The organism is Citrobacter pasteurii, from assembly GCF_019047765.1.
Classification (GTDB): domain Bacteria; phylum Pseudomonadota; class Gammaproteobacteria; order Enterobacterales; family Enterobacteriaceae; genus Citrobacter; species Citrobacter pasteurii.
In genome coordinates this window covers 2,017,789-2,075,459 of record NZ_CP077262.1, presented here as the reverse complement: position 1 = coordinate 2,075,459, position 57,671 = coordinate 2,017,789, and the positions used below count along the sequence as shown (strand labels likewise).

At 51.3% G+C, this 57,671-nt stretch carries 51 protein-coding genes and 1 pseudogene (2 of these 52 only partly in view); 22 read left to right on the top strand and 30 right to left on the bottom strand.

Annotated features, from left to right (window positions below; all coding sequences use genetic code 11):
• The 5 genes from I6L54_RS09945 to bglX all read right to left on the bottom strand — a co-directional run.
• Window positions 1–212: the beginning of an ABC transporter permease gene (locus tag I6L54_RS09945; protein WP_005129178.1), read on the bottom strand. 520 nt of this gene lie to the left of the window's left edge; the window shows 212 of its 732 coding nt (coding positions 1–212); it begins with the start codon at window positions 210–212; the stop codon falls past the left edge of the window.
• Complete coding sequence (locus I6L54_RS09940; RefSeq protein WP_005129180.1) at window positions 196–1,143, bottom strand: ABC transporter ATP-binding protein; 948 nt, start codon at window positions 1,141–1,143, stop codon at window positions 196–198. The genes I6L54_RS09945 and I6L54_RS09940 overlap by 17 nt, the downstream gene beginning before the upstream one ends.
• Window positions 1,136–2,302: an ABC transporter permease gene (locus I6L54_RS09935; RefSeq protein WP_040230632.1), complete on the bottom strand. Its 1,167-nt coding sequence runs from the start codon at window positions 2,300–2,302 to the stop codon at window positions 1,136–1,138. The genes I6L54_RS09940 and I6L54_RS09935 overlap by 8 nt, the downstream gene beginning before the upstream one ends.
• Before the next feature lie 15 nt (window positions 2,303–2,317).
• Window positions 2,318–3,235: a glycine betaine ABC transporter substrate-binding protein OsmF gene (osmF, locus tag I6L54_RS09930; RefSeq protein WP_040230631.1), complete on the bottom strand. Its 918-nt coding sequence runs from the start codon at window positions 3,233–3,235 to the stop codon at window positions 2,318–2,320.
• A gap of 231 nt (window positions 3,236–3,466) precedes the next feature.
• A complete protein-coding gene (gene bglX, locus I6L54_RS09925; protein WP_005129186.1) occupies window positions 3,467–5,764 on the bottom strand; it encodes a beta-glucosidase BglX in 2,298 nt (765 codons plus the stop codon).
• Window positions 5,765–5,996: 232 nt separating this feature from the next.
• Between bglX and dld the strand changes: the two genes are divergently transcribed.
• Window positions 5,997–7,709: a D-lactate dehydrogenase gene (gene dld, locus I6L54_RS09920; protein ID WP_005129187.1), complete on the top strand. Its 1,713-nt coding sequence runs from the start codon at window positions 5,997–5,999 to the stop codon at window positions 7,707–7,709.
• A gap of 64 nt (window positions 7,710–7,773) precedes the next feature.
• Here the strand turns inward: dld and pbpG are convergent, their stop codons facing one another.
• Both pbpG and I6L54_RS09910 read right to left on the bottom strand, forming a co-directional pair.
• Entirely contained in the window at window positions 7,774–8,721 is a 948-nt protein-coding gene (gene pbpG / locus I6L54_RS09915; protein WP_040230629.1) for a D-alanyl-D-alanine endopeptidase, read from the bottom strand.
• 179 nt (window positions 8,722–8,900) lie between these two features.
• Window positions 8,901–9,488: a Yip1 family protein gene (locus I6L54_RS09910; RefSeq protein WP_005129189.1), complete on the bottom strand. Its 588-nt coding sequence runs from the start codon at window positions 9,486–9,488 to the stop codon at window positions 8,901–8,903.
• A 162-nt stretch (window positions 9,489–9,650) separates the two neighbouring features.
• Between I6L54_RS09910 and I6L54_RS09905 the strand changes: the two genes are divergently transcribed.
• Window positions 9,651–10,220, top strand: coding sequence for a DedA family protein (locus tag I6L54_RS09905; protein WP_040230628.1), 570 nt, complete (start codon window positions 9,651–9,653; stop codon window positions 10,218–10,220).
• Between the two features lie 37 nt (window positions 10,221–10,257).
• Here the strand turns inward: I6L54_RS09905 and mdtQ are convergent, their stop codons facing one another.
• On the bottom strand, window positions 10,258–11,697 hold the full coding sequence (mdtQ, locus tag I6L54_RS09900; protein WP_040230627.1) for a multidrug resistance outer membrane protein MdtQ: 1,440 nt from the start codon (window positions 11,695–11,697) through the stop codon (window positions 10,258–10,260).
• A gap of 166 nt (window positions 11,698–11,863) precedes the next feature.
• Here mdtQ and I6L54_RS09895 point away from each other — a divergent pair.
• Window positions 11,864–12,112 (top strand): annotated as a pseudogene (locus tag I6L54_RS09895) (SAM-dependent methyltransferase); the annotation flags it as partial.
• Window positions 12,113–12,208: 96 nt separating this feature from the next.
• On the opposite strand, the gene dusC reads toward I6L54_RS09895, so the two are convergent.
• A complete protein-coding gene (gene dusC / locus I6L54_RS09890) occupies window positions 12,209–13,153 on the bottom strand; it encodes a tRNA dihydrouridine(16) synthase DusC (protein ID WP_005129193.1) in 945 nt (314 codons plus the stop codon).
• Window positions 13,154–13,368: 215 nt separating this feature from the next.
• On the opposite strand from dusC, the gene I6L54_RS09885 reads away from it, so the two are divergent.
• The 7 genes from I6L54_RS09885 to preA all read left to right on the top strand — a co-directional run bounded on the left by I6L54_RS09885 (window position 13,369) and on the right by preA (window position 19,321).
• Window positions 13,369–13,767, top strand: a complete 399-nt coding sequence (locus I6L54_RS09885) for a CidA/LrgA family protein (protein WP_005129194.1) — start codon at window positions 13,369–13,371, stop codon at window positions 13,765–13,767.
• On the top strand, window positions 13,764–14,459 hold the full coding sequence (locus I6L54_RS09880; protein WP_005129195.1) for a CidB/LrgB family autolysis modulator: 696 nt from the start codon (window positions 13,764–13,766) through the stop codon (window positions 14,457–14,459). The genes I6L54_RS09885 and I6L54_RS09880 overlap by 4 nt, the downstream gene beginning before the upstream one ends.
• Before the next feature lie 148 nt (window positions 14,460–14,607).
• On the top strand, window positions 14,608–15,492 hold the full coding sequence (gene cdd / locus I6L54_RS09875) for a cytidine deaminase (protein WP_005129196.1): 885 nt from the start codon (window positions 14,608–14,610) through the stop codon (window positions 15,490–15,492).
• A gap of 163 nt (window positions 15,493–15,655) precedes the next feature.
• Complete coding sequence (gene sanA / locus I6L54_RS09870) at window positions 15,656–16,375, top strand: outer membrane permeability protein SanA (protein WP_005129198.1); 720 nt, start codon at window positions 15,656–15,658, stop codon at window positions 16,373–16,375.
• A 2-nt stretch (window positions 16,376–16,377) separates the two neighbouring features.
• Window positions 16,378–16,617, top strand: coding sequence for a DUF2542 family protein (locus I6L54_RS09865; RefSeq protein ID WP_040230626.1), 240 nt, complete (start codon window positions 16,378–16,380; stop codon window positions 16,615–16,617).
• 233 nt (window positions 16,618–16,850) lie between these two features.
• Entirely contained in the window at window positions 16,851–18,092 is a 1,242-nt protein-coding gene (locus tag I6L54_RS09860) for an NAD(P)-dependent oxidoreductase (protein WP_040230624.1), read from the top strand.
• Entirely contained in the window at window positions 18,086–19,321 is a 1,236-nt protein-coding gene (gene preA / locus I6L54_RS09855; protein WP_040230622.1) for an NAD-dependent dihydropyrimidine dehydrogenase subunit PreA, read from the top strand. The genes I6L54_RS09860 and preA overlap by 7 nt, the downstream gene beginning before the upstream one ends.
• Window positions 19,322–19,378: 57 nt before the next feature.
• Here preA and mglC read toward each other — a convergent pair whose 3' ends face one another.
• The 6 genes from mglC to folE form a co-directional block, all read right to left on the bottom strand.
• On the bottom strand, window positions 19,379–20,389 hold the full coding sequence (mglC, locus tag I6L54_RS09850) for a galactose/methyl galactoside ABC transporter permease MglC (RefSeq protein WP_005129205.1): 1,011 nt from the start codon (window positions 20,387–20,389) through the stop codon (window positions 19,379–19,381).
• A 15-nt stretch (window positions 20,390–20,404) separates the two neighbouring features.
• The gene (mglA, locus tag I6L54_RS09845; RefSeq protein ID WP_005129207.1) at window positions 20,405–21,925 is read right to left on the bottom strand and encodes a galactose/methyl galactoside ABC transporter ATP-binding protein MglA; all 1,521 of its coding nucleotides are present in this window, start codon (window positions 21,923–21,925) and stop codon (window positions 20,405–20,407) included.
• 71 nt (window positions 21,926–21,996) lie between these two features.
• Window positions 21,997–22,995 (bottom strand): galactose/glucose ABC transporter substrate-binding protein MglB, encoded by a 999-nt coding sequence (mglB, locus tag I6L54_RS09840; RefSeq protein ID WP_003027399.1) that lies wholly within the window; start codon window positions 22,993–22,995, stop codon window positions 21,997–21,999.
• Between the two features lie 295 nt (window positions 22,996–23,290).
• The gene (gene galS, locus I6L54_RS09835; protein WP_005129208.1) at window positions 23,291–24,313 is read right to left on the bottom strand and encodes an HTH-type transcriptional regulator GalS; all 1,023 of its coding nucleotides are present in this window, start codon (window positions 24,311–24,313) and stop codon (window positions 23,291–23,293) included.
• A 143-nt stretch (window positions 24,314–24,456) separates the two neighbouring features.
• The gene (gene yeiB, locus I6L54_RS09830) at window positions 24,457–25,614 is read right to left on the bottom strand and encodes a DUF418 domain-containing protein YeiB (RefSeq protein ID WP_040230619.1); all 1,158 of its coding nucleotides are present in this window, start codon (window positions 25,612–25,614) and stop codon (window positions 24,457–24,459) included.
• A 14-nt stretch (window positions 25,615–25,628) separates the two neighbouring features.
• Entirely contained in the window at window positions 25,629–26,297 is a 669-nt protein-coding gene (gene folE, locus I6L54_RS09825) for a GTP cyclohydrolase I FolE (RefSeq protein ID WP_003027410.1), read from the bottom strand.
• A 321-nt stretch (window positions 26,298–26,618) separates the two neighbouring features.
• On the opposite strand from folE, the gene fghA reads away from it, so the two are divergent.
• On the top strand, window positions 26,619–27,455 hold the full coding sequence (fghA, locus tag I6L54_RS09820; protein WP_040230618.1) for an S-formylglutathione hydrolase: 837 nt from the start codon (window positions 26,619–26,621) through the stop codon (window positions 27,453–27,455).
• Here the strand turns inward: fghA and I6L54_RS09815 are convergent, their stop codons facing one another.
• Both I6L54_RS09815 and I6L54_RS09810 read right to left on the bottom strand, forming a co-directional pair.
• Window positions 27,456–27,845 (bottom strand): helix-turn-helix domain-containing protein, encoded by a 390-nt coding sequence (locus I6L54_RS09815; protein ID WP_040230617.1) that lies wholly within the window; start codon window positions 27,843–27,845, stop codon window positions 27,456–27,458. It lies immediately after the preceding gene.
• Window positions 27,823–29,205, bottom strand: coding sequence for an L-serine ammonia-lyase (locus tag I6L54_RS09810; RefSeq protein WP_072041422.1), 1,383 nt, complete (start codon window positions 29,203–29,205; stop codon window positions 27,823–27,825). The genes I6L54_RS09815 and I6L54_RS09810 overlap by 23 nt, the downstream gene beginning before the upstream one ends.
• 217 nt (window positions 29,206–29,422) lie before the next feature.
• On the opposite strand from I6L54_RS09810, the gene serB reads away from it, so the two are divergent.
• The 3 genes from serB (at window position 29,423) to I6L54_RS09795 (ending at window position 33,961) form a co-directional block, all read left to right on the top strand.
• Window positions 29,423–30,304 (top strand): phosphoserine phosphatase SerB, encoded by an 882-nt coding sequence (serB, locus tag I6L54_RS09805; protein WP_040230616.1) that lies wholly within the window; start codon window positions 29,423–29,425, stop codon window positions 30,302–30,304.
• Between the two features lie 31 nt (window positions 30,305–30,335).
• Window positions 30,336–31,658: an MFS transporter gene (locus I6L54_RS09800; RefSeq protein WP_040230615.1), complete on the top strand. Its 1,323-nt coding sequence runs from the start codon at window positions 30,336–30,338 to the stop codon at window positions 31,656–31,658.
• A 317-nt stretch (window positions 31,659–31,975) separates the two neighbouring features.
• Window positions 31,976–33,961 (top strand): ligand-gated channel protein, encoded by a 1,986-nt coding sequence (locus I6L54_RS09795; protein ID WP_040230614.1) that lies wholly within the window; start codon window positions 31,976–31,978, stop codon window positions 33,959–33,961.
• Window positions 33,962–34,024: 63 nt separating this feature from the next.
• Here the strand turns inward: I6L54_RS09795 and lysP are convergent, their stop codons facing one another.
• Entirely contained in the window at window positions 34,025–35,494 is a 1,470-nt protein-coding gene (gene lysP / locus I6L54_RS09790) for a lysine-specific permease (protein WP_005129223.1), read from the bottom strand.
• 195 nt (window positions 35,495–35,689) lie between these two features.
• On the bottom strand, window positions 35,690–36,571 hold the full coding sequence (gene yieE, locus I6L54_RS09785; RefSeq protein WP_040230613.1) for a DNA-binding transcriptional regulator YeiE: 882 nt from the start codon (window positions 36,569–36,571) through the stop codon (window positions 35,690–35,692).
• Window positions 36,572–36,704: 133 nt separating this feature from the next.
• Here yieE and I6L54_RS09780 point away from each other — a divergent pair, with 133 nt between their 5' ends.
• The 3 genes from I6L54_RS09780 (at window position 36,705) to I6L54_RS09770 (ending at window position 39,774) form a co-directional block, all read left to right on the top strand.
• A complete protein-coding gene (locus I6L54_RS09780) occupies window positions 36,705–37,754 on the top strand; it encodes a YeiH family protein (RefSeq protein ID WP_005129225.1) in 1,050 nt (349 codons plus the stop codon).
• A 71-nt stretch (window positions 37,755–37,825) separates the two neighbouring features.
• Window positions 37,826–38,683, top strand: a complete 858-nt coding sequence (gene nfo / locus I6L54_RS09775) for a deoxyribonuclease IV (RefSeq protein ID WP_005129226.1) — start codon at window positions 37,826–37,828, stop codon at window positions 38,681–38,683.
• Window positions 38,684–38,685: 2 nt separating this feature from the next.
• Complete coding sequence (locus I6L54_RS09770) at window positions 38,686–39,774, top strand: sugar kinase (RefSeq protein ID WP_005129227.1); 1,089 nt, start codon at window positions 38,686–38,688, stop codon at window positions 39,772–39,774.
• 46 nt (window positions 39,775–39,820) lie between these two features.
• On the opposite strand, the gene I6L54_RS09765 is transcribed toward I6L54_RS09770, so the two are convergent.
• From I6L54_RS09765 to hypT, 4 genes are all read right to left on the bottom strand, one after another.
• Window positions 39,821–41,071, bottom strand: coding sequence for a NupC/NupG family nucleoside CNT transporter (locus tag I6L54_RS09765; protein ID WP_040230612.1), 1,251 nt, complete (start codon window positions 41,069–41,071; stop codon window positions 39,821–39,823).
• A 95-nt stretch (window positions 41,072–41,166) separates the two neighbouring features.
• Window positions 41,167–42,102: a pseudouridine-5'-phosphate glycosidase gene (locus I6L54_RS09760; RefSeq protein WP_040230611.1), complete on the bottom strand. Its 936-nt coding sequence runs from the start codon at window positions 42,100–42,102 to the stop codon at window positions 41,167–41,169.
• Window positions 42,090–43,031: a pseudouridine kinase gene (locus I6L54_RS09755; RefSeq protein ID WP_005129241.1), complete on the bottom strand. Its 942-nt coding sequence runs from the start codon at window positions 43,029–43,031 to the stop codon at window positions 42,090–42,092. The genes I6L54_RS09760 and I6L54_RS09755 overlap by 13 nt, the downstream gene beginning before the upstream one ends.
• A 302-nt stretch (window positions 43,032–43,333) precedes the next feature.
• Complete coding sequence (hypT, locus tag I6L54_RS09750; protein ID WP_040230610.1) at window positions 43,334–44,245, bottom strand: hypochlorite stress DNA-binding transcriptional regulator HypT; 912 nt, start codon at window positions 44,243–44,245, stop codon at window positions 43,334–43,336.
• Window positions 44,246–44,597: 352 nt separating this feature from the next.
• On the opposite strand from hypT, the gene cuyB reads away from it, so the two are divergent.
• Window positions 44,598–45,323, top strand: coding sequence for a cysteate racemase (gene cuyB / locus I6L54_RS09745; RefSeq protein ID WP_005129244.1), 726 nt, complete (start codon window positions 44,598–44,600; stop codon window positions 45,321–45,323).
• Between the two features lie 70 nt (window positions 45,324–45,393).
• Window positions 45,394–46,692 carry an anaerobic C4-dicarboxylate transporter gene (locus tag I6L54_RS09740; RefSeq protein ID WP_040230609.1) on the top strand — a complete coding sequence of 433 codons (1,299 nt, stop codon included), beginning with the start codon at window positions 45,394–45,396 and terminating at the stop codon, window positions 46,690–46,692.
• 81 nt (window positions 46,693–46,773) lie between these two features.
• On the opposite strand, the gene fruA is transcribed toward I6L54_RS09740, so the two are convergent.
• From fruA to fruB, 3 genes are read right to left on the bottom strand one after another with little or no spacing between them, the layout of a single operon-like run.
• Window positions 46,774–48,462, bottom strand: coding sequence for a PTS fructose transporter subunit IIBC (fruA, locus tag I6L54_RS09735; protein WP_040230608.1), 1,689 nt, complete (start codon window positions 48,460–48,462; stop codon window positions 46,774–46,776).
• A gap of 16 nt (window positions 48,463–48,478) precedes the next feature.
• Window positions 48,479–49,417 (bottom strand): 1-phosphofructokinase, encoded by a 939-nt coding sequence (gene fruK / locus I6L54_RS09730; protein WP_003027446.1) that lies wholly within the window; start codon window positions 49,415–49,417, stop codon window positions 48,479–48,481.
• Window positions 49,417–50,547, bottom strand: a complete 1,131-nt coding sequence (gene fruB / locus I6L54_RS09725) for a fused PTS fructose transporter subunit IIA/HPr protein (RefSeq protein ID WP_040230607.1) — start codon at window positions 50,545–50,547, stop codon at window positions 49,417–49,419. Before fruB ends, fruK begins: the two co-directional genes overlap by 1 nt.
• A 368-nt stretch (window positions 50,548–50,915) precedes the next feature.
• On the opposite strand from fruB, the gene setB reads away from it, so the two are divergent.
• A complete protein-coding gene (gene setB, locus I6L54_RS09720) occupies window positions 50,916–52,097 on the top strand; it encodes a sugar efflux transporter SetB (protein WP_040230606.1) in 1,182 nt (393 codons plus the stop codon).
• On the opposite strand, the gene I6L54_RS09715 is transcribed toward setB, so the two are convergent.
• Window positions 52,094–52,348, bottom strand: coding sequence for a YkgJ family cysteine cluster protein (locus tag I6L54_RS09715; protein ID WP_040230605.1), 255 nt, complete (start codon window positions 52,346–52,348; stop codon window positions 52,094–52,096). The two genes, setB and I6L54_RS09715, sit on opposite strands and share 4 nt — an antisense overlap.
• A gap of 157 nt (window positions 52,349–52,505) precedes the next feature.
• Between I6L54_RS09715 and yeiP the strand changes: the two genes are divergently transcribed.
• Complete coding sequence (yeiP, locus tag I6L54_RS09710) at window positions 52,506–53,078, top strand: elongation factor P-like protein YeiP (RefSeq protein ID WP_005129255.1); 573 nt, start codon at window positions 52,506–52,508, stop codon at window positions 53,076–53,078.
• Between the two features lie 55 nt (window positions 53,079–53,133).
• Here yeiP and torD read toward each other — a convergent pair whose 3' ends face one another.
• From torD to torC, 3 genes are read right to left on the bottom strand one after another with little or no spacing between them, the layout of a single operon-like run.
• Window positions 53,134–53,766 (bottom strand): molecular chaperone TorD, encoded by a 633-nt coding sequence (torD, locus tag I6L54_RS09705; protein WP_005129256.1) that lies wholly within the window; start codon window positions 53,764–53,766, stop codon window positions 53,134–53,136.
• Entirely contained in the window at window positions 53,756–56,254 is a 2,499-nt protein-coding gene (torA, locus tag I6L54_RS09700; RefSeq protein WP_005129258.1) for a trimethylamine-N-oxide reductase TorA, read from the bottom strand. Before torA ends, torD begins: the two co-directional genes overlap by 11 nt.
• A 12-nt stretch (window positions 56,255–56,266) precedes the next feature.
• Window positions 56,267–57,397: a pentaheme c-type cytochrome TorC gene (gene torC, locus I6L54_RS09695; protein ID WP_040230604.1), complete on the bottom strand. Its 1,131-nt coding sequence runs from the start codon at window positions 57,395–57,397 to the stop codon at window positions 56,267–56,269.
• A 167-nt stretch (window positions 57,398–57,564) separates the two neighbouring features.
• On the opposite strand from torC, the gene pdxR reads away from it, so the two are divergent.
• Window positions 57,565–57,671: the start of a MocR-like pyridoxine biosynthesis transcription factor PdxR gene (gene pdxR, locus I6L54_RS09690; protein ID WP_040230603.1), read on the top strand. The gene runs 1,375 nt beyond the window's last position; the window shows 107 of its 1,482 coding nt (coding positions 1–107); it begins with the start codon at window positions 57,565–57,567; its stop codon lies off the right edge, out of view.

The window sequence follows — 57,671 nt, the reverse complement described above, 5'->3', positions numbered from 1 at the left end:
GCCCCAACCCCAATAATGACAGCAATCAGGCTTGAAATGCCCACCAGAGTGAAATGCGCCAGCGCCAGCGCCATAAAGCTCTCTTGCTGATAAACAGGACGCGGCAATTGGGGAAACAACGCGCTGAACAGTGCCTGGCTGTGGGGCAATCCCACCAGCAACACCAGGAACAGCGCAATGAGCCACAGCAGAGGATCAAACAGATGTTTCACTGTGCGGTGTCTCCGAAAGCAGATCGTGAAAATGGAGCGTACCACGGGCCACGCCCTGGGCATTAACCACCGGCAACACATCACAGCCACGGGCGACAAAAACAGATAACGCATCACGTAACGTCATCTCATCCACTAACGGCTCACCGGCCAACTGTTCACCACGACGGGTAAAATCCCCCACTGTGCGCAGTGACAGCAGTCTTACACCCAGTTCACTGTGGCCAAAAAAGGTTCGCACGAAATCATTCACTGGTGCCGTCAACATCGACAGCGGCGTGCCCTGCTGCACCACCTTGCCCGCATCCATTAACACCAGGTGCTCCGCCAGTCTCAGCGCTTCATCGATATCATGCGTCACTAACACGATGGTACGACCCAACAGACGGTGGATACGGGTCATCTCCTGCTGTAGCGCACTGCGTGTTACCGGGTCCAGCGCGCCAAAAGGTTCGTCCATCAGCAGAACCTGAGGGTCAGCCGCCAGCGCGCGTGCCACACCGACCCGCTGCTGTTGGCCGCCGGAAAGCTGATGCGGATAGCGGTGACGCAAATCCGCTTCCAGCCCCAGCAACGCCATCAGTTCTTCTGTTCGGTCATCAATACGCGCACGTGACCACTTTTGCAGCTGTGGTACGGTGGCAATGTTCTGCGCGACAGTCCAATGTGGAAATAAGCCAATCGACTGGATGGCATAGCCCATACGTCGTCTTAATTCCAGCACCGGCAGGCTACGGATCTCTTCCCCGGCAAAACGGATCTGCCCACTATCATGCTCGACCAGCCGGTTGATCATTTTCAACGTGGTGGACTTCCCCGAACCGGAGGTCCCGATTAATACCGAAAAACTACCTTCGCCTAAATGCAGATTGAGATCGCTCACGGCCTGTTGCTGGTTATAGGTTTTATTGACATGGCTAAATTCAATCATCGTTTGTCACCTTCAGCAGTGCTAAGCCTAAATCAAACAGCGCATCAATCAGCACTGCCAGTACCACCACCGGAATCACGCCCAGTAGCACTAAATCAACGGCGCTACTGAGCAGTCCCTGAAAAACCAGCGCGCCAAATCCGCCAGCCCCAATCAATGCGGCAATGACCGCCATCCCCACCGTCTGTACCATCACCACCCGCAAACTGCGCAGGAAAACGGGTAGCGCTAACGGAAGTTGCACCGAAAGAAAACGCTGACATGGGCTCATCCCCATAGCCCGCGCACTTTCCAGCACATCGCGCGGAACCTGATTCAGCCCGGCCACCACGCCACGAACCAATGGCAATAAGGCATACAGCACCAGCGCAATCAGCGCAGGCGTCAGGCCCGTTCCCGCTACGCCGAGCGAGCTAAGCCACGGGAAATGCTTAACCAGTCCAGCAAGCGGCGCAATCAACAAACCAAACAACGCGACGGAGGGGATCGTCTGGATGATATTCAGCACAGCAAATATTGGCCCCTGACGCGAAGCAGAAAAAGTGCACCAGATGCCCAGCGGCACGCCAATACACAGCGCAGGCACCACAGTACCGAACAGAATAGTCAGGTGCTGCGCCAGAGCATCATCAAACACATCCTGGCGGTTAGCATATTCTTTGAGCAAAGAAAGATCGTTAAGGGTACCGGACAGCAGCAGCGCCACTGGTACAGTGACAATTTGCGCATGCAGTACCCAGCGCCACAGTGGCTGAGTGGTAATACGTCGAATGGCGTCACTGCCAGCCAGCAACAACACCCCTGACCCAAGCCAGAAACCGCTCCCCAGGCTGGTTCTGGCGACAGAAGTTCCTGTCTGAGCCAGATGCGTTGCCGCTTTCCCGGCCATAAACAACGCCGCTATCACCAGTAACTGGACAACAACCAGCGTCAAAACACTGCCGGATTTACCGGGTATGATGCATAAAACCACGAGCAGTAAAAGTGTCGCCGCCAGTCCCCACGCCATGTTGGGCCAGACCTCCCAGAGTTGACGACCTTCACCGGAAACCAGACGATTAGGGGCATAACTGATGAAAGGAAGCGCTGCCGCCGCGAAGGTGAGAAACACCAGCAGCAACAGCACCCGATTGATTGAGATTTTCGACAAAACACCCATCCGCTGCAAAGGCCGTTACTTCACCCATCCTTTTTGCTTCAGGTAATCTGCAGCAACTTTTTTCGCATCCAGTCCCTCCACGGCAATGCTGGCATTCAGCTGTTGCAGCGTTTTTTCATCCAGACTGGCAAAGACCGGCTGTAGCCATTCCCCCATTTGCGGGTAGTCCTTCAGCACCGATTCACGCACGACGGGCGCAGGCGCATAAATGGGCTGGACGCCTTTTGGATCGCTCAATGTTTGCAAACCGAGCGCCGCAACCGGGCCGTCGGTGCCGTAGGCCATCGCCGCATTGACCTCTGAAGTCTGCTGCGCCGCAGCTTTAATTGTCACCGCAGTATCGCCCCCTGCCAGTGACAACAATTGGTTCTGATTGAGCTTGAAGTCATACGCTTTTTCAAATGCGGGCAGCGCATCTGCACGTTCAATAAACTCAGCAGAGGCCGCCAGTTTGAACGTCCCCCCCTCTTTCAGGTAGCGGCCTAAATCCGCAAGAGAGACAAGTTTGTTTTTTTCAGCGATATCCTGACGTACTGCAATAGTCCAGGTATTGTTGGCGGGAGCAGGCGTTAGCCAAATCAGTTTATTTTGCTCAGCGTCCAGTTTTTTCACTTTCTCGAAACCTGCCTGCGCATTTTTCCAGGCGGGGTCGTTTTCATCTTTAAAAAAGAATGCGCCATTGCCGGTATATTCCGGATAAATATCCAACTCACCGGAAGTGATGGCCCCACGCACCACGGGCGTAGTGCCCAGTTGTACTTTATTGACAGTTTTCACGCCGTGGCTTTCAAGCACCTGCAAAATAATATTGCCGAGCAGCGCCCCTTCGGTATCTATTTTTGAACCGACCGTGACGGGTGACGCGGCCTGTAAGGGCAAGCTTATCGTCGCTAACAGCGCCAGCGAACCCACCCATACCTTTGAGATTATCATGCTGCTCTCCTCATCCTTTTGCTGCCCTTTTCAGAGACTTGAGGAAAAAGCATAGTTGAAAAATCCAGTCTTAACCTGGCTATTGGGGGGTAACACTGAGAGTTATTAGCGGTAAGGCGAGAACAAAATAAAAAAAATCCGGCAAACCCAACATGAATTTACCGGATGATAGGATTTCGCAGGCCTGATAAGCGTAGCGCTATCAGGCACTGTGCGTGGTTTATTCAGCCATTACAGCAGTTCAAACTCGCCCTGCTTCACTCTGGCGGAGTCTACGCCGATAAAGACGTTAAATTTGCCCGGCTCCGCATCGTATTTCATATGCTGGTTCCAGAACTTCAGCGCGTCAATATCAATGGGGAAGCTAACGGTCTGGGTTTCACCTGGCTTGAGGTTCACTTTCTCAAAACCTTTCAGCTGTTTTACCGGACGACTCATTGAGGCCGTCACATCCTGTAAATACATCTGAATGACTGTCGCGCCTTCACGCTTACCGGTGTTGGTTACCTGCACGCTGGCAGTCACTGTTCCGTCACGTTTCATTGTCGGTGCAGAGAGCTTCACATCAGACACGGTAAACGTGGTGTAGCTCAGACCATAGCCAAAGGGATACAACGGGCCATTCGCTTCATCAAAGTAGCGCGACGTATATTTGTTCGGCTTATCGGCGTTATACGGGCGACCAGTATTAAGATGGCTGTAATAGACCGGGATCTGCCCCACCGATCGTGGGAAAGACATCGGCAGCTTACCTGACGGGTTATAATCGCCAAACAGCACATCGGCAATGGCGTTACCGCCTTCGGTGCCGGCAAACCAGGTCTCGAGGATCGCATCAGCCTGCTGATCTTCTTTCACCAATGCCAGTGGACGACCGTTCATCAGCACCAGCACCAGCGGTTTACCGGTCGCTTTCAGCGCAGCAATCAGATCACGCTGGCTTTGCGGGATAGTGATATCGGTTCGACTAGAGGCTTCATGCGCCATCCCCTGCGCTTCACCCACTACCGCAACAACCACGTCAGACTGCTTCGCCGCATTAACGGCTTCATCAATCATTGCCTGCGGCGAGCGCGGGTCAACCTTCACCGCCTCTTCATACAGGTTGAGGAAATCGACAATGCCTTTGTCGTTGGTGATATTCGCCCCTTTGGCGTACACCACTTTACCCTGCTCGCCGAGGGCATTTTTAATCCCCGTCAGCACCGTTACCGACTGATCGGCAACACCGGCAGCGGACCAACTGCCCATCACATCACGCTTGCTGTCGGCCAATGGACCGACGACTGCCACGGTGGCGGATTTTTTCAGCGGCAATGTTTCCAGACGGTTTTTCAGCAGCACCAGGCTTTCTCGCGCCACTTCACGCGCCTCTTTGCGGTGCAAACGGCTTTCCGCGTTGGTGTCCTGTGGGTCAGATTCTTTGGCCCCCAGATGACTGTACGGGTCGTTAAACAGCCCCATATCATATTTCACGTTCAGCACGTGGCGCGCGGCATCGTCGAGTTCCGCCATCGTAACCTTACCCGACTTAATCAGTCCCGGTAGATACTTGCTGTAGTATTCATCGCTCATGCTCATGTTAATACCGGACGTGATCGCCACGCGCACAGCATCTTCGGGGTCGGACGCGGTTCCATGTTTAATCAATTCTTTAATTGCGCCGTGATCGGAAACCGTTATGCCTTTAAAGCCCCACTTATCGCGCAACACGTCTTTGAGCAGCCAGGCGTCAGAGGTGGCAGGCGTCCCATTCAGTGAGTTAAGCCCCACCATCACCGCACCGCTACCGGCATCCAGTCCGGCCTTGTAGGGCGGCATATAGTCGTTGAATAAACGCTGCGGACTCATATCCACAGTGTTGTACTCTTTTCCGCCCTCAACGGCGCCATAAGCAGCGAAGTGCTTGACACTGGTCATCACTGAATACCTGTCGGCCGGGCTTTTCCCCTGCATCGCTTCCACCATGGTTTTGCCCATGATGGCAGTTAAATACGTATCTTCACCAAAACCTTCGGACGCACGGCCCCAACGCGGATCGCGGGAGACATCGACCATCGGCGCCCAGGTCATGTTCAGACCATCGTCTGCGGCTTCATACGCAGAAATCCGACCAACGGTTCTGACCGCATCAAGGTTAAAAGAGGATGCCAGGCCAAGGCTTATCGGAAACACGGTGCGTTGACCATGCAGCACATCATAGGCGAAAAAGAGAGGGATTTTCAGGCGGCTAAGTTCCATGACCTGATCCTGCATCTTACGGATATCCTGGCGCGTGACGGTGTTAAAAATTGCCCCAACCTGCCCGTCTTTGATCATCTCGCGGATGGCTTCTTTCGGGTTATCAGGCCCGACGCTTATCAAGCGTAGTTGCCCAATTTTCTCATCCACAGTCATCTGTTTGAGTAAATCGGTCACAAACACATCCCGCGCTTCAGGCGTCAGTGGATGGTTACCAAACAAGGTGTCCGCCAGCGCTGGTTGCAACGCCAGGCCCACCGCGACACCTACAGAACATAGCCATTTCATGTTGATTCTCTCTTAATTTCTACCCGACGAGGCAGCGAAAATATAACAAAAACCGCAGCTTGCCGTAAGCCTAAACGGGAGTGGGGAAGAAAGCTAAGGATATTCTCTGAATTTTCAAAACCAGCATGAATCAGTGGGATACAACACAGAGACAATGCGAATGAGAAAGCGTATTGTCATACATAGCGCTATGCTTGTTCCTGATATTGAGTCCCACCACAAGGAGTGGAGAATGTCTTCCATTACAACAACTGATAATAAAGCGTTTCTGACTGAATTGACCCGACTGGTCGGCCATTCACACCTGCTCACCGAAGCGGCCAAAACTGCCCGTTATCGTAAAGGCTTTCGCTCGGGTCAGGGCGATGCGCTCGCCGTCGTTTTCCCTGGCTCGCTATTAGAACTGTGGCGTGTCCTCAACGCCTGCGTCTCGGCTGACAAAATAATTCTGATGCAAGCCGCCAATACCGGTCTGACCGAAGGCTCCACGCCTAGCGGCAATGATTACGATCGCGACATCGTCATCATCAGCACCCTGCGCCTCGATAAGCTGCACGTCATCGGCAACGGTGAACAGGTGCTGGCTTATCCCGGTACGACACTTTATTCGCTGGAAAAGGCGCTCAAACCTTTTGGCCGTGAACCGCATTCGGTGATCGGCTCTTCCTGTATCGGTGCTTCCGTGATCGGCGGTATCTGCAACAACTCTGGCGGCTCGCTGGTACAACGCGGTCCGGCATACACAGAAATGTCGCTGTTTGCGCGTATTGACGAACAAGGTAAATTGCAGTTGGTCAACCATCTGGGTATCGAGCTGGGTCAGACACCAGAGCAGATCCTGAGCAAACTTGATGACGAGCAGATCAAAGATGATGATGTCCAGCACGATGGGCGTCATGCACACGATCATGATTACATCACCCGCGTCAGAGATATTGAGGCCGATACGCCGGCACGCTATAACGCAGACCCTGAGCGTCTGTTTGAATCTTCTGGTTGCGCCGGAAAGCTTGCAGTGTTCGCCGTGCGCCTGGATACCTTTGAAGCAGAGAAAAACCAGCAGGTCTTTTATATCGGTACCAACCAGCCAGAAGTGCTGACGGAAATCCGTCGTCATATTCTGGCCAAATTTGAACATCTGCCGGTCGCGGGTGAATATATGCACCGCGATATCTATGACATCGCCGAAACCTATGGCAAAGATACGTTTCTGATGATCGACAAACTCGGCACTGACAAAATGCCGTTTTTCTTTACGCTGAAAGGCCGCACCGATGCGATGCTGGAAAAAGTGAAAATTTTCCGCCCGCACTTTACCGACCGGGCAATGCAGAAGTTCGGCCATTTATTCCCCAGCCATTTACCGGCACGGATGAAAAGCTGGCGTGATAAATACGAACATCATCTGCTGTTAAAAATGGCCGGTGGCGGCGTAGCAGAAGCACAGAGCTGGCTGACTGAGTTTTTCAAAACCGCCGAAGGTGATTTCTTTGCCTGTACGCCGGAAGAAGGTAGCAAGGCATTTTTGCACCGCTTCGCAGCGGCGGGCGCGGCCATTCGATATCAGGCCGTCCATGCGGATGAAGTGGAAGATATTCTGGCGCTGGATATTGCGCTGCGTCGTAACGATACCGAATGGTATGAGCACCTGCCGCCGGAAATAGACAGCAAGCTGGTGCACAAACTCTATTACGGCCACTTTATGTGCTATGTCTTCCATCAGGATTACATCGTGAAGAAAGGTGTGGATGCTCACGAACTGAAAGAGCAAATGCTGGTGTTACTGCGTGAGCGCGGGGCACAATACCCTGCAGAACATAACGTGGGGCATCTGTATAAAGCACCAGAAACATTGACGCGTTTTTATCGCGAGAACGACCCGACCAACAGTATGAATCCAGGTATTGGCAAAACCAGTAAGCAGAAGTACTGGAAAGAATCGTAGGCCCGATAAGCGTAAGCGCCATCGGGCACGTTGCCGGGGGCGCTTCGCTTGCCCGGCCTACGGTTTAATCGTTTTGCGCCGTTTGCTCGCCCGTCGCTGTACCTGCCGCCGCCATCTGTGCGGCTTTTTGCTTTTTATAGCTCAGCGCCGCGGCCGGAACAGGCATCACCTTGCCGGTTTCGATCCAGGTGCGTAAACGACTGGCATCAGCAAAGTGAGTATATTTGCCAAAGGCATCCATGACCACCAGCGCTACCGGCTTGTTATTAATGACCGTACGCATCACCAGGCAGTGACCAGCGGCATTAGTAAACCCAGTTTTGGTGAGCTGAATGTTCCAGTTATCGCGGTACACCAGATGGTTGGTGTTACGGAACGGCAACGTATAAGCCGGATTAGCAAAGGTCGCCATGTCTTCACGCGTCGTACTCAACTGACCAATCAGCGGATACTGCTTGCTGGCAATCAGCAGTTTAGTTAAATCACGCGCCGTCGAGACGTTATGAATCGATAACCCGGTCGGTTCCACAAAGCGCGTCTGGGTCATTCCCAACGACTTCGCCTTCGCATTCATCGCTTTGATAAATGCGTTATAACCGCCCGGATAGTGGTGCGCCAGGCTTGCCGCTGCGCGGTTTTCTGAGGACATCAGCGCCAGTAGCAGCATATTCTTACGACTGATCTCACTGTTCAGACGCACACGAGAGTAGATGCCTTTCATTTCCGGCGTCTGGCTGATATCAACTTTCAGTTTTTCATCCAGCGGCAGTCGTGCATCAAGCACCACCATCGCCGTCATTAATTTGGTAATCGACGCAATCGGACGCACGAGGTCCGGGTGGTTCGAATAGATAACTTTGTTGGTATTCAGATCAACAATCATCGCACTACCAGAAGCAATCTCAGGTTGAGATGCCGCTGCAGTAGTCGCCGTTTTCGCTACGGCTTGGGGTGCAAAAGGAACGGCCAGCACCAGGGCAAGACTTAATAATGAAACTCGGAATTTCAGCATGATGAGGTTTCTGATAATGGTTCACGCACGTCACAACGCACACCGCCTGAAATAAGGATTATCTCAGGCTAGCTCTGGCATCATAGCGATCCGGCAGGTTTGCCGCTACAGAAGAATCATCTCGAAATGCTGCGTTGCTGGCTTTTACGCCAACAACGCGGCACAGACAGGTTGTACACCTAGAACAATCGGTACCCGTAGCCCCACAGGATCACCGTAATCGCCAGCAGAACCTCCAGCACCAGCACGCCAATCGCCAGCGTTGAACTGGAAAAGCTCAGCCCTTCTTCTTTAGTGATATTCAGGAACGTTGGAATACCGAGATAGAGTAAATAGCCGGTGTAAAACAGCGCGATGGTTCCCACGAGCGCACACAGCCAGACCAGCGGATACAGCGCCACCAGCCCGCTTAAAAACAGCGGCGTGGCAACATATCCGGCAAAGACCATACAATGTGCCAGCGACGGGCGTCGCGAGTAATTACGCGCCATCCACCAGATAACTCTTCCCATGATGGCCACACCTGCCAGCATCACGCCGTAAAACAGAATTGCCATCGCAAATCCGGTAAACAGGGATAACTTCAGTATATTGCCGTCGCCAAAATTCCAGCCAATTTGCGTGGTGCCAATAAACGCACAAATCACCGGGATTGCCGCCATCAGCAGTACATGGTGGGTATAGTGATGCGAAACACTTTCGTTTTCGCTGTTGATCACGTGCATTTCACGATCGGGATGGGAAAACAGCCCCCAGACATGGTTCATATCGCCCCCTTCTTGTCAGCTCCGGACCTCAACACTTCAAGTATAATTCAGCTTTTGATTATTTTATGTACACATGAAAAATACCGATACGCTGAGTTGCTGCTTTTTCGGCATGAACAATTCACTGGGTGTATGCTATGGAGCGTGGAGGTCATACAACGTATGGATATAACGCATTATGTTGAGCAATACGGCTATGCGGCGCTGATTATTGGCAGCCTTGCCGAAGGCGAAACCATTACCTTGCTAGGCGGTGTTGCTGCGCACCAGGGAATTCTTAAATTTCCGCTGGTGGTGCTCTCCGTCGCATTGGGTGGGATGATTGGCGATCAATTACTCTTTTTACTTGGGCGTCGTTATGGCGGCAAAATCTTACGTCGTTTCTCGCGTCATCGGGCAAAAATCCACTACGCGCAGAAGATGATCCAACGGCGTCCCTACCTGTTTGTGGTCGGCACGCGCTTTATGTACGGTTTTCGCGTCATTGGCCCGTTGCTGATTGGAGCCAGCCACCTGCCACCGAAGATTTTCATCCCACTGAATATCCTGGGGGCGTTTGTCTGGGCATTGCTGTTTACCACGCTCGGCTATGTGGGCGGTGAAGTGATTGCCCCATGGTTGCATAGCCTCGACCAGCATATTAAACATGCGGTGTGGTTGGTTCTGGTTATCGGGATTGTCGCGGGCGTCCGCTGGTGGATGAAACGGCGAAGCACGCGTAAAGCGCAATGAAGATGGCCCGACAGCGGAACACCGTCGGGCCGATTAATCAGGACGCGTGATAACCGCCGCCCAGTGCGCTGGTCAGCTGTATAGAAGCATCCAGCCACTGTCCCTGTAGAACCAGACCATTAAGCTGTTCGCGTAACGCCGGAATTTTGGCCTCGCTAACCCGGGAACCCGCAATGATACCGGCGCTATATCGTGCCTGCGCAAGCCCCACAACGCGCTGTGCGTCATGTTCAATTTGCTGCTGATGCTGGTTCTTCTGCGCCAGCGTTTCTACCTGTGATGCCGCACGAGCAACGTCATTCACCGCATCGACCACTGCCTTGTTGTAATTTGCCACCGTCAGGTTGCTCTGCGCTTTCGTGATATCGAGATTCGCATTCAGTCTGCCGCTATCAAAAATAGGCAGTGTCAGCCCAGCCGTCACCCCCATCTGCTGCGCGGAATGGCGGAATAAATCACTCAGATGCAGCGCATCCTGCTGTAAAAAAGCCATCAGGTTAACGTCCGGATAGAATGCCGCTTTTGCCGCATCAATGCTGCTCAGCGATGACTCGATGTACCAGTGTGCGGCCTGTAAATCAGGGCGGCGAGCCAGCAGCGAATAACCAAGCTGGGACGGTAGCTGGCTTTCTACCGCTGGTAGCGTCGTCGCTTTAAGCTTCATGACGGAAGATTGCGAGTTGGTCAGTGCGCTCAGCCGCGCCTCTATCACCTTCATTTTGCCGCTGACATCGTTCAGCTGCTGCTCCGTTCTACTGGAGTCAATATCCGTTTCAACACCTTCGACAGAAGAGGTAATCCCGTTTTGATACAGTTGACGATCGACGGTGATGACGTTCTGTTGCTCGGTTTTAATCTGCGTCAGAACGGTTTTCAGCGCCGCCTGCGTCTGCCACTCCCAGTACAGACGCGATACGCCGCTCGCCAGTAACTGGCGAGTTTGCTCACGTTCAGCCTCACGCGCTTTCACCTCACCAATACGCGCCGCTACTTCAGCCCGGTTTTTACCCCACAGATCCAGGTTCCAGCCTGCGGTTAAACCAAAGGTTCCATTGGTGTACCACGGCCCGGTCGTGCCTGCAGCAGGATCGGTAATGGCAAACGGTCCCATTAAACCTTCTGCCGACATTCTTTGACGTTCAACGTCTGCGGAAAAATCAACTTCTGGACCATCCTGCGCCTCAACCGCTTTAGCCTGCGCTTCTGCCAGTTGAATGCGCTGTTCTGCTACCTGCATGTCTGGAGAATTCTTGAGGGTGCTGTCAATCAACGCATTCAGCTGTGGATCGTGATACGCCTTCCACCATTGGCTATCCGGCCAACCATTTTTTAATGCCGCAGGCAACGCGGAATCAACGTTCACAGCGGGCGTCTGCTGTGACAGCGATTGACGATTGTCATGCATGGGTGCACAACCAACCATCAAAATAAGCAGCGGCAAACATGCCGTTGCAACAAGAACAGAATTACGATTCATGGGAATATACAGGTTAGAAAAGATGCACAGAGAGTACGACTTACCACATTCTCTTTTTTAGTTACGCGTGGCAATACATCTTTTGAAATAAAATCACATGATTAAAAAACATATACATAACAAATTGTTCTGTAAAAATAATTCAACTGAGTTATAAAATACCGCGCAGTTTTCCTGGCCGCTTAATCACTATCAGCAGGAAGGCGAGCGCATCAGTAACTGGTTTGCTGAAGGCGTCAAAAAACAACATCGTAAGCTGGCAACCTGGATTAACGCCCTGGTTACCACCGGATTTGAGATTGTTTGTTTGGATTAATGGGGTCTATCGGCTGAACAAATTGCCGCCAACCCGGCGCTGGACGAAGAAAAAGAACGCCCGATGATATTTCTGCTCAGCGTACGTAAGCCTGTGTAATCCTGATGCCTGATGGCGCTGCGCTGATCAGGCCTACGAATTACGCGTCCGTTCCGTAGGCCGGATAAGGCGGGTACGCCGCCATCCGGCAATAAATCAGGCAGCACTTGTGATGGACTGAATCGCGCGTGCAATATCTGGTGAATTATTCAAAGCCCGAATTTCCTGAAACAGTTCTGTCGCTTCAACATATTCTTTACGAAGATAGCCCAGCCACTGTTTGATACGCGCCACATGATACAGCCCGGTATCACCCTGTTTTTCCAGTCGGGTATATTTTTGCAGTAACGTCACGACTTCAGGCCATGGCATACGTGGTTCGTTATATTTCACCACGCGACTCAAATTCGGAATATTAAGCGCACCACGCCCGATCATCACGGCATCGCAGCCGCTGATGGCCATACAGTCCTGTGCGCTTTGCCAGTCCCAGATCTCACCATTCGCGATAATCGGGATATTGAGACGCTGGCGAATCTCACCAATAGCCTGCCAGTTAATGTGCTCGGCCTTATAGCCCTGCTCTTTGGTTCGACCGTGCACCACCAACTCGCTGGCACCAGCCTGCTGGACGGCATCAGCGATTTCGAACTGCCTGTCACTGCTGTCCCAGCCCAGACGCACTTTTACCGTCACCGGTAAATGAGCCGGAACCGCATCACGCATGGCCTTCGCGCCACGGTAAATCAGCTCAGGGTCCTTCAGTAACGTTGCGCCGCCGCCGCTGCCGTTCACCAGCTTCGACGGACAGCCACAGTTTAGATCGACACCATACGAACCCAGCTCAACCGCGCGGGCTGCATTTTCTGCCAGCCACTGCGGATACTGCCCCAGCAGTTGTATACGCACAGGGGTACCAGATGTTGTGCGGCTGGCGTTAAGCAGTTCAGGGCAAATGCGGTGAAAGACTTTTACCGGTAGTAGTTGATCTACCACGCGAACAAATTCGGTGATACAGAGATCATAATCATTCACTTCAGTCAGCAGCTCGCGCACCAGTGAGTCGAGCACGCCTTCCATCGGCGCCAGTAAAACACGCATATTGTTACCCGCAAAAAAGAGAGGCGCTATGGTAACGTCTCTATGCAGGAGATTAAAGCGTCTCAGCGCCGGGCACAGATTTGGTTATGCTGATTAGGGGCATTGCCTGATGTTCCTGATATCTATTTCCACTATGCTTAGAATTCATGATGTGATCGGTAGCACGTTTTAAAGTTTAATTGTATGATGAATCAGTCTCGTCAAGGGTTTCAATTATGAGCAAGTCACTGAACATTATCTGGCAATATTTACGCGCATTCGTCCTCATTTATGCCTGCCTCTATGCAGGTATTTTTCTTGCATCACTGCTGCCTATAACGATTCCGGGCAGCATTATCGGCATGCTGATTCTGTTTGTATTACTGGCATTACAGATCTTACCGGCAAAATGGGTAAACCCAGGTTGCTACGTACTGATTCGTTATATGGCCCTGCTGTTTGTCCCGATTGGCGTGGGGATCATGCAGTACTTTGACTTGCTACGCGCACAATTTGGTCCGGTCGTGGTGTCCTGCACCATCAGTACACTGGTCGTATTCCTGGTAGTGAGTTGGAGCTCGCACATTGTTCACGGCGAACGCAAAATCGTTGGCCAAAAAGGGTCTAAACAATGATGTCGTATATCTGGTGGTCGTTACCCCTCACCCTGGCGGTATTTTTTGCTGCACGTAAGCTGGCAGCGCGATTTAAAATGCCGCTATTGAACCCGTTGCTGGTCGCCATGGTGGTGATTATTCCCTTTCTGATGCTGACCGGTATCCCCTACGATCACTACTTCAAAGGCAGCGAGGTGCTGAACGATTTACTGCAACCTGCTGTCGTCGCTCTGGCCTATCCGTTATATGAACAGCTGCACCAAATCCGTGCCCGCTGGAAATCCATTATCGCCATCTGTTTTGCCGGCAGTGTCGTGGCCATGGTCACGGGCACATCCATTGCCCTGCTGATGGGGGCTTCACCAGAGATTGCCGCCTCTATTATGCCTAAATCCGTAACCACGCCTATCGCTATGGCTGTGGGTGGCAGTATTGGTGGTATTCCGGCAATCAGCGCAGTGTGCGTCATTTTTGTCGGTATCCTCGGTGCCGTATTTGGCCATACCCTGCTCAATGCAATGCGTATCCGTACTAAGGCGGCTCGTGGGCTGGCCATGGGCACCGCTTCGCACGCCCTGGGCACGGCACGCTGTGCAGAGCTGGACTACCAGGAAGGCGCGTTTAGCTCTCTGGCGCTGGTTATTTGCGGGATTATTACCTCATTGGTTGCCCCCTTCCTGTTCCCGGTTATCCTGGCAGTGGTTGGCTAATCAGCATTTTTAAGCTGTTTATTTGCGATGCGTTGCACATTTTTCATTTAAGTTTCATCAGTTGCATACACAATGAGATTTGGATCACATATAAAGCCCTATCAGGCCCGTAAACTACGGTTCCATTACATTGTTATGAGGCAACGCCATGCATCCACGTTTTCAAACTGCTTTTGCCCAACTCGCGGATAACTTGCAATCAGCCCTGGCCCCTATTCTGGCGGATGTACATTTCCCCGCCATGCTGACGGCTGAGCAGGTATCTTTGCTGAAACGCGAATCGGGACTGGACGAAGACGCGCTGGCATTCGCTCTGCTGCCTTTAGCTGCGGCCTGCGCGCGTACTCCGCTGTCCAACTTCAACGTCGGCGCAATCTCACGAGGTATCAGCGGAACCTGGTATTTCGGTGGGAATATGGAGTTTCTTGGTGCCACAATGCAGCAAACCGTTCACGCCGAGCAGAGCGCTATTAGCCATGCCTGGTTACGTGGCGAAAAAGGACTCGCCGCGATTACCGTCAACTACACCCCTTGCGGGCACTGCCGTCAGTTTATGAATGAGCTGAACAGCGGGCTGGATTTACGTATTCATCTGCCTGGGCGTGAACCACACGCACTACGCGACTATCTGCCGGACGCTTTTGGGCCAAAAGATCTCGACATCAAAACGCTGTTGATGGATGACCAGGATCACGGCTTCGCGCTGCAAGGCGATGCGCTGACCCAGGCGGCGATTGCCGCCGCCAACAGATGCCATATGCCGTACAGCAAATCCCCAAGCGGCGTGGCGCTGGAGTGTAAAGATGGTCAGATTTTCAGCGGCAGTTATGCTGAAAACGCCGCCTTCAATCCAACGCTGCCACCGTTGCAGGGTGCATTAAACCTGTTGAGTCTGAACGGTTACGACTATCCGGACATTCAACGTGCGGTGCTGGCAGAAAAAGCGGATGCGGCGCTTATCCAGTGGGACGCGACGTCTGCCACCCTGAACGCGCTGGGCTGCGATAATATCGAGCGCGTACTACTCGGTTAATGGTCTCAATAACGCCAGTTTGTAGGCCGGATAAGGTGTTTACACCGCCATCCGGCAATACACAGAATGCCTAAAATCCCCTCAATCAGACTGCTGTTTCTTGCGCTCCGTCGTTGGGTACAGTAGCCTGATTGAAATTCCATCCAAATAACGAGTTTTCTGCATGTTAAAGCGCGTGTTTTACAGCCTGTTAGTCTTGTTTGGCTTGCTGCTGTTGACTGTGCTTGGACTCGACAGGTGGATGAGCTGGAAGACGGCTCCCTACATCTACGACGAACTGCAGGATTTGCCCTACCGCCAGGTGGGTGTGGTTCTCGGTACAGCGAAGTATTACCGCACCGGCGTCATCAACCAGTATTACCGCTACCGCATTCAGGGTGCATTGAACGCCTATAACAGCGGAAAAGTAAACTATCTGCTGCTGAGCGGCGACAACGCGCAGCAAAGCTACAACGAACCGATGACGATGCGTAAAGACTTGATTGCCGCAGGCGTCGATCCGGCTGACATTGTGCTTGATTACGCCGGGTTTCGTACGCTCGACTCCATCGTGCGTACCCGCAAGGTATTTGATACCAACGATTTCATCATCATTACTCAGCGATTCCACTGTGAACGCGCCTTATTTATTGCGCTGCATATGGGGATTCAGGCCCAGTGCTATGCGGTACCTTCGCCAAAAGATATGCTCACCGTGCGGGTACGTGAATTTGGTGCCCGTTTTGGCGCACTCGCCGATCTCTACCTTTTCAAACGCGAACCGCGCTTTTTAGGCCCCCTGGTGCCAATTCCTGGCATGCATCAGGTACCGGACGATGCGCAGGGATATCCGGCAGTCACGCCTGAACAATTACTCGAATTACAAAAGAAACAAGGAAAATAAGCATGGATGTACAAACCCTTTTCGTCGTGTTGGCCTTTTTGCTCATTCCCGTGTTTTGTTTCCGTGAAGCCTGGAAAGGTTGGCGTACTGGCGCGGTAGATAAAATTAAGAAGAATGCGCGTGAGCCGGTTTATGCCTACCGGAATGAAGCCCCATTACAGTTCTGGTCTTATGTATTGGTTTATGCTGGATGCGGATGTTTATCTTTCGGTATGGTTGTTTATTTAGTCTTTTATCGCTAACGATATTACCTATATATTATCGCTTGAGAATAGCTAATATTATGATAATAGTTACCATTTCAATATAAGGGATTAATGCTGCCCGCCAGCATTTCCCTCAAACTATCTTCTATTTGTGAATCCTTTCACAGAATACTCTTCCTGCAGTGCTTAGCCTTAAGAATAGCCTTTCTATTTTAATATTTTGTTATTAACGCTTTGCCTTAATTTACTCAAGCATTAAGGAAGAAAATATGCCACAACAAAATTATCTGGATGAGCTCACGTCGGCTTTTACCCCTTTATTAGCAATAAAAGAGGCTTCCCGCTGTTTATTATGTCACGATGCCCCTTGTAGTCAGGATTGCCCGGCGCAAACCGACCCCGGGAAATTTATTCGTTCCATTTATTTCCGCAATTTTAAAGGCGCGGCCGAAACTATCCGGGAAAATAATGCGCTCGGTGCGGTGTGCGCCCGGGTATGCCCAACCGAAAAATTATGCCAGCGCGGATGTACGCGTTCAGGAATTGATAAACCAATCGATATTGCGCGTCTGCAGCGCTTTATTACCGATTTTGAACAGCAGACGGCAATGAAAATCTATCAGCCCGCAACAAAAACGCAGGGCAAGGTCGCCATCATCGGTGCAGGCCCGGCCGGATTACAGGCCAGTGTAACGCTGAGTAATCTTGGCTATGACGTCACCCTCTTCGAAAAGCAGGCTCAGCCTGGTGGCTGGTTACGCTATGGTATTCCAGAGTTTCGTCTGCCGCAGACGGTTTTGGATCATGAGATTGCCCGTATTGTGGAAATGGGCGTGACCATCAGGTGCAATTGCGAAGTTGGCCATACTCTTTCCATTGAGCAACTCAAAGCGGAATATCGCGCGGTACTGATTACCGTAGGGATGTCTTACGGTTCAACGTTACCTCTGTTTGAGAGAGCGAATCACGTTGAAATTGCCGTCGATTTCCTGCAACGTGCCCGACAAGCCAGCGGCGATATTACCGTCGCAAAAAGTGCATTGATCATCGGCGGCGGCGACGTGGCGATGGATGTCGCCAGTACATTGAAGCTGTTGGGCTGCCCGTCAGTCACCTGTGTTGCGCGTGAAGAACTGGCTGATTTCCCGGCCAGCGACAAAGAATTCAACAGCACCCAGGCATTAGGGGTATCAATTATTGACGGTTTCACGCCGGTGGCGGTTAACGGAAATCGGGTTTCCTTTAAACACGTACGCTTGCCAGGAGAACTCTCGCTTGAAGCCGAACACATTATTCTCGCCGTTGGCCAACATGCTCAGCTTGATAATTTCGCCGCGTTAAAGCCCCAGCGCAATCTTATCGATACGCAGAACTACCAAACCGCCGATCCTGTCCTGTTTGCTGCGGGCGATATTGTTGAGGGCGACAAAACGGTTGTTTACGCCGTGAAAACCGGAAAAGAAGCGGCTCAGGCCATTCATCACTATTTAGAGGGAGCTTGCTCATGTTAACGAAAGATCTTTCTATTACCTTTTGCGGTGTCAAATTCCCCAACCCGTTCTGCCTCTCTTCCTCCCCGGTGGGCAACTGTTATGAAATGTGCGCCAAAGCCTATGATAGCGGCTGGGGCGGTATTGTTTTCAAAACGATCGGGTTCTTTATTGCCAATGAAGTCTCCCCGCGCTTTGACCATCTGACCAAAGAAGATACCGGCTTTATTGGCTTCAAAAACATGGAGCAAATTGCCGAGCATCCGCTGGAGGAGAATCTGGCCGCAATACGCCGCCTGAAACAGGACTACCCGGACAAGGTTCTGATTGCGTCGATCATGGGGGAAAATGAACAACAATGGCAGGAACTGGCTCGCCTGGTTGAAGAAGCGGGTGCCGACATGATCGAGTGTAACTTCTCGTGCCCGCAAATGACCTCGCATGCTATGGGCAGCGATGTAGGACAAAGCCCTGAGCTGGTTGAAAAATATTGTCGGGCAGTCAAACGCGGCTCTTCCCTGCCAATGCTGGCTAAAATGACACCGAATATTGGTGATATGTGTGAGGTGGCGCTGGCGGCAAAACGCGGAGGTGCGGACGGTATCGCGACCATCAATACGGTTAAATCCATCACTAATATCGACCTGAACCGGAAAATCGGGATGCCGGTCGTCAACGGTAAATCCAGTATCTCCGGCTACTCCGGCAAGGCCGTTAAACCTATTGCCCTGCGTTTTATCCAACAATTGCGCACGCACTCCGAACTGCACGATTTCCCAATTAGCGGCATCGGGGGAATTGAAACCTGGGAAGATGCCGCCGAATTTTTACTGTTAGGCGCTGCCACGCTGCAGGTGACCACCGGGATCATGCAGTATGGCTATCGGATTGTGGAGGACATGGCAAGCGGGCTGTCGCATTACCTCGCCGATCAAGGATTTGACTCGCTGGAGGAGATGGTCGGTCTCGCCAACGCCAATATCATCCCTGCAGAAGAACTTGATCGTAGCTACATCGTCTATCCGCATATCAATCTCGAAAAATGTGTGGGCTGTGGTCGCTGCTACATCTCCTGCTATGACGGTGGGCATCAGGCGATGGAGTGGAATGAGGAGACCCGTACACCACACTGCGACACGGAAAAATGTGTGGGATGCTTGTTGTGCGGCCACGTTTGCCCGGTAGCCTGTATCGATCTGGGTGAGGTGAAATTTAAACCCGGTGAGAAAGAACATGCGTTAACGTTGTAACGCTGACAAAAAAGCCCGGTGCAGATTGCGCTGTGCCGGGCTTTTTGCGTTATACGATCACTTCTTACGCGCGTACTTCAGGGAGTCCAGCGCGACCGCGAAGATGATGATGCCGCCCTTGATAATATACTGCCAGTAAGGGTTCACACCGATATAGGTCAGACCGTAGTTGATGACGGTGAAGATAATAACACCGGTCACCACGCCAAACACGGTACCTACCCCGCCGCTGAACGACACGCCGCCCACCACGCACGCCGCAATCGCATCCAGCTCATACATAAAGCCGAGGTTGTTGGTCGCCGAACCGATACGCCCGGCTTCGAGCAAACCACCAAAAGCATAGAACACGCCAGACAACGCATAGATAATCAGCAGGTTCAGCGCAACGTTTACCCCGGACACTTTCGCCGCCTCCGGGTTTCCACCGATAGCGAAAATGTTTTTACCGAAGCGGGTTTTGTTCCACAGAACCCATACAAAGGCCACGGCAATCAGCGCGTAGAAGGTAATGTAGGAGAGCCGGAAACTGCCCAGCGCAATAAAGCCCTGCGCAAAGGTTGAGAATCCGCTGTCAAAGCCTGATATCGGCGATGCGCCAACGAAGTCGTAGTACAGGGAGTTGATCCCGTAAACGATAATCATCGTACCGAGGGTGGTAATAAATGGCGTCACATTCAGGTAAGCAATGATGATACCGTTTACCAGACCGATGACAGCACCGATAACGCAGACAATCAACACGACCACAATAATTGGCATCGTCGCCATTTCTGGGAACACCTTGTTGGCATTCTCCATCGACTGCAGCAAGGTTGCCGCCACGACCGCCGCCAAACCAACCTGGCGCCCTGCTGACAGGTCGGTCCCTTGGGTAACAATCAGCCCGGCAACACCCAGTGCGATAATAATACGCACCGAGGATTGCGTCAGAATATTACTCAGGTTCAGTAAACTTAAGAAAGTGGGATCCTGGAAAATAATAATCGCCAGCAAAACCAAAAGAACAACGTAAATTCCGCCTTCTTTCAGGTAAGTAAGAAAACTTTTCTTATTTAACGCACTCATGAGGAGCCCCTAATCTTAAAGGTGCAAAGACGCAAGACGGAGGATTTCGTTTTGCGTTGTCGTTTTAGTGTCAACAATTCCGGCAACGAGACCATTACTCATCACCAGAATACGATCGGTAATACCCAATAGTTCCGGCATTTCAGAGGAAATAATAATAATCCCCTTATCCTTTTTCGCGAGTTCAGCAATCAACTGATAAATTTCAAATTTCGCGCCAACATCGATACCACGTGTAGGTTCATCCAGCATCAGAATTTCTGGCTGCGTTAATAACCAGCGGCCGATAACCACCTTTTGCTGATTACCACCGGACAGTGAACCGATTTGTGTACGATGGCCTGGCGTTTTCACCCTCATCGAGTCAATTACCCACTGGGTATCACTCTTCATACGGGAATTATCCAGCAGACCGACTTTATTTTTATAGTTTTGGATATTGGAGATTAACGAGTTAAAACCAATATCCAGATAGGCATAAATACCGGTTGAGCGACGCTCTTCGGTGACCAGCGCAAAACCATGATTGATGGCCTCATTTGCGCTGTGGTTATTAATTTTTTTGCCGTGTAGCGTAATCGTACCCGATGATTTCTCACGAATACCAAACAGCGTTTCAACAATATCAGTACGTTTAGCGCCGACCAGACCAGCAATCCCGAGAATTTCCCCTTTGTGCAAATCAAACGAGACATCACGAATTGACGGCTGACGCAGCGAGGTCAGGTTACGCACTTGCAGAATCACTTCACCGGGTTTGTTTTCTTTATCCGGAAAACGTTGGTTCAGTGAACGTCCTACCATCATGGCGATAATCTTATCCATATCCAGCCCTTCCAGCGGCTGGGTCGCAATCCACTGGCCATCGCGCAGCACGGTAATTTCATCACACAGTTGAAAGATTTCTTCCATTTTGTGAGAAATATACACAATACCGCATCCACGCTCTTTCAGCTTACGGATGATGGTAAACAGATGATTAACTTCTTTCTCGGTTAATGATGACGTTGGTTCATCCATGATGACGATTTTGGCGTCATAGGAGAACGCTTTCGCAATTTCAATCATCTGCATTTGTGAAACGGATAATGTGCCGACGCGCGCGCGTGGATCGATATCAATATCCAGCTCATCAAATATCGCTTTGGTATCGCGGTACATTTTTTCCTGATCGACAAACATACCTTTGGTGGGATAGCGTCCCAACCACATGTTGTCCATCACTGAACGTTGTAATACCAGGTTTAATTCCTGGTGTACCATCGAAATACCATTCTCAAGCGCTTCTTTAGCAGAATGAAAATCGATTTCTTTACCCTGAAATAGAATACTGCCGGAATCTTTTTGATAGATCCCAAAAAGACATTTTAATAATGTGGATTTCCCCGCGCCATTCTCCCCCATTAAGGCATGAATCGAATGTGGGCGGACTTTTAAATTAACATTATCAAGAGCCTTAACGCCGGGGAAGGACTTGTTGATGCCGGTCATTTCCAACAAGTATTCGCCTGACGACTGAGTATGTGTGCTGACCATAATTATACCTTGTTGGCCTTGCAGAGTGCGTTATTAAGGGCGCAATGAAATTGCGCCCACAGACGGAGTATTTACTTATTGGTAAACTCGGCCAGATTATCTTTATCGACACCTACGTACGGAACGCGAACAATCTTGTTCTCAATTTTCCAGTTGGTGCCATCTGCCGCACCTTTGCCATCAGCCAGGTTTTTCGCCAGATCAAAAGTGGCTTTCGCCTGGTTATTCGCATCGTTCAGCACGGTACCAGCCATAGCGCCAGATTTCACCAGCGCCAGTGCTTCAGGCAGGGCATCCACGCCAAATACCGGTACGCTGGTTTTATTGTGTGCCTTCAGCGCTTCAACTGCGCCCATTGCCATCGCATCGTTGTTGGCGATAACGACTTCGATTTTGTTCGCGTTCGGACCGGACATCCACGCATCCATCTTATCTTTCGCCTGGGCGGTATCCCACATTGCAGTATCTAACTGCAGTTGCTCAGTTTTAATGCCTTTGTCGTTCAGCTCTTTGATCACGTAGGTCGTACGTGCTTCGGCATCCGGGTGTCCCGGTTCGCCTTTCAGCAGAACAAACTGAATTTTGCCGTCTTTGTTCAGATCCCAGTTCGGGTTAGCGGCCCAGTGCTTGGCAATCAAATCACCCTGAATAATCCCGGACTCTTTAGAGTCAGTGCCGACATAATAGGCTTTGTCATAGCTGTCCAGCGCTTTACGGGAAGGCTCTTTGTTGAAGAACACAATCGGTACGTTCTGCCCGCGTGCTTTTTCAATGACCGTGCCTGCTGCTGCCGGGTCAACCAGGTTAATCGCCAGTGCTTTAACGCCTTTTGCCAGCAGCACATCAATCTGATCATTCTGTTTGGACTGATCGTTTTGCGAGTCATTCATCAGCAGCTGTACATCCGGCGCCGCTTTGGCATCTTTTTCAATAGCCTTACGTACTACTGACATAAAGTTATCGTCATATTTATAGATAGTCACACCAATGCGGGTATCAGCAGCGTGCGCAGCCGCGCCGAATAACATGCTTGCCATTACAGCAGACAGGGTCAACACCTTCTTATTCATGGTATCTCCGGTTTTATTATGCAGGGTAGTGCTTGAGATAAATGCTCGGCAGGCAGAACGTTACTGAAGTGTTACTGAACGCCGAAGCTCACTTTTAAAAATATTTCTTCCGTGTCTGGCAACGCTCCAAAAACAGGCTTTAATTTTTGTTTAAGACGCCTATACCTCGATGAAAGTGATTATTCACCGTTACATAGTAGTTACAGCGCAGCAAACAGTGTCATCATAGCTATCGCATTGTTAAGATACTGTGAATTTACTCACATATTGAAAGCGGTTACATAGCCCGACATTATCAGTTAGTGATCGGTGCCGCATTCTGCCGCAAAGCCACAGAATGGCGCCGTACCAGCGTCGGCATAAAGCAATGTGTTGCGTCAGGATCCAGCGTTCCCGCCGCGCCTTGTAGCGCAAGCTCAGTGGCCATTTTTGCCATAGAAGCAATAGGATAGCGCACCGTTGTCAGTTGTGGGTCGGTGTAACGTGCGATAGGAATATCGTCGAAACCAATGATAGACAGATGTAATGGAATGGCGATGCCGTTGTCTTTTAGCGCCGTTAGCGCGCCAGCGGCCATATTGTCGTTGTACGCGAAGACTGCCGTAAGTTGCAGGTTACGTCCCAGCAGTTCCACCATTGCGGACTCTCCGCCCTGCATATCCGGGGAACCGGTACCTATCCAACTGTCGGCCGGGGTAACTCCCTGTTCTTTCATGGCACTTAGCCACCCCTCTTTACGCATGGCATCGTCCTCGATGCGGTGGCTTGACGCCAGATAACCGATACGTTGATGCCCATTATTCAGCAACATGCGGGTCGCCATTTTAGCCCCGCTGATGTTATCCAGACAGACGCAACGGTGGGCGTAACCCGGGACCAGGCGGTTGATCAGCACCATACCGGGGATCTGATCCATAAACTCGGCCAGCTCGCGATCGCTCAACGCTTTCGAGTGAACAATCAGTGCGTTACAACGCTGACGAATCAGCACCTCAATGGCATGACGCTCTTTTTCAGCTTCGTGGTAGCTGTTGCCAATCAGGACGTACTTCTGATGCTGCTGGGCAACCAGGTCCACGGCTTTGACCAGCGCGCCAAAAAATGCATCTGAAACATCCATCACCACAACGCCAATCGTCTCGCTCACCTGCGTCGCCAGCGCTTGCGCGTTGGCATTCGGTCGATAGCCCAACAGAGTGACTGCCTTCATTACCGCTTCACGCGTATCGGGACTCACCAGCGCGCTGTTGTTCAGTACGCGGGAAACAGTCGCGACAGAAACGCCAGACTGTCGTGCCACATCACGGATGGTTACCATATTCACTACCCTGTTTAAGATGCGGTTACCCGCAGACACCCCAGGCTGTGTATTTTGTCAGCACAACGACACGGACTGCGTGAGTGATGTCACAGGAATGAAAGCGCTTACATCCATTTTGTTAATGAATGTGATCCAGATCGTTATCTGGATGTTCGCGGTAATGATGTCCCTGACGCACGCAGGGTTAATTGACGCCATAGCCATTCTACCGGGCCTTGCCGGTAAAAATGCAACCAAATGACGGAGAAAAGCAGGTTTACAGCCCAGACCGGAATGACGAAATACAGCAACTCCAGCCGGTCGAATTTCATAAATAAGCCTGCCTGGTAAAACAGCGTGGTGCAAATTAAGGTTTGTAACAAATAGTTGGTTAGCGCCATGCGCCCCACGCAGGCGATGGCAATGACCCATTTTAAACGGCTAAGCTGCGGCCAGAAACCGAACATCAGCGCAGCGTAACCAATGGTCTGCAACGGCGCGCCCAGCTCTCGCGGAGCTTGTAACAGGAAAGCACACCAGCGGTAGACCCAGTCCAGATGCCACTGAGCGATGATAGCAGGCAGGTTAATCGCCATCCCAATAATGACCAATAACGCGCCGGTACGTCGATAGTGTTGCAAACTGTACTGCCCTTTCAGCCAACCGCTGCGCATTAATGCTGCGCCGAGCAGCATCATCCCTGCCAGCTGCCAGCCGTACTGCGCACCCAACGCCAGCAAGCTATTGGACATCATATCCACGCGATTGCTGACCGCTTCCATTCCGCCGTTCACCTTCCAGTATTTTTCATACAGCAACGCAGAAGCATCTGGTGTCCAGGCGCGACTGGTCTCACTTCCGGAGATAAATCCCAGCAGCAGCAGTACGCCAACTCCCACCAGATAGAGCAACACGCCGGTATTAAACAGACTTTTGACCGAAGGGGCATCGCGAACCAGCCGCCAGCAAATCAGCCCAATCAGGCCATACGCCAGCAGGATATCGCCATCCCAGAACAGTAAACCGTGAATAAACCCCAGCAGAACCAGCAAAGTGAGTCGTGACTGGATCCAACGTTTGCCTCTCGGTAGCAGCATCTGCAGACCCGCGCCAAATAGCAGCGCAAACAGCGTGAGGAATTTTACCTGCGCAAAGAGATCGAGCAGCGCCCAGGTCCAGGCGTCGGATAAGGTGATGTTGCCATACCACGCGGGATTGAGGTATGCCGCCTTTGGCAGGCCAAAGGCGCTAATATTGAGAAGCAGGATGCCGAGGATGGCGACGCCACGAATAAAATCCAGCGTGACATTACGCTCCATGACCCCTGCCCTGATCAGTTGTGGTGACGCACGGCGCGCAGGAATTCCTGACGCGTATTCTGGCTGGACTTAAACAATCCGCCAAGCGAGGTAGTGGTGGTGGCGCTGGTCGCATCACGGATACCACGCGCTTTCACGCAGTAATGCACCGCATCAATCGACACTGCCACATTGTTCGTCCCGAGCAGCGTTTGCAGCGCGGTAAGAATTTGCTGGGTCAGCCGTTCCTGGACCTGCGGGCGCTGAGCGAAGAACTGTACAATGCGGTTAATCTTCGACAGACCGATGACCGAATCTTTCGGAATGTACGCCACCGTCGCCTTGCCATCGATAGTGACAAAGTGGTGCTCGCAGGTGCTGGTCAGCGTGATATCGCGAACCGTGACCATCTCATCAACCTTCATCTTATTTTCAATGACGGTGATTTTCGGGAAGTTGGCGTAATCCAGGCCGGAGAAAATCTCATCGACATACATTTTAGCGATGCGATGTGGCGTTTCCATCAGACTGTCATCGCTCAAATCAAGATTGAGCAATTGCATAATCTCGGTCATATGACCGGAGATCAGACGTTTGCGCGTTTCGTTATCCATCTCTTGCACGGGCGGGCGTAGTGGTGTTTCAAGACCACGCGCGACCAGCGCTTCATGAACCAGGGCCGCTTCTTTACTGAGTGATGACATTTCTTTTTCTCCTGCAGGTGGGGCGCCTCTGCCCTGCGTGGGGCAAAGTTTTTAGGCTGTGTCACAGCCAGAACATTGTGCGTGAGGCGGCGCACATAATCCAGTATTCACCGCGATAATTATTGAAATTGGTGCAGCCTTTTAGCACACAGATTTCATACGTCGTTCAACCGAGTGAATTCGAGTGTTAATGTAAAGTTATATAGATGATGAAGTATGTTTGCTCAATGCGGAAGTGAAAGTTACTCACAGTGCAATGAATAATCTGTATTATGGTGAGTTCGCAAACACATACAGGTTCAACACAACAAGGAGCCACGCATGGAAATGCTTGAAGAGCACCGCTGTTTTGAAGGCTGGCAGCAACGCTGGCGTCATGACTCCACCACGCTAAATTGCACCATGACCTTCAGTATTTTTCTTCCACCCCCCCGGGATAACACCCCGCCTCCGGTGCTGTACTGGCTGTCGGGTTTGACCTGCAATGATGAAAACTTCACCACTAAAGCCGGAGCACAACGCATCGCGGCTGAACTGGGCATCGTTTTGGTGATGCCTGATACCAGCCCGCGTGGGGAACAGGTCGCTAATGATGAAGGCTACGATTTAGGCCAGGGTGCCGGATTTTATCTCAATGCCACGCAACAACCGTGGGCAACGCATTTTCACATGTATGACTATCTGCGTGACGAACTGCCGGCACTCATTCAGTCACAGTTTAACGTCAGCGATCGCTGCGCCATCAGCGGACACTCTATGGGGGGGCATGGTGCACTGATCATGGCACTGAAAAACCCAGGCAAATACACCAGCGTTTCTGCCTTCGCCCCCATCGTCAATCCCTGTCGCGTACCGTGGGGTGAGAAAGCCTTTAGCGCCTACCTGGGTGAGGATAAATCACGATGGGCGGAATGGGACAGCTGTGCGCTGATGCTGGCCAGCAAACCCGAAGATGCGATCCCAACGCTGATTGATCAGGGGGATAGCGATCAGTTTCTCGCCGATCAGCTGCAGCCTGCAGTGCTGGCGGAAACAGCCCGTCAAACCGCATGGCCAATGACGTTACGCATTCAGCCTGGTTACGATCACAGCTATTACTTTATTGCGTCGTTTATTGAGGATCACCTGCGCTTCCATGCCCAGTATTTGCTGAAGTGATCACCAGTAAAGCGTCTTTTCTATTGCCGCGCTGTAACTCACCTCTTCGGATTGCGGCGCGGCCGCTTTACGATTTAAATCGGCCGCCTGTTGGCGGACCTGTAATCGTCCCGAATTGTCACCTCCCTCGTAGCCTTCGTTAAAATTGCGCATCTCAGACTCAAACAGAATCGCATCCAGATGGTGCAGTTTACTCAGTGCCCGCAACAGGGAAATAAGTGTATCCAGATTCAGGCCGCCGCCTTTTTCGATGCGTTTAATGGTCGCAATCCCCACCTGTGCACGGTCGGCAAGCTGCTGCTGCGTGAGCGCCAGAGAAATTCGCGTTTCCCTGATGCGAGCGCATAATGACAAGATGATTTCATCATTATTCATGGTGTGATATTTCATGCCGCCCTCCCGGTTTTTTGGGCTGAATTTTCCCCAGGCAGCCGTGATACGTTTCACGGTACTTCGCACTCATGTCTTTACCCGTTTCATACATCGCTGCAATCACCTCATCGAGCGAAACACATGGTTCACTGATGCGACTCATCGCCATCGTTGCGGCGTTAATCGCTTTTACTGACGAAATCGCATTTCGTTCGACACAAGGAATTTGCACCTGACCGCCAACCGGATCGCAGGTCAGTCCGAGATGGTGCTCCATGGCAATTTCTGCGGCACTTAACACCTGGCCGACGGAAGCGCCCATCAGCTCTGCTAATCCGGCTGCAGCCATCGAACTTGCCACGCCGATCTCTCCCTGACACCCGACCTCAGAACCTAAAATGGATGCGTTTTGCTTGAACAGTAGCGCGATGGCACCCGCGGTGAGGAAAAAGCGGATAACCGACGCGTTATCCAGTTTGCAGACAAACTTATCGTACCAACTGAGAACCGCTGGAATGATACCGCTTGCTCCATTGGTCGGCGCGGTCACCACCCGTCCCCCGGCGGCGTTTTCCTCGCTGACGGCAATCGCAAACGCATTCACCCAGTTGATGTTGGTGAGAAAATCGTTAGCAGAGGGTCTGGTTGCCAGTGATTTATGCAAAGAGCAGGCCCGGCGCGGTACTTGATACGCGCCAGGCAGCAGCCCTTCAGTATGCAGACCACGTTGGACTGCCTGCTGCATCACCGCCCAAATCCGCGCAAAATAATCATGCAAAGCCGCCTGTGAATGCATCTGTAACTCATTTTTCATCATTAATGCCGCAACGGATAATCCATTGCGCTGGCACAGTTCCTGCAACTGAGTCGCATTTTGAAAAGCAAAAGGAAATACGTTTACTCGCGCTGACTTCGCGAGCGCAGGCTCACCCGGTTTACAAACCTGTCCGGAGCCAGTTGAAAACCATGTTTCTTCATACAACGTAAAATAATCATCCCTGGCGCGAAACGTCATCGCATAGGGATGGCCGGAATGTGGTTGTTGATTCGACTTAATAGCGACCGTCACGGCAACTGAAGGTGAAAGCGCCAAAGTGCCGTCCTGTTCAGCTCGTTTAATGGCTTCCATCTGCTGGCGTAAATCAACTTCATCCGGCTGATTGCCTAGCAACCCCAGATAAAGTGCAATATCAACGTTATGGCACTTGCGGCTTAATGAGAGCGCGCCATACAACTCGACCTCAATTTTTCGCGTCAGTGGCAAGATCTCCTGCTGCTTTAATTGTGAAATGAAGTTAAACGCGGCACGCATTGGCCCTACGGTTCTTGAACTGGAAGGTCCAATGACGACTTTAAAAATATCAACACAACTTTCCATTTTTATACCCATCCCTGTCAGTCACAACAGAATATACCGCCAGTGGCAACAGACCGTGACTTGTATATCAAAAACGATACCTTTCAGACTATGTTTATTTGTTGGTATAAAAAACAATACTATTTTATCTTTTTTTTAACCTTCACATCTGTGATAAAGCTGGATTCAATCGTCACTCTTCATTAATACAATAACCTCAGTTTACAGGAGTGACATTATGGCAATTATTTATTTCATCAGTTCAAAAGAGCCTGAAAAACTTCAGGCGTGGCTGTACGATACGGTTCTAAACACTAATCAATTTCAGTACACACTGGAAAACTTATATACCACCACTATTAATAAACCGTATCTGAAATTATCTCTACCCGATAAGATATTCACGGATGACATATATAGGAAACTGAGGACGACATCACTCATTCAGCAATTTGATTTCTTCCTAAAACCGCAAATCACTCCAACGAACGGTATCATTGCCTTTGACATGGATTCGACCTTTATTGAGGAAGAAGGTGTCGATGAGATCGCTCGGGCGCTGGGCATCACTGAACAGATCAGGGAACTGACACAGCAGGCGATGGAAGGAAAACTGGATTTCAATAGCAGCTTTACCCGTCGTATCGGTATGTTAAAAGGGACGCATATCGATGTAATTAATGGCGTATGCGATCGGATGACTGCCTCGCCAGGTATCACCACCATTTTGCCATTACTCAAACAGAAAGGGTTTAAAACAGCCATCATTTCTGGCGGATTAGATATTTTCACTCAACGATTACAGCAAAAATATCAGCTGGACTATGTATTTTCGAATACCGTAGAAGTCAGAAATAACGTGCTGACGGATAATATTTCCATGCCGATCATGAACGCAGAAAATAAACAAAAAACGCTAGCTACATTTGCCGACACGCTGCAGATCCCTCAGCAGAACATTATTGCCTGCGGTGATGGCGCTAACGATATCCCCATGCTTATGTATGCAGGCACGGGTATTGCCTGGAAAGCAAAACCAGCGGTCAGAGATTTAATCGCTAATCAGATTAATTTTCATGGATTCGAGTCGCTTCTGTTCTATATCGAAAATGAATTATAACCTCACGAGCACTGCCTGAAGGGAAACTCATATGAGCTTGAAATCATTTATTTTCAGCCAGGCTGACAAGCCGGTTGTAAAAGAAAAAAAAGAGATTGATCATACTTACAAAAAATTCCGTATAGAGATTATTACCTCCGTCTTTATCTCTTACGCCGTCTTTTATTTAACACGTAAAAACTTCTCAGCAGCCATGCCAGCCATGTTGTCAGATACCGCTCTGACCGCAGAAGATTTTGCCATCATGTCTTCACTGTTTTACATCCTGTATGGCTCAATGAAGTTTGTTGGCGGCATGCTGGTTGACAAAATCAATCCGAAAGCCATGACCGGCCCGGTGCTTATTGGCGTTGGGATCGTTAATATTCTGTTTGGTTTTTCCGACAGCGTTGCCGCGTTTTATGTGTTGTACAGCCTGAATGCTATCCTCCAGGGCACCAGTTTTCCGCCAATGGCAAAGATCATGGCATCCTGGTTTTCCAAGAATGAACGCGGACGTTGGTGGGCGGTCGTTGAAGCGGCGCATAATATTGGCGGCAGTCTCGCCCCACTGCTGACAAGTTTCGCGATTGTCTGGAGCGGTAGCTGGAAAATGGGTTTTTATGTACCGGGCGCGATCTCCTTGCTGATGGGAATCATTGCGCTCTGTACGATTAAAGACCGTCCCGGGACCTTAGGTTTACCTAACGTTGGCGAATGGCGTAAGGATCCAACAGAGCTTGCCCAAGTGAAAGCCAGCCCGGTAAATCTCTCCTTTTGGCAGATTTTCGTTAAATATATCCTGATTAACCCGCTAGTGTGGATTATTATCGTTGGTGATATGTCCGTTTATATTGCCCGTACGATCCTCAACGACTGGCCGCAAATTTACTATTCTCAGATGCATGGCTGGAGTCTGATTAAAGCCAATTCCATTATCTCGTGGTTTGAAGCCGGTGGCCTCGCCGGTGGGTTACTGGCGGGTTACTTATCTGACTTTATGTTTAAAAGTAACCGCTGGATGACAGGTTTAATATTCGCATTAATGCTGTGTGTGTGTATTACCTTAATCCCACTGGTTCAGGATACCTCATATACCATTACGGCCATTCTCTTCACCATTATGGGTTTCGCCCTGTACGGCCCGCATATGCTTTTTGCCGTAGGTTGTCTGGATGTCACTCACAAAGATGCGGCGGGATCGATAACCGGTTTCCGGGGATTATTCAGCTATGTCGGCGCCGCGTTAGCGGGTGTACCGGTGATCTTAGTGAAGAACAACTGGGAGTGGTCTGGTGTCTATTTGTATGCCGTGCTCGCAATCCTGTTAACCACCCTTTCACTGGCCTTGCTGGCTAAATTCCATCGGCTCTAAGCCAGTTATGACATGGTAGCGGTGGTTTCGCCGCTGCCATGAAGATGTGGTAAGTCCCGCCCTCTTCATTTCTCCATCATTCCTTCACTTTTTCTCCTTTTTTATTTCATCGCTATCTCATTGACCCGAAAAGCTTTTCCTTGGGAATTATATCAAACACAAATGATTTCTATTATCATTTGTGTTTACAAATATTCATACTTTTGTACAATCCCCCCGCTTCTTTACTGAAAAGAGTCCTTAAAAGACAAATACATACAATTGTCATGGCCTTTCACATGACACGCAGTTAGATTCATTTAAATGGAATGATACAAATGACTATACCTCACGTTAAGGCTGTAGCCGCCGCAGTATGCGTCGCGAGTCTCCCATCACTCGTCTATGCCGCCGACCAGGATACCGTGGTCGTCACCGCCACCGGGTTTGAGCAAAAAATTCAGGATGCCCCCGCCTCCATTTCGGTTATTACCAAGCAGCAGATCGAAGATAAAGCGTATCGCGATGTGACCGATGCACTGAAAGACGTCCCTGGCGTCGTCGTCACCGGCGGGGGGAGCAGCAGCGATATCAGTATTCGCGGTATGGCTTCGCAATACACGCTCTTCCTGGTCAACGGTAAACGCATCAGCACCCGCGGCACACGCCCGAACAGCGACAACGCGGGTATTGAGCAAGGCTGGCTGCCGCCGCTGGAATCGATCGAGCGTATCGAGGTGATCCGCGGCCCGATGTCGTCTCTGTACGGCTCTGACGCTATGGGCGGCGTGATTAACGTGATCACCAAAAAAGTCTCGAATACTAAAGCCTGGACCGGCTCCCTGCATGGTGATGCCACCCTCCAGGAAGATCGGGACTCCGGTGACCTTTACCAGACCAATGCATACGCGTCCGGCCCCCTGATCGACGGGCTACTCGGCGCAAAAGTGACCGGGCTGTTCTCCCATCGCGGAGAAGATAAGATAGTCAATGGTTACAATGAACAACGCCTGCGCAACGGCGGACTCACCCTCAACTTCACCCCGGATGATAAAAATGACATCGACTTCGATGTCGCGCATGAACTACAGGATCGCAACAGCACTCCGGGCGAATCGATGGCGGCAGAAAACTGCCGTAACGGTGTTTGTAAGCCAAACAGCAAAAGCTACAACCGTTATGAACACACGACGTATTCATTAACCCACAGCGGTTATTACGACGATTTCAACAGCACCAGCTATGTTCAGCAGGAAGAGACCAAAAACCCTGGTCGTCAGATGAAATCCTACAATACGATCTTCAATAACCAGAACCAGGTCTTCCTCGGGGCGCACACCCTGACAGTTGGCGGGCAATACCGTTATGAAAAACTGCGCGATAACGGCAACCAACTGCAAGCAGCTGACGGTCTGAACAAGCTGACTCGCTGGAGTTGGGCATTGTTTGCCGAAGATGAATGGGCGGTTACCGATACTTTCACGCTGACCGGTGGTCTGCGTATGGATAAAGATGAAAACTACGGTGACAACTGGACGCCGCGCGGCTATGGCGTATGGCACCTGAGCGATCAGTGGACCTTAAAAGGGGGTGTTTCTGCGGGCTATCGTGCACCGGATCTGCGCCAGTCTTCTGCCAGTTGGGGACAGGTCACCGGTGGCGGTCGTCTGAACGGAATCATTGTCGGCAACCCGGATCTGAAACCAGAAAAAAGCCTGAGCGAAGAGATCGGTTTACTGTGGGATAACGGCAACGACCTCAATGCGGGTGTCACGCTGTTCAATACTGACTTCAAAAACAAAATCACCGAAGTTCGTCGCTGTAACAGCAGCGCCGATCCAGCTTGTACTATTGGTAACACTCATTACGACTTTGTCAGCGATCGGGTTAACGTTGATAAAGCCAATATGCGCGGCGTCGAATCCACCTTCGGTTGGAAGATGACCTCCGACATCAACTGGACAGCGAACTATACCTACACTGAATCTGAGCAGAAAAGCGGCCAGTTCTCGGGTCAGCCGTTAAACAAAATGCCGAAGCATATGTTCAACACCACGCTGGACTGGCAGGCGACCCAGGATCTCGGTTTCTGGAGCCGCCTGAATCTGCGTGGCAAAACATCAGAATACCTGAGCCGTACTTCCATGGCGCAAGGCACGCCGTCCTATACGCAGGTCGATATCGGTATGCGTTACTATGCGACCAAAGATGTACTGCTTACTGCTGGCGTGTATAACGTGCTGGATAAACAGATTGATTACGATACCTATGACACCGTGCTTGATGGTCGTCGCTACACTGTTGGCCTGACTTACAACTTCTAAGTCTGACGCAATAAAAAACCCCGGCACTCATCATGCCGGGGTTTTTTTATGCTTTTTATACTGTTATTTCTTCACGCGACCCGGGAATTTCATTTCGCTGTAACGAACGAAACGGGTTCCTTTGGTCAGCTTATAGCCAAACCAGATGATCAGGAACAGCGGGATACCAATGTAGGTTGCCATTACGCCGCCCCAGTCAATGGTATCTTTCAGGAACGCTTCGTAGTTTTGCCCCAGGGTGATTATCAAGCACAGGACAAAGGCAAAGATCGGCCCCAGAGGGAAGAAGCCTGAACGATACGGCAGATCCTTAATATCATGGCCCTGCAACACGTAACCACGGCGGAAACGATAGTGGCTAATTGCAATTCCCAGCCAGGCGATAAAGCCCGTCATCCCGGAGGTGTTCAACAGCCACAGGTACACAGTCTGGTTACCAAACATGGATGTCAGGAAGCACAGACCTGCCACGACAGTCGTCGCATACAGCGCGTTACGCGGTACGCCGCCACGAGACAATTTAGAGAAGATACGCGGCGCTTTACCGTCACATGCCAGGGTGTAGAGCATACGTGTTGATGCATACATCCCGGAGTTACCCGCCGACAGCACCGCCGTCAGGATAACGGCGTTCATCACCGCCGCCGCAGACAGCAGACCCGCGTGCTGGAATACCAGCGTGAACGGGCTGACGCTGATGTCTTTTACATCATTGCGCAGCAGGCTCGGATCGGTATACGGGATAATCAGGCTGATAATCAAAATCGCGAACACATAGAACAGCAGGATTCGCCAGAATACCTGGCGCACCGCGCGTGGAATGTTCTTCTCTGGATCTTCAGATTCGCCCGCGGCGATACCAATCAACTCGGTCCCCTGGAAGGAGAAGCCGACGATCATCGCCACACCAATCATGGCGGCAAAACCGCCAGCAAAGGGTGCATCACCTGTAGTCCAGTTACTCCAACCCACCGGTTGAGCACCTTTGAAGATACCGATAATCATCATTACGCCAACCACGATGAAGATAATCACAGTGGTGACTTTGATCAGTGAGAACCAATACTCCGCTTCGCCAAATCCACGTACCGAGATGTAGTTCAGCAGGAAGATAACGCCAAGGAACAGCGCACTCCAGATCCAACCAGGCGTATCCGGGAACCACCAGCTCATTACCAATTGTGCGGCCACCAGGTCCACGGCGATAGTCACCGCCCAGTTGTACCAGTAGTTCCAGCCGAGCGCGAAGCCAAAGCCTTCTTCTACATAGTTCTGACCGTAGGTAGAGAACGAACCGGAAACCGGCATGTAGGCAGCCAGCTCACCAAGACTGGTCATCAGGAAGTACACCATCAGGCCAATCAGAATATAGGAAAACAGCGCGCCGCCAGGACCCGCCGCAGAAATGGTTGCACCAGATGCAACGAAAAGACCCGTACCGATGGAACCACCAATAGCGATCATCGTCAGGTGACGCGCCTTCAGTTCACGGCGTAGCGTGGGCGCTTCTGTGGTTTTAGTTTCGGAAACCATGTGAAAATGCTATCCATCCAAAAAATGAGGCGCGATTGTAGCAGACGAAATGGCATTCTTCCGGCACAAATGCGCTGTTATAAGAGACCTTCATGACTGGCCGCGGATTATAAGTAAAGCAGAAAATGGGCAACGTATGACGATTGCCCTCAGTTGACGATGGGGTGTTCATTGCAGGTGCGACGCACCAGCGTCTTATTCAACCTGCTCTACCTGGTCGCTATAACGTAAAAAACGTAGCAGCGAGTTTGAAAGATGTTTTTGCCGATGATGGACGCGCCAAAGCGTGCGAACCAGACGTGGCAACGGCACCGGAACTTCGCTTAACGTTCCTGCCTGCAGTTGTTCTGCAATAACCCGACGCGACAAGCAACTGATCCCGAGACCATGGCGGACAGCATGTTTAATAGCCTCAGAGTTACCCAACTCCATTGCCATCTGAAATCTCGGTAGATGAGACAACAACAGGTAATCCACCAGCTCGCGAGTACCGGACCCACGTTCGCGCAGGATCCAGGGCGAAGCCGCAAGCTGCTCCAGCGTCACGGAGCCAGTGGTTAGCGGCGATGACGGCGCAGCAAATACCACCAGTTCATCTTCCAGCCACGGTTCAGAGATGATCTCCGTACTGTGACAGGGTCCTTCAATCAGCCCGATGTCGACCCGAAAATCCAGCACGGCATTGATAACATCCTGGCTGTTGCCCACGCTGAGTTCCAGCGGCAAATCGGGAAAATCCCGCCGGTAACCGGCAATCATGGCAGGTAAAATATAGTTGCCGATGGTGCTACTGGCATAGACGCGAATCGCGCCATTATCTTCACGAAAAAGCTGTTCGATTTCTGTCGTTTGCTCAAGCAAGGCCAACGCACGCGGATAGAGTAAGCGCCCGTGCTCATTGACGACCAGCCGCTTGCCGACGCGGTCAAACAATTGCACGCCAAGTTGCCCCTCTAAATCGGTAAGCGCAGCACTCACCGCTGACTGCGACAATGACAACATGACAGATGCCTGAGTCGTCGAGCCGCTTTTCAGTACCTCAGCAAACACTTCAAGTTGTCGCAGGGTGATATGCATAGTCGTTTTCCACCGGGTAGCCCGTGCTTACCACTTATAAAGATTAATTATAAATATATAATCAATTTTATTTTTAAGCCACTTCACCTTACAATTTTTGCCAAGAAATCATTCAAATTGTTCAGGAGGGGTTATGACTGAACTCGCCCTACAGAATCATCGTCGTACAGTGTGGCATTTTATTCCGGGGCTTGCCCTGAGCGCAGTTATCACCGGGGCCGCCTTATGGGGAGGTTCCATTCCCGCCGTCGCAGGTGCCGGGTTCAGCGCGCTCACCTTAGCCATCTTATTCGGGATGGTTATCGGCAACACCGTGTATCCACAAATCTGGAAAAGCTGTGACGGTGGTGTGCTGTTTGCTAAACAACATCTATTGCGTCTGGGGATTATCCTCTATGGTTTCCGCCTCACCTTCGCCCAAATAGCCGACGTTGGTGTCAGCGGTATCGTCATTGATGTCCTGACGCTCAGCAGCACCTTTATGCTGGCCTGCTTCCTCGGACAGAAAGTATTTGGTCTGGACCGCCACACCAGTTGGCTGATTGGCGCGGGGAGCAGCATTTGTGGTGCCGCCGCGGTATTAGCCACCGAGCCGGTGGTGAAAGCAGAAGCCAGTAAGGTCACGGTCGCCGTTGCTACCGTGGTTATCTTCGGAACCATTGCTATCTTCCTGTACCCGGCAATGTACCCGCTACTGGCGCACTGGTTTAGCCCGGAAACCTACGGGATTTATATTGGCTCCACGATGCATGAAGTCGCACAGGTTGTTGCTGCCGGGCATGCAATCACCCCGGAAGCTGAAAACGCAGCCGTCATTGCGAAAATGCTGCGCGTCATGATGCTGGCTCCGTTCCTCATCATCCTGGCAGCACGTGTTAAACAACTGTCTCCGGCGACCAGTGGAGAGAAAAGTAAAATCACTATTCCGTGGTTTGCCATCCTGTTTATTGTGGTCGCGATTTTTAACTCGTTCCACCTGCTGCCGCAGTCAGTGGTGAACATGCTGGTTACGCTGGACACCGTGCTGCTGGCAATGGCGATGGCCGCACTGGGGTTAACCACTCACGTGAGTGCGCTGAAAAAAGCCGGTGCAAAACCTCTGCTGATGGCACTGGTGCTGTTTGTCTGGCTGATTGTGGGCGGTGGCGCGATTAACGTTGCCATCCACGCGCTGATGGCATAAACGAGCACGACTCACCTCCATTAACCCGCTATACTTCCTCCTTTTGCATTTGAGTATGGCGGGTTTAATTTATGAAATATATTGGAGCGCACGTAAGCGCCGCTGGCGGTCTGGCTAACGCCGCTATTCGAGCCGCAGAAATCGAAGCGACCGCATTCGCCCTGTTCACCAAGAATCAGCGTCAGTGGCGTGCCGCGCCGCTGACCACCGAAATCATTGATGATTTCAAATCCGCCTGCGAGAAGTATCACTATACTTCCGCGCAAATCCTGCCTCACGACAGCTATCTGATAAACCTCGGTCATCCGGTCAGCGATGCGCTGGAAAAATCACGTGATGCATTTATCGATGAAATGCAGCGCTGCGAACAGCTTGGCTTATCCCTGCTGAACTTTCACCCGGGCAGCCATTTGATGCAGATCCCGGAAGATGAATGTCTGGCGCGCATTGCCGAATCGATCAATATCGCCCTCGCCCAGACCCAGGGCGTTACGGCGGTAATTGAAAATACCGCCGGACAGGGCAGCAACCTTGGCTTTAAGTTTGAGCACCTGGCCGCCATTATCGACGGCGTAGAAGATAAATCCCGTGTCGGCGTCTGTATTGATACCTGCCACGCCTTCGCGGCCGGTTACGATTTGCGTTCCGTTGAGGAATGCGAAAAGACGTTTGCGGAATTTGAACGTATTGTCGGTTTCAAATATCTGCGCGGTATGCACCTGAACGACGCCAAGAGCACGTTTGGCAGCCGCGTTGACCGTCACCACAGCTTAGGTGAAGGCAATATTGGCCACGACGCATTCCGATGGATTATGCAGGACAATCGTTTTGACGGCATTCCGCTGGTGCTGGAAACCATTAATCCAGATATCTGGGCAGAAGAGATTGCCTGGCTGAAAGCCCAGCAAACAGAAAAAGCGGTGGCCTAATCATGAACGACAGGGAAAAGCAGATCCTTAAGATCCTGCGCCGCAATCCGTTGATTCAGCAGAATGAAATCGCCGATATTTTGCAGATCAGCCGTTCACGCGTCGCTGCGCATATTATGGATTTAATGCGTAAAGGCATGATCAAAGGTAAAGGTTATATCCTTACCGAACAGGATTATTGCGTGGTTGTCGGAGCTATCAACATGGATATCCGGGGTGTTGCAGACATCCATTATCCTCAGGCCGCCTCGAACCCTGGCAGCATTCATTGCTCAGCAGGCGGTGTAGGGCGTAACATCGCCCACAACCTGGCGCTGCTGGGTCGCGACGTACATTTAATCTCCGCTGTTGGCAGCGATTTCTATGGCGAAACGCTGCTGGAACAGACCCGTCAGGCTGGTGTTAACGTTTCCAGTTGCATTCGTCTGCATGGACATAACACCTCCACCTATTTGTCGATCGCGAATCAGCAGGAAGAGACCGTACTGGCGATTAATGATACCCACATTCTGCAACAGCTAACGCCGCAGTTGCTGAACGGTTCACGGGATCTTATCCGCCATTCCGGCGTCGTGCTGGCGGATTGCAATCTGACAGCTGAAGCCATCGAGTGGGTATTTACTATTGCTGATGACATTCCGGTATTTATTGATACCGTTTCAGAGTTCAAAGCGGCAAAAATGAAGACCTGGTTTACACGTATTCATACGCTAAAACCCACGCAGAAAGAGCTGGGCATTTTATGGGGTAAGCCTGTCCAGTCGGATGCGGATCGCGTGCAGGCCGTCAACGACCTCCATCAGCAGGGAGTAAAACGCATCTTTGTGTGTCTGGAAGACGAATCCGTTTTTTGCAGCGAAAAGGACGGAGAGCAATTTTTACTGACATCGCCGAAGCATACGGTGATAGACAGTTTCGGCGCCGATGACGCATTTATGGCGGGATTGTTATACAGCTTTCTGGAAGGCAGTGAGTTCCGCGAAAGCGCGCAGTTTGCAATGGCCTGTGCAGCATTATCACGCGCCAGCGTCAGTATTAACAACCCAACGCTCTCCGCTGATAACGCACTGTATTTACTGCAAACAGCTTGAATGTCTGCCGGATAGCGCTACGCTTATCCGGCCTACACACTTTATTTTATGCCAGTCCGATAAAGAAACCGGCTATTGTAGCACTCATCAGGTTTGACAGCGTTGCCGCAGCCAGTGCTCTCATCCCAAGCTGTGCGATTTCCGGCGCACGCTGTGGCGCAATGGCAGAAAACGCACCGACGACAACACCAATCGAACCAAAGTTTGCAAAACCACACAGCGCAAACGAAATAATCGCAATAGTCTTCACATCCAACGTCCCACCCGTTTGCAGGTACGGAGAGAAATTGAGATAAGCGACAAACTCATTAATCGCCAGCTTCTGCCCGATCAGGCTACCTGCCAGCGTCGCATCGCTCCAGTCCACGCCCATAATCCACGCCAGCGGAGCCAGAATGTAGCCAAAAATGCCTTCCAGGGTCGCGTGACCGAAGCCAAACCAACCGCCAACGCCACCAATAATGCCGTTAATCAGCGCGATAATGGCGACAAATGCCATGACTACTGTCGCCACACCAGCGGCGATCTTCAGCCCGGTCATCGCCCCACTGGCCGCCGCTTCGATGATGCTTTTCGGTGGCGTTTCAGTAAATGACAGGTTTTCAAAGGTGACGCGAGATTCTTCCGTTGCCGGACTCAGCATACGCGCGAACAAAATACCGCCAGGAATTGCCATCAACGATGCCGCCAGCAAATAGTCGATCGGGACGCCCATTCCGGCGTAACCAATCATCATAGAGCCAGCAATCGAGGCCATTCCGCTACAAATAGCGGTAAACAGCTCATTGCGATTCAGGCGGTCAATAAACGGTTTCACGATTGCCGGGATCTCGTTTTGCCCGAGGAAAATCGTGGTTACTGCGACAAATGACTCGATCTTACTGATGTTCAACGCTTTCTGGAAAATACCGCCGAGGATGCGGATCAACAACCCCATCACGCCAATGTAGTAGAGCAGACTGATGAGTGCGGTCACAAAAATGATGGCCGGGAGCACCCGGAAGGCGAAGATAAACCCGGCCCCGTCAAACAGCACATCCATTTTTGGCCCAACGAGGGAGCCAAAGATAAATGCGCTACCCGCGTCACTATATGACATCACCTTGTGGACGCCGAGCGCGGCCTGTTCAACCAGCCATTTCCCCGGCGGGAAATACAACATGATACCGCCAATGGCGATTTGCAAAACCAACGCTGCGCCAACGGTACGCAGGCTAATCCGTTTTTTATTTACTGACAGCAGAAACGCGATGGCCAGCAATACCACCATACCCACAACACTTCTCATTATATCCATAATGAAATCCCTTCATGCCAGGAAACCCGGCGCTAACGCCAGGTTTTGGTAGGTTTGATATTCACGGGCGACCGCTTTCTGCCCGGAAAATTTGGTCAGGCGAGGCGTTGGTATTCCTTCGCAATCTCGCAAGCCAGTACGGCGTTGTTGAACACCAGTTGAATGTTAGATTTCAGACTGTCGCCTCCGGTCAGTTCCGCAACCCGTGCCAGAAGGAACGGCGTGCTATCTTTGCCCACAACGCCCTGCTCTTCAGCTTCCTTCACTGCCCGATCGATTGCCGCGTTAATTTTTTCCTCTGCCATGGCAAACTGTTCAGGGATGGGATTTGCGACAACCAGGCCGCCGTTCAGGCCGGTTTGCCATTTCACCGCCATCGCGCGGGCAATCTCTTTAGCGCTGTCCAGACGAATACTGACGTCAAACGGACTGGTACGACAGAAAAATGCTGGCAGCGATGTTGTCTGATAACCAATGAGCGGCACACCGAAGGTTTCTAAATATTCGGTTGTTAATCCGAGATCGAGAATAGATTTTGCCCCTGCGCAAATAACCGTGACATTGGTATGTGCCAGTTCTTGTAGATCCGCAGAAATATCAAATGTATGCTCAGCCCCACGGTGAACTCCGCCGATACCCCCGGTTGCAAATACTTTAATTCCCGCCATAGCGGCAATAATCATGGTAGAGGCAACGGTAGTCGCGCCATTTTTCCCGGCGGCTACAACAAATGGTAAATCTCGGCGGCTAACTTTAGCCACGTTATGCCCTTCACGTCCTAAAAGTTCAATTTCATCTTTACTTAAACCTACTTTCATTATTCCGCCGATAATGGCAATAGTCGCAGGCACAGCACCATGTTTGCGAATAGTTTCTTCTACTTCAATCGCTGTCTGCGCATTTTGTGGAAATGGCATGCCATGGGAAATAATGGTTGACTCAAGTGCAACAATGGGTTTTTTACTGTTTAATGCTTCCTGAACTTCTGGAGATATTTGTAATAATTCAGAGGAAAGAGTTAATTCAGACATTCTGTGTTCTCCACTATTGAGCTAACATTCGCAACAGACAAATCAGGGTTATTGGTATATTCACAGGCCAGTGCCATAGATGAGCACCCCTGCGCAAATCGAACCGAATCAATAAAGGGCAGACCGTCGACCCAGCAGGAAGCCAGTCCCGCCATCATGGCATCACCAGCCCCCGTGACATTAATGACGTGAGTTTTAATGGGCAGCGACCAACCGCTACTCCCCGAGATATCACTGTAATAAACGCCGTCGCCGCCCATGCTGAGCACCAGCCGGTTTAGGCCGCGCTCATGAAACCACGTGGCAACTTTGCCAACATCTTCTCGCCCGGAAAGTGCAATCCCACTCAGGGTTTCAGCTTCAAGTCGATTAGGCTTTAAGGTGTGGATTTTGCCGAGCTGCTCGCGAATTTTAACGCACTTCCATGCCGATACCGGGTCAACAAACACCGGTACCTCACCCGCGTTTTCCAACACCCATGTCAGCGCGTCTTCACTGATATTACAGTCAGCGACAATGACTTTTGCTGCACGAATAAAATCACGATGTTGCGACAAAAAAGCCGCTGAAATGTGGTCAGTAATACTCATATCATTAATGGCAACCAGCATCTCACCGGTATTATCAAGCAGCGACAAATAACTTGATGTATTTTCTCCAGCAACAATCAGGCATTTTTCGACATGAACACCAGATTGATTAGTTTGCGCCAGCAGTGATTGTCCATAGAAATCGTTACCAACGGCAGTCAGTAACCATGAATCTTTCCCCAGCAGCGCCAAATTATGAGCGATATTGCGTCCCACGCCGCCTGGCGTAAATTTTATTTTCCCCGGATTCGAGTCCGCATAATTTAGAGAAGCATGCGAATACCCGGCCACATCCATATTGGCCGAGCCAATGGTTACTATGTATTCCTTTTCACGCATAGCACGTCCCCTGGCAATATAATTACCACTAATGAGTTCGTCAAAAATAACCTTTACCACAGCAAAGATTATTAGAGCACATGTTCACTATCAAACATATGTTCATGTTAGCCAGGTTTTTTGTAAAGTAAATCCATCAGCAAGATCTAAAGCAAATAGATATGAACAGAGTCACAATTTTTTATAGATACAGTTTGCAAGGAAGAGAAAAAATGAGAGGCAGAACACAAATTGAGCAAACTAAAAAAATAACCTCCGAATAACCGGAGACTTTACAGATGCGCCAGGCAGACTGGCGTGTATTAACTGAGCGAAACCAGATCCTCCGGCATGTGGTTGTACAAAATCCGCCAGAAGTGCTCAGCCGTTTTATTCAAGCGGGTATCCATCCGGTAAATATAGGCCTGAATAGGCACCATCAGTTCCGGCGTCTGCAGACAAACCAGCCGCTTGTCACGCAGTTCGTTTACGATAGTCCACACCGGCAGCCAGGCGATACCATGCCCATCTAGTGCCATATTTTTCAATAACTCACTCATCGAAGACATAAACAGTGTACGAGCAGAAATACCGCCCACTTCCGCCAGATGACGGTTTACCAATCTTCCCATGTAGGATGTACTGGTATAGTTCAGAATCGGCACCTGCGGCTGATAGATATCAAATAACGCCTCCCCCTGCGCGTCAGCTGCACAGACGGGATACAGCTCAGACTCAAAAACCTTCAAACCGCAGAATGGCGACTGCATTAAGTCTTCATCCCGAAAAGAGATAATAAAATCACTTTTCCCCTCGCGCAGAGTATTCACCGCCTGAACAACATCGATAGCTTCGACGTGCCAGACAAATTCTTCACCCCAGGCTGCCATTGAGTGCACTAATCTGGGCAACATCGTCAGCGACAGAGAATGTGCCGCCGCTATTTTGATATTGGGTATCCCAAGCAGGTTGTGCCCACTTAGCTCATCCAGATTGCATTCCAGCTGTTGCAGCAGACTACGGGTTTGCGAATGGAATAGCTTGCCCTCCTCCGTGAGTTGCAGTGGACTCGTCGTGCGATCAAAAAGCTGTACCCCCACGGCGGATTCGAGCGCTTTGATCCGCCGGCTAAATGCCGGTTGGGAGATGTTACGTTCCTCAGCCGCCTGGGAAAAATGACGGCACGCTTCCAGCGTCAGAAAGTCATATAACCATTTTGTCTCAATATTTTTCATGCGTATCACACGGATGTTTAAATATGCCAATTAACCTGTAGCATCATGCCTGAATATTTCCTCATATGATAATCCTCATCAACACCTGGTGATTCGTTTTTTGCATAAAGCCTTCCTTTTAAACATTAACAGGATCCTCTGCCCACTGGTTACGATCGCTTACCCACGCCGGATTGTCGGGTCTCTGGCTAAATACAGGACTACCGGGATTGTAGAAGAAACCACAATCATGCAGTTTTTGCATTGAACCCAACATTATTGCATTTCTCCTCGCGTCTCACTGCTGTTAAACATGATCAGCAGACACAATCCAGATCTGAATATCAATTATCGGTAAGTCGAGGTATATATCGTGAAAGGTTTAATTGGCGTACTGGGTGGTATGGGACCAGCTGCAACCGTCGATCTCTTTAATAAATTCGTCACATTTACCGCAGTACAACGTGACCAGGAACATATCCCATTAATTATATCCTCTATTCCTGACATTCCTGACCGAACCGACGCGTTAATGCATCATGGAAATTCCCCACTCCCGGCAATGCGCGATTATATGCATAAACTCGAAGATGCTGGCGCGGAGTGTATTGTGATCCCCTGTAATACCGCCCATTTTTGGTTTAAAGAATTAAAAGAGTGCTGTCACACAGAGCTGCTCAGCATTGTTGAAACAACCATCAGCGAGGTCAGGAACTGCGGAAAATCGCGTATCGGTTTACTTGCCACCAACGCCACGTTGTACATGGGTCTCTATCAAAAGGGCATAGAATCTCTTGGTTTAACCTGTGTCAGCCCTGACCCGGCCGGTCAGGAAAAGGTGATGGAAAGTATCTATTGCTTAAAAGCCGGTGATGTTAAGCGGGCGCAAACGCTGATGAATGAACAGGCAGAAGCACTCTTCTCACGCGGTGCACAGGTCATCGTGTTGGGATGCACTGAAGTTCCCGTCATTCTTGCTGAGGCAGTCAAAATGTCACCCGAAAAATATATTGATTCAACCGGTTCGTTGGTTCGCGCCGGTATTAAATGGTACGAGAAACGCGTTGGTAAAAATCATCTTTTAGCACAGCAAAAATGAAATTCAGGTTAATTATCGCATCAAGCAAATCCCCATATTAATAACGAATCACTCTCAGGTGGAGGCCATTATGATTTGGCTGGAAATTATCGTAGTGTTGGGCGCAATATTTTTTGGTATCCGCCTCGGCGGTATTGGTATTGGTTTATGTGGCGGGCTGGGGCTGGCTATTTTAACGCTGGGATTTGGGTTGCAAATTGGTTCGCCGCCCGTTGACGTGATTCTCATTATTATGACGGTGGTCGTGGCTGCCTCAGCACTACAGGCCGCAGGTGGTATGGATTATCTGGTACGCGTTGCCGGGAATTTTATGCGGCGTAACCCTAAATATATCAATATCATTGCGCCCATTATTACCTGGGCGATGACCATTATGGCGGGGACCGGATTTATTGTTTTTTCTACCCTACCGGTCATTGCCGAGGTAGCAAAAGAGTCCGGTATCCGCCCCTCACGCACGCTAGCAGGATCCGTCGTCGCCTCGCAGGTGGCAATATCCGGCTCGCCGATCAGCGCTGCGATGGCCGCAATGTTGACCATCATGGAAGGAAACGGCGTCAGCTTTATCCAGGTCATGGCGGTATGCCTGCCCGCCTCATTCGTTGCCGCAATGGTGGCCGCATTAATCGCTTCACGCCAGGGATGCGAGCTACAGGATGATGAAGTGTATCTGCAACGCCTGCAAAAAGGTCTGGTGCGTAAATATGAAAGCCAGAGTAGTACGACGCCAGGTGCTGTGCTTTCCGTTGCCTTGTTTATGCTGGCAACGGTCGTCATCGTCATCCTTGCCGCCTGCCCTCAGCTACGTCCGGGATTCGACGTCGGTAGTCCGATGAATACGCGGGATATTATTATTATCTGCATGTTATCTGCCGCTTGCCTGATGGTGGTGTTATGCAAAACATCAACAGATGCGATTGTTCTGACATCCACTTTTCGGGCAGGGATGAGTTCGTTGGCGGTGATTCTGGGGATTGTTACGTTGGGCACAACCTTCATTGACGCCCATTTAACAGGGATAAAGGATATCGCGGGTGACATTCTACGGGCTTATCCGATGCTGTTGGCACTGGTGCTGTTTGGGACCTGCGCACTGCTCTATTCGCAGGGAGCCACCACGCCGCTGATTATCCCGCTTGCCGTCGCGCTTGGTGTACCCACCTGGGCCATTCTGGCGTCCTATGTGGCGGTGACGGGGGTGTTTGTTCTACCCACATACCCCACTTCACTGGCGGCAATGGAGTTCGACACTACCGGGACAACGCGCGTGGGCAAGTATGTATTAAACCATCCGTTTATGTTGCCAGGACTTGGTGGGATCATCGCTGGCGTTGCCTTTGGTTTTATCATCGCGCCAATGATTGCCTGAACCGTTTTTCACATCTCCAGGCGGCGGTTAATGGATAAAAAAAGGGGCAGAGAAATCTCTGCCCCCGATGTCAGCATTAAATCATGCCGCTTTTGCCACAACATCTGCTTCCGGGCGCTTCAGCACCGCATAGGAGAGACCGGCTACCAGCGTGCCAGCAACAATCGCCAGCAGGTAACCAAGTACAGGGGTAATGGCGCCAGGGATCAACAGTACAAACAGTCCGCCGTGTGGCGCCATCAACTTCGCACCCACAGCCATTGAGATTGCTCCCGTCACCGCGCCACCGACGATACAGCATGGCAGAACACGCATCGGATCGCGTGCCGCGAACGGAATTGCACCTTCGGTGATAAAGCATAAACCCAGAACCAGCGCCGCTTTGCCACCTTCTTGTTGTGCTTTGTCGAACTTGCGACGCGCAACCAGCGTTGCCAGACCCAGCGCCAACGGTGGCACCATACCTGCCGCCATAATGGCTGCCATCGGTGCATAAGTTTGCGTACTCAGCAGACCCACCCCGAAAGCGTAGGCCGCTTTGTTCACTGGACCGCCCATGTCGGTACACATCATGCCGCCAAGAATAGCGCCAAGCAGAACCGCATTCGCCGTCCCCATGGTTTGCAGCCAGTGAGTCAGGCCTTCCAGAATACCCGCAACCGGTTTACCAATCAGGTAAATCATTGCCAGACCAACGACCAGGCTCGAAAGGAGCGGAATAATCAGAATCGGTTTCAGCGCTTCCATACTCTGTGGGAGTTTCAGCTTCGTGCTGATGAGCTTCGCCACATAACCGGCAAGGAAACCGGCGATAATCCCACCGATAAAGCCAGAACCGGTACTCACTGCCAGCATACCGCCGATAAGACCCGGCGTCAGACCCGGACGGTCAGCGATAGAAAACGCGATATAACCTGCCAGAACGGGCACCATCAGAGCAAAGGCTGAGCCCCCACCAATCTGCATCAGTGCTGCCGCCAGCGTACCCTGCTCTTTGAATGCTTCAATACCAAAGGCGAATGACAGCGCAATACACAGACCACCCGCCACCACCATCGGCAGCATGTAAGACACACCGGTCAACAGGTGACGATACGCGCCCGCACCCTCTTTTTTTCCTTCTGTAGCAGCAGTCTGATTCTTCCCGGCAGGCTGATACGGGGTCGCTTCATCCAGCGCTTTATCCAGTTCCTGCTTCGTTTTCTTCAGCGCCAGACCCGTAGACGTGCGATACATCGGTTTTCCAGCAAATTTCGCCAGATCAACCTCAATATCAGCCGCCACAATCACCAGATCAGCCTCGGCAACCTCTTCCGGCGTAATGGCATTACCTGCTCCTACTGAGCCACGGGTTTCCACTTTCACCCACCAGCCGCGTTTTTTCGCTTCGGTTTCAATAGCTTCAGCAGCCATAAACGTATGTGCGACGCCTGTCGGACAGGCTGTCACTGCCACCACACGTTTTGGACCATTGCTTGCTGCTGGCGTTGCCACAACCGGCGCACTATATGGCTGCGCATGACCTTTTGCTTCACTGAGAAAAAGCTCGGGATGCGCAACCGCACGACCGATGTCACCCAGCCAGACCTTTTTGCCGTTCAGCGAACTGTCGACAGGCAGCGTATCGCCCAGGACAATCGCCAGTTCTGCATCATTTGGATTGTCGATGATCTCCAGATGCGCTTTCTGTGCCGCCGCTCCAAGCAGGGTTTTCGCCATATAGGCGCGAGCCTGGCCGAGATTAGCGTCAATAATCAGCAGCGTTTTCATTATGCCTCTCCTGCTGTCAGTTAAACGGTTTTAAGTCGACACGCGCCATCATTGCGGCCAACTGAGGACGATCGGTAATACCCACATTGCTTTGGCTTACCGCCAGGGCGGCAACTGCCGTCGCCAGACGCAGGGTATGTTCGCTGGATTCACGCATCAGCAAGCCATAAATCAGACCGCCAACCATCGAATCCCCCGCACCTACAGTGCTGACCACCTCAACTGACGGTGGCTTAGCAATCCATTCACCCGAAGCGTTGACCCACAACGCGCCTTCCGCACCGAGTGAAATCACCACGTGCGCAATGCCTTGCTCACGCAGAGCATGTGCCGCATCAATAACATCTTTCATTTCTGGCAGCTTACGGCCAGCCCAGATTTCCAGTTCACGACGGTTTGGTTTCACCAGCCACGGAGCTGCCTTCAGGCCAGCGACCAGCGCTTCACGACTACTATCAAAGATAATGCATGGGCACTGACTGCGCAGGCGCGTCATCCAGTCAGTGAATGCTTCAGGGCTCACGCCGGTCGGCAAGCTGCCGCTGACACACACCATATCGAACTGACCCAGCCAGCTCAGTGAGTCATTCACAAAGCGTTCCCAGTCAGCCGGTGTGACTTCAAAACCAGAAAAATTGAAGTCAGAAACTTCACCATCTTTTTCAGTCAGCTTGACGTTAATTCGGGTACGCCCCTGCACCACCTGAAAACGGTTAGCGATGCCCAGCTCACTGAACAACTGCTGAAAACCATCCTGGTTGTCCTTACCCAGAAAGCCGCCAACCGTCACGTCAATCCCCAGGTCTTTAAGCACTTTTGCGACGTTAATCCCTTTTCCCGCCGCATGCAGACCGGTCGTTTTCACCAGATTGACTTCACCGCGTTCAATTTCCGGGCAAAAACCGACCAGATCGTAAGCCGGGTTCAGGGTGATAGTTGCAACACGTCTGCTCATTATGCGCCCTCCCCAAGACCTGCCGCGATGGCATCGCCAATGGCTTTCAGCGCCTGTTCAGCATCTTCACCCTGTGCGGTAAAGCGCAGGTGGTGTCCTTTTTTCACGCCCAATGCCACAACTTTCATCAAACTGCGTCCATTTGCCGGTTTTCCGGTTCCATCAAGATTTGTCACGGTTATTTCACTATTAAATTGTTTAATCGTATTCACCAGCATGGTGCCCGGACGGGCGTGTAAACCATGCTCATTACGCACTACAAACTCGGCACTCAGTACATCATCAGTTAATGCATCATCGCTGGTCAGCAGCGCCAACACCGTTGCAGCATCTGCCTTCAGCAAACGGTCAGCTTTATTGCTCAGCAACAGATCGCCAAGACGCTTCAGCACTGCAACGGGCTGGTCATCATTCATCGCGACAGTCACCAGCAGCGCAGCGGCTTCGCCCTGAACGTCAAATGCGCTTGCCGCACGACTGACCGCGACGGCGCTGCGCACATTGCCTTCAGCACAGTCATTCAGCCAGATCCCCTGACCGAGATTCATCGGCTGCTCATTGATTGCTCTGGCCACAAAGGTAGCGTCAACCGCACCGACTTCTTTCAGTCGTGCCGCGTTGAGTGCCTGCAGCGTCACCAGCGAGTTGGCCACGACATCCAGCGACAGCGTTTCGTTATCAAGCTTCAGCTGTTCGCTTTGCTTTTCGCCCATCAGCAATGCACGTAATTCTTCTGCCGTGGTGGCAGATTTCAGCTGTTCTGCAACCGAGTCATCACTCAATACATGGGTCAGCTGACGCAACAACCCAAGGTGCTCATCTGAGCTGGCTGCAATGCCGATTGCCACATACGCAACCTGACCTTCGCCCCACGTCACCCCCTGCGGAAACTGAAACACCTGCACCCCGGTTTTCAGCACCTGATCGCGTGTGTCTGTCGTACCGTGAGGAATGGCAATACCATTGCCGAGAAACGTCGATGTTTGTTGTTCGCGCGCCAGCATGCCATTGACATAGCCGTCCGCAACGTTGCCCGCTTGCACCAGGGCTGCAGCAACCTGGCGAATAGCCTCTTCTTTGTTCCCGGCCTGTTCGCCCGGGTGAATATCCTGAACAGATAACTGGAACATGATTCTCCTCTCCTGCTGAATTGAAACGATTCAGCTAACATGAGAAAAAAGGCGTCACCCGACTCCATTAGTTAAGGCAAGATGACGCTGAAACGTTTCAAGGAGTCTGGATCTTTCTGCTTCAGCACGCAAGTAAAGTTAACAATTAACTTGCTGAATTTAGATGTACCGCACATTTTCTCGGCGTTTCTTTGAAACAAGCTGACACAAAAACGTGTTCAGCTACTCAACTTCAGCATCGTCAGCATGTGGACTTCTCAGACTGAAATGACATTTTGATTTTCCATACCGATTTTGATTTAGTGCCCTGTTTATTTTCTGGCGAGCAGCGTAAACTCCGCCTCTCTTCACTCCACTGATAGCTAAACATGCATAACACCCCCGTAGCCGCCACACCCAAGGCGTTTGATTTAACGTCTTCGGCGTTCCTGCTTGTCGCTTTTCTCACGGGTATCGCCGGGGCATTACAGACACCCACGCTCAGCCTTTTTCTGACCGATGAGGTCCATGCTCGTCCGGGAATGGTGGGTTTCTTTTTTACCGGTAGCGCCGTCATCGGCATTTTGGTAAGCCAGTTTCTGGCCGGACGCTCTGACAAAAAAGGCGATCGTAAAAACCTGATCGTTTTTTGCTGTGTGCTGGGTATGCTGGCCTGCGTGTTGTTTGCCTGGAACCGTAACTATTTTATTTTGCTGTTTGTCGGCGTATTTCTCAGTAGCTTTGGCTCCACCGCCAACCCGCAAATGTTCGCGCTTGCTCGTGAACATGCCGATCGCACGGGCCGGGAAGCCGTCATGTTCAGCTCGATTTTACGTGCTCAGGTTTCACTGGCCTGGGTGATCGGCCCACCATTGGCCTACGCGCTGGCCATGGGGTTCAGCTTTACGGTGATGTATCTCAGCGCCGCGGTGGCATTTATTGTCTGCGGCGTGATGGTCTGGTTTTTCTTACCGTCAATGAACAAAAGCGTACCTCTCGCAACAGGGGCGGTTGAAGCTCCACGCCGTAATCGTCGTGATACGCTGCTGCTTTTTGCTATCTGCACATTAATGTGGGGCACCAACAGCCTCTATATCATTAATATGCCGCTGTTTATCATCAACGAACTGCATCTGCCTGAAAAACTCGCCGGTATCATGATGGGCACCGCAGCAGGACTGGAAATTCCAACCATGCTGATTGCGGGATATTTTGCCAAACGTCTGGGCAAACGTCTGTTGATGAGAATCGCCGCCATCGCCGGGTTCTTTTTTTATACAGGCATGCTGTTGGCACATTCACCGGCGGTTTTGCTCGGCTTACAGTTGCTGAACGCGATTTACATCGGCATCCTCGGCGGGATTGGCATGCTTTATTTTCAGGATTTAATGCCGGGACAGGCGGGATCGGCCACAACGTTGTACACCAATACCATCCGCGTCGGCTGGATTATTGCCGGCTCACTGGCGGGGATTGCCGCTGAAATCTGGAACTATCACGCGGTGTTCTGGTTTGCGCTGGTGATGATCGTCGCGACGGTTGTGTGCCTGGCGCGCATCAAGGACGTTTAAGGCGCGGTCAGCGCTTCAAGCTCGATGAGATAAATCATGGCCTGGTGCGTCGTCTGTCCGCACATTTCCGCACTGGGCTGTAAACCGCCGCACACTTTTGGTCGCAACGGAGACGCAAAAATTTTGCAACGCAGGGATTCATCCAGCTGAACGCATGGCGTATTAGCAGGTTTGCCATCAGGCATGCCCGGGATGGGACTGGAGATTGAAGGCGCGGTGCAGCATGCACCACAATCCGGACGGCATTCCATACAGTACTCTCTTTATCGTAAACCATCGGATTGTGCGGGAAGCGCACAGTACCACCTTTTTTGCACCAGCAAAAGTGTGAATTCCGCTTGCCTGAATGCCCCGGCGCGAGTAGTTTGACGCGATATTTTAGACACTCCTCACTACAGGATTTTTTCGATGCCAAGAGCGAACGAAATTAAAAAAGGTATGGTACTGAACTACAACGGCAAGCTGCTGATTGTAAAAGATATCGATATTCAATCACCGTCCGCACGTGGTGCAGCTACGCTGTACAAAATGCGTTTTTCTGATGTCCGTACCGGTCTGAAAGTTGAAGAGCGCTTCAAAGGCGACGATATCGTGGATACCGTCACTCTGAGCCGCCGCGGGGTTGATTTCTCCTACGTTGATGGCAACGAATATGTCTTTATGGATAAAGAAGACTATACCCCGTATACCTTCACCAAAGACCAGATTGAAGAAGAGCTGCTGTTCATCCCGGAAGGCGGGATGCCGGACATGCAGGTACTGACCTGGGACGGCCAACTGCTGGCGCTTGAACTGCCTCAGACCGTAGACCTGGAAATCGTTGAAACCTCACCGGGCATTAAAGGTGCTTCAGCGAGTGCGCGTAACAAACCAGCAACCCTGAGCACCGGTCTGGTGATCCAGGTTCCTGAGTATCTGAGTGCGGGTGAGAAAATCCGCATTCATATCGAAGAACGCCGCTATATGGGACGCGCAGACTAATACCGCTGCCACACATTGACGATCAGGGACAGCACGAGCTGTCCCTTTGTCATTTTCAGCGTTGACTACTGAGATAAAAATCATCTATCAACAGTGATTCCAGATACTGCTCATCTTCCCGTATAAAACCCACAATTACGCTAACCGCCCGCGCATAAAATCCCTTCTCATCACGCTGCAGGCAGCTATCACGGAACAAGGGTGCCCAACACATAATGTGATGATGCAAAAAGTAATATTGTGCAGATAGCGTTTCCTCTTTGGCCACCATTCTCGCCATCAAAGCCAGCTGTATAGCGATATGATCGGAAGGCTCATTTTCCTGCGCAGCCAGCCCGTGTTCAACCAACAGTACATTCATTTGTCGACGTTCTTCGGCCGCTGTTGTGTGCGGATAATGTCCCGCATACGGAGAAACACCGCCAGGCGGCGCCAGCAGAAATAACGTTGCAAAATCTGCGGCCAGCTCCAGTTGTCGGCTTTCACGACGCAGAACCTGCGTCAGGCTACGCTCCAGTTTTTTGACATCCAGCGAAAGCCCGGGGATACCCGCCAGCGACGCAAGCCACTGTCGGGTATCCTCGCTTTCAAGACGGGCGAGTTGTTTCTGCTCCAGCTCACGAAACAGCAATTGTGAAAACCACTGGTAGACCGCGGCGCGTTGCTGGAAAATAAGGTTATGCAGCATTGTCCCCCTCCTCTTTCACTGTCTCCGGCCCACCAAATCCCGTGACCGGTGGAACATGTTGCTGATAGCGTTCGACATCCACCAGCACGGTATGCGCTGAAGGCCCTTGCGCCAGTTGAGACGTACCAATATCCGCGCTCAGAACATTAGGATCGCCATAGGTACATAGCGTCCCGACTTTCCCACCTTCCAGTGGGGAATACCATGCCCCTTCATGAATGCGGATCACGCCAGGGGTAAAATCAGGGCTAATCACCACTCCCGCCAGCACCTGACCGCGCGCGTTAAAGACCCGCGCAATATCCCCGGCTTTTAACCCCCGCGCGGCAGCATCTTGCTCGCTGATGTAAAGCGGTTCTCTTCCCGCTACCGCATACGTGCTGCGAAACGCATCACTTGAGCACAACTGGGAGTGCAGGCGTTTATCCGGGTGACAGGATTGCAGGTGTAGTGGATATTTATCTTTCCTGCCCTGATGGCTACGTTCAAACGGCTCCATCCACACCGGATGCCCGGGGCAATCGTCATACTGAAAACCGGCAATCGTTTTGCTGTAAATTTCAATCAGACCTGATGGTGTGCCCAGGGGATTAAGATCGGGCTGATCGCGAAATTCGCCATGACGCACCCACGGTTGTCCCGCGGGATATTCAACATACCCTTCACCTTTCCAGAACGTGTCAAAGTCTGGCAACGTAACACCGAGCGAGGCACCCGTTTTGACCCCTTCGTCATAGAGCGCTTGTACCCACTGCATTTCATCGCGGTTTTCCCGGTATACCGACTCCTTGTTAAAACGTTTACAGAGTCCGGCAAACACGTCGAAATCATGCCGCGCTTCATATTGCGGTTTGACGACCTGATGCAGCGCCATCAGTCCCTTATTTGAATGGGTGCCAAACTGCTCAATATCGTTGCGTTCAAAGCGTGTGGTAACAGGCAGGACGATATCGGCAAAACGACAGGATGCGGTCCATTGGTGATCTAACACCACCACGGTCTCCAGTTTCTTCCACGCCTCGATCATGCGGTTGCGATCCTGCTGGGCGTGGAACGGGTTAGCCGCGCTGAAGATCGCCATTTTGATGTCAGGGTAGATTAACGTCTCACCGTTAAACGCAATCTTTTTGCCCGGCTCCAGCAGGCAATCAACAATACGTGAGGTAGGAATATGCTCGGATACGCCGCGAAAATCTGGTTTATACTTCGCCTCTGGCGGATTGTTAATGCTCCCCAGACCAGAAAGTACCGGCCCGGCTGACGTCACCGTCCCTCCGCCGTTGTAGTGCCAGCCAAACCCCACACCGCCGCCCGGTAACCCGATTTGACCGACCATACTGGCCAGCACCACCAGCATCCAGGGATACTGTTCGCCGTGGTGCATACGCTGTACGCACCAACCGCCCATAAACTGCGTCCGGCCTTTCACCAGCAGCCGGGCAAAATCACGGATCTGATCCGCGGTCAGCCCACAGATTTCAGCAGCCCACTCGGCGTTTTTCGGCTGCTTGTCTGTATCTCCCATCAGGTAGGGTAAAAACTGCTCGAAGCCGACGGTGTAGTCGTTAATAAATGCCGTGTCGTACAGTTTTTCTTCATACAGGGTATGTGCGAGCGCCAGCAGTAACGCAACATCGGTCTGTGGTCGTAACGCCAGCTGTTCACACCCCAGAAAATTTTGCGATTTGCTCCGCACCGGATCAACGCTGATGACGCGCATTTTGCCCTGGGCGACGGCCTCTTTGATCTGCTGCCAGTAGCCAAACGCGTCGTGATCGGGAACCAGAAACTCGATCTGTAGATTCTTGATCGGATCGCAGCCCCACAGTACGATGGTATTGCTGTTCTCGATAACTAACGGCAGCGAGGTTTGCTGTTCATAGACTTCAAGCGAGCCAATAACATGCGGCAAAATCACCTGCGCTGCAGCCGCTGAATAGTCGCCTACGGTCGTCACATAGCTACCATGCAGGCCGAGCCCTCTGTCCATTGCACCGCCAGCCTTGTGGTATTTGCCCACCATTTGCCAATCCGCTAGCCCGGTAAAGACGCCGGATGAACCGTAGGTTTTTTGCACCCGCTCCAGCTCTTCGTAAAACAGGTCCAGCGCCTGATCCCAGCTAACCCGCACAAAACGATTATCTCCCCGCTGGCTACGATCCGACTTCTCACGCTTGCGCAACCAGTCCAGTCGAACCATCGGATAGCGAACCCGTGAAGGGTTGTAGACGATTTCACGTACCGCATTGAGCATATCGCACGGGTATTTGTCATATTTGAACGGGCGCGTTTCCGTCCACTCGCCGTTAACCACTTTGGCTTCAAAAGCACCATAGTGTGAGCCGGACTGGATCCATTGTTCGGGGTTTTCCCCCGCCGCCCATACTTTTGATATCAGTGGATTAGGCGCCAGCGCACTGGCAGCGCCAACCGCCAGCATTCCGGTCAGAAAACGACGACGGGACGGATTAAAATCATGAATATCCATATCTTATCCTTATTATTTGTTGGGTTCAGACACATCGCTGGCGTGGGTCTGGAGGTATTTCAACAACGTACGTTCTTCCACCGGATTGAGTCGATAATACGTCGACATCGCTTTCAGTCCGGCAATCCAGCCATTGGCGGTGTATCGGGTAGCCGGCGGCGTGCTGTGACAGGCGCTACACGTCGATTGCAGCATCTGATCTGAGTACTCCCACACCGGAGTAATGCTATCGATGAGTCCCTGCGCGGAGGTCCATGCGGTCACGCTCACCTGCTGCCATTCCTGATGCGAACCTGGGTCAGTCTGGGTTTGCAGGACTTTGACGTTTTCCAGCAGTGAAGCATCCAGAACCGCGGAGAATATGCGTTTGCCCATATACTGGGTGAGCACCCGCCCACGCCCCTTGCTTTCACGCCAGCCTGTTACTTCCAACTGGACGTTGCTCCCCTCTTTTTGCAGCACCTTGACCTGGGTCGCCGGAAATAACAGCGCTTTCCCTGCTGGTGCCCCTGCCGTGGCTGTCAGTGTTTTTTCGCTTAACGAAAACAGCGTCGTCGCAGTTGATAGTTTTTCTGCCTGCTGTTGTAGCTGCTTGTAGCGATCGCGAAAACCACTGCTCATGTCCGGTTTGTGGTGCGCGATCCCTTTGTGACAGTCAATGCAGTTGCTGTCCTTCGCCGCTGCCGCCGTCATTTGCGCCGCGGCATTGGCGGATTGTTTTCCATGATCCATCGCTTCATAGCTGTGACACGATTTACAGGCTGTCGAGTTGTTGGCGCTCATCCGCGCCCACTCTCTCTGGGCGAGCTCAGACCGTTTAGCATTGAACTTTTCCGGGGTATCAATAGAAGGTGAGATAAAGGTGTGGTAGAGATCGTTAAGGGCTTCGGTTTTACGCATCAACGTCGGGACGACTCCCGGGGGAATGTGGCAATCCTTACACTCCGCTCGCACGCCAGAGGCATTACGAAAATGCACGCTGGTTTTATACTCATCTCCTGATGTGCGCATCGAGTGGCACGATAAACAAAACTCCGTAGTGCTGGTGTAATGGACTCCTTGCCATGTTCCCCAAATAACAATGGCCATTACGACTGCGCCACCTAACGCCCACCAAAGCGCGTTCTTTTTTATCCACGACATACCTGCCTCCATTTTTTTAATAGCGTCACGCTAAGGGATATTAAAAAGCAAAAATAGAGACAGCGATTTCAGATTATAGGAACAGCCTTAACTCTATGAGGCGTGTCAAAATAGCAATATGTTGAAACGTGTAATATGCCGTTATTGTTTAAACAAGGAAATTCCTCATGCTGACGCTGTCTCTCAACAGGGAAAGTCGCACCCCGCTACAATTGCAGATCTTTCAATTCTACTTTCAGGCAATTCAGCAAGGCGATTTGCTTTGCGGGGATAA

Coding starts and splice junctions, on each gene's coding strand:
- I6L54_RS09940 (WP_005129180.1), bottom strand. CDS start 1,143: ATGATTGAATTTAGCCATGTCAATAAAACCTATAACCAGCAACAGGCC.
- I6L54_RS09935 (WP_040230632.1), bottom strand. CDS start 2,302: ATGGGTGTTTTGTCGAAAATCTCAATCAATCGGGTGCTGTTGCTGCTG.
- osmF (WP_040230631.1), bottom strand. CDS start 3,235: ATGATAATCTCAAAGGTATGGGTGGGTTCGCTGGCGCTGTTAGCGACG.
- bglX (WP_005129186.1), bottom strand. CDS start 5,764: ATGAAATGGCTATGTTCTGTAGGTGTCGCGGTGGGCCTGGCGTTGCAA.
- dld (WP_005129187.1), top strand. CDS start 5,997: ATGTCTTCCATTACAACAACTGATAATAAAGCGTTTCTGACTGAATTG.
- pbpG (WP_040230629.1), bottom strand. CDS start 8,721: ATGCTGAAATTCCGAGTTTCATTATTAAGTCTTGCCCTGGTGCTGGCC.
- I6L54_RS09910 (WP_005129189.1), bottom strand. CDS start 9,488: ATGAACCATGTCTGGGGGCTGTTTTCCCATCCCGATCGTGAAATGCAC.
- I6L54_RS09905 (WP_040230628.1), top strand. CDS start 9,651: ATGGATATAACGCATTATGTTGAGCAATACGGCTATGCGGCGCTGATT.
- mdtQ (WP_040230627.1), bottom strand. CDS start 11,697: ATGAATCGTAATTCTGTTCTTGTTGCAACGGCATGTTTGCCGCTGCTT.
- dusC (WP_005129193.1), bottom strand. CDS start 13,153: ATGCGTGTTTTACTGGCGCCGATGGAAGGCGTGCTCGACTCACTGGTG.
- I6L54_RS09885 (WP_005129194.1), top strand. CDS start 13,369: ATGAGCAAGTCACTGAACATTATCTGGCAATATTTACGCGCATTCGTC.
- I6L54_RS09880 (WP_005129195.1), top strand. CDS start 13,764: ATGATGTCGTATATCTGGTGGTCGTTACCCCTCACCCTGGCGGTATTT.
- cdd (WP_005129196.1), top strand. CDS start 14,608: ATGCATCCACGTTTTCAAACTGCTTTTGCCCAACTCGCGGATAACTTG.
- sanA (WP_005129198.1), top strand. CDS start 15,656: ATGTTAAAGCGCGTGTTTTACAGCCTGTTAGTCTTGTTTGGCTTGCTG.
- I6L54_RS09865 (WP_040230626.1), top strand. CDS start 16,378: ATGGATGTACAAACCCTTTTCGTCGTGTTGGCCTTTTTGCTCATTCCC.
- I6L54_RS09860 (WP_040230624.1), top strand. CDS start 16,851: ATGCCACAACAAAATTATCTGGATGAGCTCACGTCGGCTTTTACCCCT.
- preA (WP_040230622.1), top strand. CDS start 18,086: ATGTTAACGAAAGATCTTTCTATTACCTTTTGCGGTGTCAAATTCCCC.
- mglC (WP_005129205.1), bottom strand. CDS start 20,389: ATGAGTGCGTTAAATAAGAAAAGTTTTCTTACTTACCTGAAAGAAGGC.
- mglA (WP_005129207.1), bottom strand. CDS start 21,925: ATGGTCAGCACACATACTCAGTCGTCAGGCGAATACTTGTTGGAAATG.
- mglB (WP_003027399.1), bottom strand. CDS start 22,995: ATGAATAAGAAGGTGTTGACCCTGTCTGCTGTAATGGCAAGCATGTTA.
- galS (WP_005129208.1), bottom strand. CDS start 24,313: ATGGTAACCATCCGTGATGTGGCACGACAGTCTGGCGTTTCTGTCGCG.
- yeiB (WP_040230619.1), bottom strand. CDS start 25,614: ATGGAGCGTAATGTCACGCTGGATTTTATTCGTGGCGTCGCCATCCTC.
- folE (WP_003027410.1), bottom strand. CDS start 26,297: ATGTCATCACTCAGTAAAGAAGCGGCCCTGGTTCATGAAGCGCTGGTC.
- fghA (WP_040230618.1), top strand. CDS start 26,619: ATGGAAATGCTTGAAGAGCACCGCTGTTTTGAAGGCTGGCAGCAACGC.
- I6L54_RS09815 (WP_040230617.1), bottom strand. CDS start 27,845: ATGAAATATCACACCATGAATAATGATGAAATCATCTTGTCATTATGC.
- I6L54_RS09810 (WP_072041422.1), bottom strand. CDS start 29,205: ATGGAAAGTTGTGTTGATATTTTTAAAGTCGTCATTGGACCTTCCAGT.
- serB (WP_040230616.1), top strand. CDS start 29,423: ATGGCAATTATTTATTTCATCAGTTCAAAAGAGCCTGAAAAACTTCAG.
- I6L54_RS09800 (WP_040230615.1), top strand. CDS start 30,336: ATGAGCTTGAAATCATTTATTTTCAGCCAGGCTGACAAGCCGGTTGTA.
- I6L54_RS09795 (WP_040230614.1), top strand. CDS start 31,976: ATGACTATACCTCACGTTAAGGCTGTAGCCGCCGCAGTATGCGTCGCG.
- lysP (WP_005129223.1), bottom strand. CDS start 35,494: ATGGTTTCCGAAACTAAAACCACAGAAGCGCCCACGCTACGCCGTGAA.
- yieE (WP_040230613.1), bottom strand. CDS start 36,571: ATGCATATCACCCTGCGACAACTTGAAGTGTTTGCTGAGGTACTGAAA.
- I6L54_RS09780 (WP_005129225.1), top strand. CDS start 36,705: ATGACTGAACTCGCCCTACAGAATCATCGTCGTACAGTGTGGCATTTT.
- nfo (WP_005129226.1), top strand. CDS start 37,826: ATGAAATATATTGGAGCGCACGTAAGCGCCGCTGGCGGTCTGGCTAAC.
- I6L54_RS09770 (WP_005129227.1), top strand. CDS start 38,686: ATGAACGACAGGGAAAAGCAGATCCTTAAGATCCTGCGCCGCAATCCG.
- I6L54_RS09765 (WP_040230612.1), bottom strand. CDS start 41,071: ATGGATATAATGAGAAGTGTTGTGGGTATGGTGGTATTGCTGGCCATC.
- I6L54_RS09760 (WP_040230611.1), bottom strand. CDS start 42,102: ATGTCTGAATTAACTCTTTCCTCTGAATTATTACAAATATCTCCAGAA.
- I6L54_RS09755 (WP_005129241.1), bottom strand. CDS start 43,031: ATGCGTGAAAAGGAATACATAGTAACCATTGGCTCGGCCAATATGGAT.
- hypT (WP_040230610.1), bottom strand. CDS start 44,245: ATGAAAAATATTGAGACAAAATGGTTATATGACTTTCTGACGCTGGAA.
- I6L54_RS09740 (WP_040230609.1), top strand. CDS start 45,394: ATGATTTGGCTGGAAATTATCGTAGTGTTGGGCGCAATATTTTTTGGT.
- fruA (WP_040230608.1), bottom strand. CDS start 48,462: ATGAAAACGCTGCTGATTATTGACGCTAATCTCGGCCAGGCTCGCGCC.
- fruK (WP_003027446.1), bottom strand. CDS start 49,417: ATGAGCAGACGTGTTGCAACTATCACCCTGAACCCGGCTTACGATCTG.
- fruB (WP_040230607.1), bottom strand. CDS start 50,547: ATGTTCCAGTTATCTGTTCAGGATATTCACCCGGGCGAACAGGCCGGG.
- setB (WP_040230606.1), top strand. CDS start 50,916: ATGCATAACACCCCCGTAGCCGCCACACCCAAGGCGTTTGATTTAACG.
- I6L54_RS09715 (WP_040230605.1), bottom strand. CDS start 52,348: ATGGAATGCCGTCCGGATTGTGGTGCATGCTGCACCGCGCCTTCAATC.
- yeiP (WP_005129255.1), top strand. CDS start 52,506: ATGCCAAGAGCGAACGAAATTAAAAAAGGTATGGTACTGAACTACAAC.
- torD (WP_005129256.1), bottom strand. CDS start 53,766: ATGCTGCATAACCTTATTTTCCAGCAACGCGCCGCGGTCTACCAGTGG.
- torA (WP_005129258.1), bottom strand. CDS start 56,254: ATGGATATTCATGATTTTAATCCGTCCCGTCGTCGTTTTCTGACCGGA.
- torC (WP_040230604.1), bottom strand. CDS start 57,397: ATGTCGTGGATAAAAAAGAACGCGCTTTGGTGGGCGTTAGGTGGCGCA.